The following is a 55,076-nucleotide window of genomic DNA, read 5'->3' as shown; positions in this document are numbered from 1 at the left end:
CGGCGCCATCGATTCACCGGAGGCGGGGTCGCTCGCCGAGCAGTTCGAGACGCTCGCCGAACTGCAGCAGGAGGGTCTCATCCGGCACCTCGGCGTCAGCAACGTGACGGCCGAGCAGGTCGCGGAGGCGCGGTCGATCGCACCCGTCGTGAGCGTGCAGAACCACTACAACGTTGCGCGCCGCGATGACGATGCGCTCGTCGACCTCACCGCGCGAGATGGCATCGCGTTCGTGCCGTACTTCCCGCTCGGTGGCTTCACCCCGCTTCAGTCCGGCGCGCTGGATGCCGTGGCCGAGCGGCTCGGAACGACACCGATGTCCGTGGCGTTGGCCTGGTTGCTGCAGCGCTCGCCGAACATGCTGCTGATCCCGGGCACGTCATCCGTTGCGCACCTGCGCGAGAACGTGGCCGGTGCCGCCCTCGAGCTGCCTGCGGATGCCGTGGCGGAGCTCGACGCGATCGCCTGACACCGTCGACCAGCACAGTGAAAGGGACCGTCGCGCTCGACGCGACAGTCCCTTTCACTTCAGTGCTGGTCAGCCCTGGCGCTGGAGCAGCGCGGTCATGGCTCCGGTGACCGACTCCTGCAGGTCCACCGCACCCGTGGGGGAGCGCCAGGCGACCACGCCATCCGGCCGCACGATGAGAGGACTGATCGCGCGCGCTGCTCCTTGGTTCAGCCGAAGTGTAAGGAAATAAATGAATATCTCTTGCGACTATCTTGTCTACCCTCGTATGATGGCCGAAACTATCTGAGTATCTATTCAGATAAGCCAACTGAACTATTGGGAATTTAATGCGGATAGGAATGACTGTTGTAATCACGGCGCTGCTTGTGATCACTGGCGCAATCCCAGCACACGCACTGACCACGGACGCGTCCACAGCACTCGAATCGATCACAGCGGTCGATCCGGGTGCCCTAGCATTGACCGTAGGCGTCTCCGAAACTGCGGAGTCCCTCACCGCGTCTTCGGGCCACGCGCGGATTGCCGTCCCGACCGAAGCCAGGGATGGTATATCGCTTCAAATCTCCAGCCAATCTCTCGCGATTACCCTTCCATTCGCGAATCAAGCGAATAAAGGAGTCGTGGAACGTGCTGGGGTGATGTCTTTCGATAATAACAATGGGTCTGTGACAGTCCCGATTGTGAAGACTGACGGTAGCGTCCAAATTAATACGGTGATCAGCCGTCCTGACGCGCCTAACCATTACCGCTACGGGCTTGATCTTCCCACAGGCAGCCTCATCAGACCTGAAGGGGGCGGCTTTCTCTTGTTCGATGCTTCTGGAGAGAACATAGGCGCGATTGCAGCTCCGTGGGCTTTCGACGCCACTGGCAAGGCAGTTCCGACCCGCTATGAAGTTAGCGGCACAACGATTACTCAAGTTGTTGATCATTCAGCGGAATTCCAGTATCCGATAGTCGCGGATCCGACTTACATTGCGCCTATCACTATCATCTATTCGCGCGCCGACGTTGAGCGAATGTGGAATGTAATGAACTTCACTGGTTCAGCCTGCAAATTTGCGCCGCTGCCCTACTTAGCTAGCCTGGCGTGTGCGGCCCCTGCGACTCTGGCAGACGCTGTTGCTAGCGCCCATTATCAGAAGAAGCGGATCAAGGCGCTCTACTATCAATGCAACTCTGGTAGCTGGTGCAACTACTACACGTACAAAATCATCTCGTAGGGAAGCCGAGGTTCACATGCGTTTTCGTATTACGAGCAATGCGGGCAAGACCAGCTATGTCGTGGTCGTATATGTAATCGCCCTGACGGTTCTGCTCGCGGTGGGGCTCACGGCGGGAATGCTGGCCGCTACCATTGCCTGGAGTGTTCTGCTCCTCATTGCTGTTGCTGTCGCTGTGCGTAGCTTTCGGGGCGAAGGTGAGTCCAAGGACGCTCCGAGAGCGTGGTGGCGCATGACGGCCCGACCGACCGCCGGGTTCGTGTTTACTGCTGTGTTCTTGCTCCAAGCCATCTATCTTGCGGTCCAAGCAAACACGGAAGTAAGCCCCGGAAGTTTCTACTTCCTCGCTGTTCTCAACCTGGTCATTGCGGCATTCTTCATTTACTCCTCGATCCGATTGAGAGTCGCTCTCGTCGGTCGTTCGCGGAGGCGCGACGAGGCCGTTCCGGTATCGGGTGAGCCGAACTCGCACTAGTGGCAGCACAGTGAAAGGGACCGTCGCGCTCGACGCGACAGTCCCTTTCACTTCAGTGGTGGTCAGCCCTGGCGCTGGAGCAGCGCGGTCATCGCGCCGGTGACCGACTCCTGCAGGTCCACCGCACCCGCGGGGGAGCGCCAGGCGACCACGCCATCCGGGCGCACGATGACGGCGCCGTTCGACTCGATGCCGTACGCGCTCGCGAATGCACCCGCCGAATCGACGGCATCCGACTTCGGACCGACGGTGTACGGACGCAGCGGGAGCGAGTCCCGCGCGGCCACCGTCTTTGCGGCGTCGCGCCACGCGTCGCCTTCTGCACCCGCAAGCAGAACGTACGCGTCCTCGAACAGGTCGTGCACTGAGCGGGCCCGCCCGCCGTGGCTCACCTCGATGTGAGGGGCACGGCTGCCGACATCCGTCAGTGGTGCGCGCGGATCGACCACGTCGCACTCGCCACTCTCGGGCACGCTCTGGCCGGCCGGGTCGACCACGGCGGCGGAGCGGTAGACGGTGCCCAGCTCGATCGACTCGGCCGAGCGCGGTTCTGCGAGCGGCTTCGCATCGAGCGTGGCGCGTTCGGCGTAGCGGCCCGCATAGATGGAATAGGCCTGCTCCATCGTCATGAGACCCGCGGGGCGGCGCTCGGCGTCGTAGCTCTCGAGCAACGCGGGACCCGCAACGCCCTTCAGCACCATGGCGAGCTTCCAGGCGAGGTTGTGGGCGTCTGCGACGCCGGTGTTTCCGCCCCATCCGCCGGTGGGCGGCATGGTGTGTGCGGCGTCGCCCGCGAGGAACACTCGGCCGGAGCTGTAGCGCTCGGCCGAGGTGGCCGAGGCCTCCCAGCGCTGCACGCTGTCGATCGTCACGGACACGTCATCCGCGCATCCGAGGGCGATGCGCACGTATTCGCTACAGCGCTCGTCACTCAGATCGGCGATGAGATCACGCTTCTCGCCCGTGGCCGGGTCGTTCACAGAGAAGATCGAGAGGAATCCCGCCTGGCCGTCGAGGGCGAACCGGAAGAAGCCGAGCAGGTTCGGGTTGAGCACGTAGATGACGCTCAGGTTGCGGTCGCCGATCATCTCTTTCATGTCCGCGCGGAAGTAGATCGTGATGCACTCCGAACTGCCGTGACCCTGCATCGCGATGCCGAGCTGGTCGCGGATGCTGCTGTGCGCGCCGTCCGCGGCGACCAGGTACTGCGAACGCACGGTCTGCGACCTGCCGGAGGCCCGCGAGGTGATCGTCGCGGTCACGCCAGCTGCGTCCGGGGTGAAAGAAGTGAGCTCGGTGCCGAAGCGATGTTCGGCCCCACGCTCGACCGCGGCCTTCGCCAGCACGGGCTCGAGGCTCACCTGGGTGATGAACAGCCGGGGCGTGATGCTGAGGTCTTCGACGCCTTCGTTCCACGACTTGTAGAAGTACTGCAGTTCCTTGCCGCAGAGGCTCTCAACGGCGACGATCGCGCCGTTCTGCTCGAAGTCCTTGGCTGCGGCTTCCTCGACCTGGGCCTGCACGCCCGCGTGCCGGAAGATCTCGACAGTGCGCTGGTGGAACGACGCGGCTCGCGGGTGGATGGCGGTGCCCGAATGCCGTTCGACGACGAGGTTGTCAATGCCATAGGAAGACAGCAGCAGCGAGGTGGTCAGCCCCACGAGGCTTCCGCCGGCGATCAGGACCGGCACTTCGAGGTCGGCTTCGGGCGCGGTGTCATTCGACATAATCGACTCCATTGTTGATTGGTTGCCTGCTCACGAAGGAGGGACGTTCCGTCTGGGGAGTCCGCTGGGTGATTAGTTGAATTATGGGATCGTTGTACCCGGGTGTCAAGGAATACTGCACATTGAACAGTGAGGCTGTCGTGATTGTGGGCCACGCATCCCGGGTTTGAGCCGGAAAATAAAGGGTCCTACAAACCGCCGTCATGATCGTGTTAAACGATGTTCAACACGGGCCTGCCCAGCGTGGAACCGGGCTGAATTCGATATTGACCTCGACATCGTCGCGTGCGAAGATAGGCGGCTGCGCAATTTCACGACACGGTGCCTCGCGCCCGTCAACCTCACATCTTCAACACCATCTACTCCGCCTGACGCACGCCTCTGTGCGCTCGGCAGATGGCCCCGCACGACGAAAGAAACCATGCTCGGAAAACTCCTCATCCGCTATCTGAAGCCGTATCGCTGGCTGCTTGGCGGCGTGCTGCTGTTCCAGTTCGCCTCGGCTATGGCATCCCTCTATCTGCCGAGTCTCAATGCCGACATCATCAACAAGGGTGTTGTCACGGGAGACACCGGTTACATCTGGTCGACCGGCATCGAGATGCTCGGTATCTCGCTCGGTCAGATCGTCTGCGCGATCGTGGCGACCTTTTTCGCGGCGCGGGCCGCCATGCTCATGGGCCGCGATATCCGCAACGGCATCTTCGAGCGCGTCACCGCGTACTCCGAGCGCGAGGTCGCCCAGTTCGGCCCGGGCTCGCTCATCACCCGTAACACGAACGACGTGCAGCAGGTGCAGATGCTCGCGATGATGGGCGCGACAATGCTCGTCAGCGCACCCCTGCTTGCCATCGGTGGCGTCATCATGGCACTGCGCCAGGATGTCGGGCTCAGCTGGCTCATCGCGGTCGCGGTGCCCGCCCTGCTCATCATGGCCATCCTCATCATCGGCCGCATGGTGCCGCTGTTCCGCCGGATGCAGCAGAAGCTCGACGCGATCAACCGCATCATGCGCGAGCAGCTGACCGGTATTCGCGTCGTGCGTGCCTTCGTGCGCGAGGACATCGAGGCGAAGCGCTTCGAAAAGGCCAACCACGACATCATGATCATCGGCCGCAGGGTCGGCGAACTGTTCGTGCTGCTCTTTCCGCTTGCGATGCTCGTGCTCAACATCACGGTCGTCGGCGTGATCTGGTTCGGCGGCATCCGCGTCGACGATGGCAGCATCCAGGTCGGTACCCTGTTCGCCTTCATGGCCTACATCATGCAGATCCTCATGGGCGTGCTCATGGCGAGTTTCATGACCATGATGATCCCTCGCGCCGCCGTGAGCGCGGACCGCATCAGCGAGGTGCTCGCGAGCGAGTCGACGCTGACGAGGCCTGCGGATGCCGTCACGGACTTCCCGACGCCGGGCACGGTCGAGCTGCTCGACGCGAGCTTCACCTACCCCGGAGCCGAGCACCCGGTCGTCGCCGGGGTGAGCTTCACCGCCTCACCGGGTGAGACCGTCGCGATCGTCGGATCGACCGGTGCGGGCAAGACCACGCTCGTCTCCCTCATCCCGCGCCTGTTCGACGTGACCGGAGGCAGCGTGCTCGTCGGCGGCGTCGACGTGCGCGAGGCCGACCTCGACCTGCTCTGGGACGGCATCGGCCTGGTGCCGCAGCGTCCGTTCCTGTTCAGCGGAACCGTCGCATCCAACCTGCGCTTCGGCCGCGAGGACGCGACGGACGAAGAACTCTGGCACGCGCTCGAGATCGCACAGGGCCGCGACTTCGTCGCGGACATGGAGGGAGGCCTGAACGCGCGCATCGCGCAGGGCGGCACCAACGTGTCCGGAGGCCAGCGGCAGCGGCTCGCGATCGCCCGCGCGATCGTGCACGCGCCATCCGTGCTCGTCTTCGACGACTCGTTCTCCGCGCTCGACCTCACGACGGATGCCCGGCTGCGCCAGGCGCTGTGGCGCGAGTTGCCGAGTGTGACCAAGATCGTCGTCGCGCAGCGCGTCTCGACCATCGTGGACGCCGACCGCATCGTCGTGCTCGACGACGGACGCATGGTCGGCCTCGGAACCCACGACGAGTTGCTCGAGAGCTGCGAGACCTATCGCGAGATCGTCGAATCCCAACTCGGAGTGGAGGCACAGTCATGAGCACCAACACCCCCACCCCACTGTCGGAAGAGGAACAGCTCGAGCTCGAGCTCGCAGAGCAGGCTCGGCTCGGTGCCGACGACTGGATGAGCGTCAAGCCGGGCAAGGCGGAGCACTTCGGCAAGAGCTTCGGCCGCCTGCTCGGCCTGCTCAAGCCGCACGCCGTCGGATTCGTCTTCGTCTCGCTTCTCGGAGCGATCGGCGTCGTGCTCTCCGTGATCGCACCGAAGGTGCTCGGTCAGGCCACCAACATCATCTTCGAGGGCGTGATCTCCCAGAACATGCAGGCGGGCGTCACCCAGGCGCAGGCGGTGGCGCAGCTTCGTGCCTCCGGCCAGACCGACCTCGCGAAGATGATCTCCGAGATGCACCTCACTCCGGGCCAGGGTGTCGACTTCATGGCGCTCAGCCACGTGCTGATGTGGGTGCTCGCGCTCTATGTCGCGGCATCCGTGCTCAGCTGGGTGCAGGGCTACGTGATCAACGCGATCATGATGACGACGATGTTCACGCTCCGCGAAGACGTCGAGACGAAGATCAACCGCATGCCGCTGCGCTACTTCGACAAGGTGCAGCGCGGTGAGCTCATCTCGCGGGTGACGAACGACATCGACAACATCACCCAGACGATGCAGCAGTCGCTGTCGACCGCACTCACCAACGTGCTCATGGTCGTCGGCGTGCTCATCATGATGTTCTCGATCTCCTGGCAGCTTGCCATCGTTGCTCTCGTGAGCCTGCCGCTGCTGGGCGTGATCTTCGGGATCATCGGGCCGAAGTCGCAGAAGGCGTTCGGTATCCAGTGGCGCAAGGTCGGCAAGCTGAACGCGAGGGTCGAGGAGTCGTTCTCGGGCCACGCGCTCGTGAAGGTGTTCGGCCGCGAGAAGGATGCCCTCACGAACTTCAAGGCCGAGAACCAGGAGCTCTTCGAGGCCTCGTTCAAGGCGCAGTTCCTCTCCGGCATGATGATGCCCGCGATGATGTTCGTGGGCAACCTCACCTATGTCGGCATCGCGGTGCTCGGCGGACTCATGGTCGCAAGCGGCCAGATCCGCCTTGGCGACGTGCAGGCGTTCATCCAGTACTCGCAGCAGTTCACCCAGCCGTTGTCGGAGCTCGGCGGCATGGCCGCGGTCGTGCAGTCCGGAACGGCGTCGGCCGAACGCGTCTTCGAGATGCTCGACGCCGAGGAGGAGAGCGCGGACGCCGCGAATGCTCCTGCTCCGGCACACGGGGACGGCACGATCGTCTTCGAGAACGTGCAGTTCTCGTACACGCCGGAGCGCCCGCTCATCCGCGACCTGAGCTTCTCCGTGGAGCCCGGCCAGACCGTCGCGATCGTCGGGCCGACCGGCGCGGGAAAGACCACCCTGGTCAACCTGATCATGCGGTTCTACGAGCTGAACGGTGGGCGCATCCTGTTGAACGGGCAGAACATCGCGGATCTGCGTCGCAACGATGTTCGCGCCCGCACCGGCATGGTGCTGCAGGATCCATGGCTGTTCGCCGGGTCCATTCGCGAGAACATCCGCTACGGCCGCCAGAGTGCGACCGACGATGAGGTGCTCGACGCGGCCAGAACCACCTACGTCGATCGCTTCGTGCACTCGCTGCCCGACGGCTACGACACGGTGCTCGACGAGGAGGCCTCGAACGTCTCCGCGGGAGAGAAGCAGCTCATCACGATCGCGCGCGCGTTCGTGGCGAACCCGAGCGTGCTCATCCTGGACGAGGCGACGAGCTCGGTCGACACCCGCACGGAGCTGCTGCTTCAGCACGCGATGGCCGCGCTGCGCAAGGGGCGCACGTCGTTCGTGATCGCGCACCGCCTGTCGACCATTCGCGACGCGAACCTGATCCTCGTGATGGAGCAGGGCGACATCGTGGAGCACGGAACGCACGCCGAACTCATCGCGAGGGAGGGCGCGTACTGGCGGCTGTACAACTCGCAGTTCGAGCAGGCCGCGACCGACCTCGACGCCGAGGGCGCCGTGCACGAGGGCCCGCAGGATGCCGGTTCTTCCAACGCCGACTCCCCTGACGACGACGCGCGCGAGGCGAGCACGGCGACCGTGTAAGGCCTCGGCACGGCCGACTGGGCGGTGTTTTGTCAACGATGCGCGCGTTACGGTAGCCGCATCGATGACAATCCGGCGCATCGTCGAGGAGGCTCGCCGGGAGGTCACGGTGTGGCAGGACTCGAGTTCGGCGCCGGATTGCGCTCAGGTGGCAGGCTCCAGCAGCACGAGAGGTATCTCGCGCTTCGTCTTCGTCTGGTAACCGGCGTACTGGGCGTACCGCTTCGTGATGACCGGCCACATGCGAGCCCGCTCCTCGGGGGTGGCGACGCGGGCGAGCATGGGTGTGCGCGGTCCGCCCGCGAACACGACCTCCACGTGCGGGTCGTTGCGCAGGTTCAGGAACCAGGCCGGATTCTGGTCGTCGCCGCCCCGCGATGCGACGACGACGTAGCTGGCGCCCTCCTGCAGAGGGGAAGTGAGCATGGTCGACCGCCGCTGGCCACTGCGCCTTCCGATCGTCGTCAACTCGACCACCGGGACACTGCCGAATCTCCAGCCGAGCCTTCCGCCGGATGCTCGTTGGAGGAATCGGTGCACCGCGTTCATGGTCTTGAACGAGAAGTTACTGGGCATGATCGGAGCCTACCCGCGCTCGCTGTGGGCTGATCGGACTGCCCGCCTGCGCCCGGGCTCGGGAGACGGCCTCAGGAATCGGCCGCGCGCTGCCCGAAGGTACCCGCGGTGACGGTGCGGTACGACTCGGTGAGGATCGACTCGAGCACCCTCAGATCGATCTTGGCCAGATCCTTGAGGTAGAGGCATCCGACACCCGTCTTGTGCTCGCCGAGGCGCACCAGCCGCTCGGTGTGCGCACCGATCCCGTCGGGCAGATAGACGGATGTCGCCGCCTTACGTGGCGAGAACCCCGCGGCCGGGGCATCGCCCTCGCGCCCACTCGCGTACCTGTAGTGGTAGCTGCCGAACCCGATGATCGACGGCCCCCACATCCGTGGCTCCTCACCGGTGATGCGTCCCATCAGCTCCAGTAGTGTGTCGGCGTCTCGGCGTCGGATCTCGCTCGCGACGGTGTCGAGGTGCTCACGCACCGCGTCGTTCAGCGTGCTCATGATGTCTCCCTCCCCGTCGTCATGGTGAGTACGGCGGTGCCGGCGTCGTCGGAGAGGGCGAGCGTCGCCCGAAGAGCGCCGAGCGCGGCGAGCGACTCGGCGTGCGTGCCGCCGCACGGGATGCTCACCCCACCCTCCGGGAGCGTGCACTCCCAGTAGCGGCGGTCGGTGAGGCGGTCGCCCTCGCGCCGGATGGCGACAGCGGCGCCCGTGGCAAGCCAGCCGTCGAGCGAGGCGTTGAGGGCCCGCTCGACCTCCGGCAGCGCATCCGCGAGCCCGTCGGAGACGAAGCCCTTGCGTCGCAGCGACTTGTTCAGCCGGAAGGTGTCGACGGAGCCGAACGGCAGGATCGTCGAGGAGTCGATCGCGAGTTTGTCGAAGTCCGGGACGCCCAGGGCGTCGAGTGCGGCCTCCTTGCCCCAGCGATCCGCGAGGGCGTGGTTGAGGGCGAGCGATGCGAGGTGGCAGCCCGTGTGTCCGAGCGACATCGAACGGCGGTACTCGGCATCGACGGTCACCGTGACGGACTCGCCTGTGGCGGGCGGTACGGCGTCGATGATGTGAGCGACGAGGAACGCCCAGCCTTCGGTGCCCTTGCGCACCGGGATGTCGACGCCGAGAAAGAGCTGCGCGCCGTCGCTTGCCCCGACGAGGCAGTCCACGACGGATGCCGACCCGGCGCCCCACTCGAGCCTCGCGCGGTCCGCGCCCTGGTCCGGCCATCCCGCATCCACCGGATGGCACGGGGTGGACTCCAGCAGCACGGCAGTGCGCCCGTCATCGAGCGGCTCGACATGCACGACCGTGGAGGTGCCGGTGGTACTTCCTGACGGGTAGCTGACGACGGTGTCAGAGGAGGGCAGAGTCATCCCTCTATTCTGCCGGGGAAGCCTCAGGCCGTGCGCTGCCAGCGGACTCGATCACTCGGTCCAGAGAGCCGGCTGGATGGCCGTGGGAGGAAGAAGCGGGCGCCCATCGAGCCGTGCCTGGAGACTCATGGCATCGAAGGGCGAGCGAGTTCCGCTGCCGTCGGGATTGTCGAAGTAGACGAAGACGTCCCGGCCCTGGCCGTCCGGGCAGGCTTCTCCGCTGCGCCAGCCGTCGACAAGCCGTGCCCAATTGTCGAGGGTTGCTTCGTCGTAGCCGTTCGGGTAGTGCGTGAGGTCGCCGTGCAATCGCACATATACGAAATCCGACGTCACATCGTGGATAACGGGCCAGCCGGGTGAATTCGTCACGACCGCGGCGACGGCGTAGTGGCGGAGCAATTCGGTGAACGCCGGAGTGAGAAAGCTCGGGTGACGCACCTCGAAGCAATGCCGGATGGGGCGGTCAGCACCCCAGGAGGTCTCGTCGACTTCGGAGATGCCGTGCTGTTCGACGCGCCGTCGCACCTCGTCGACCGAGTGCGGAAGTGTGGCGAGGAAGTCTTCTATCGTGTCTTGTCGGAACGGGAGCCTCTCGGGTATCTGCCACAGGATCGGCCCCAGTTTTCGCTGCAGGGTGAGAACACCCGAGGCCAGGAAAGCGACAATGCCCCGTGCGGAGTTCTTGAGGCTGTTGTCGTGAGTGATCGCCTTGTTCCCCTTGACCGAGAAGATGAAGTCATCCGGTGTTTCTGCACTCCACTTCAGATAGCTGGAGGGGTGGGGGAGGCCATAGAAGGTCGTGTTGATTTCGAGCGTGGAGAGACGGCTCGCCGCGTATTCGAGCTCTCGGCGCTGCACCAGTCCCTGTGGATAGAAATGGCCCCGCCAATGCGGCTTGTTCCACGCAGAGGTGCCGATACGTGCTCGCGGTTGGGACCCTGTCATGATCTCCGCAGCCTACCGATCTCCTCTGTCAGAGAGGCCGTAGGTGACGCCAGATCCTGCGGCCAGTGATGCCCTCGCTCAGGCGGCGACCGTCGAGGTGGCCTCGTCGAGCTCCGCGAACAGGTCGGCGTTGAGCCGGAAGGCCACGTTGGCCTCCTCGATCACGCGGGCGCGCTCGTCCTCGTCCCAGCCCACCGCGTCGAGCTCGGCGCGGTAGGCGTCCTTGAACGGCTTCGGCTTGGCGATCTCGGCGAAGATGTAGAAGCCGACGCCGTTGGTCTCGAAACCGAACTGGCGCTGCAGCAGGGGGAGATGAAGGCCGTGGCCACGGCATCCGTCTTCAGCGTCTCGGCGACAGCCTCGAGCGCGTGGTAGATGAAGTAGAGCTGGCCGGTGAAGGCGATGTAGTCGTCTTTGCTGCGCTTGCCCGAGAGCAGCTCAGTGATGAACGCTGAGCCCTCTGTATCAGAGTGCACCGCGGAGGTGCGCTCGCGCAGGGCCTGGGAGAAGGGTATGACAGGGGGCCGACGGCCGGTGTGGAGCACCGCGTCGGATAGTCTTGGTGCATACGACCTCGCCTGTGAAGCCGCAATCCGGTTGTCGCGCACACCCGGCTTCACCCGCCTTCAATGAAGAAAGCACCGCACTGACTATGGCTTCCTCCGCCGAGACTCCTGTCTCCGCCGATATCGCGCGATCCTGGCTCCTCATCAACGGAGCACACGACGACGCCTTCGACAAGGCTGCGCAGTCACGCGCAGACCAGATCGTGCTCGACATCGAGGATGCGGTGGACCCGCAGGCCAAGCCGGCCGCGCGCGAGGCCGTGATCGCGTGGCTCAGCGGCGGCGGCAGTGGCTGGGTGCGCATCAACGACAGACTCACGGAGTTCTGGTCGGATGATGTCGACGGCATCAAGGGACTGCCCGGCCTGCGCGGTGTCGTGCTCGCCAAGACCGAGTCGCCAGAGCACATCACCGAGACGTTCGATCGCCTCGGCGGGACCATCCCCGTGCTGGCGCTCATCGAGTCCGCGCTCGGAATCGAGGAGGCCACGAACATCGCTCGCGCCCGCGGCGTGTTCCGTCTCGCCTTCGGCAGTGGCGATTATCGCCGCGACACCGGAACGAGCTCGGACGACCTGGCCATGGCATACCCACGTTCCCGACTCGTGGTGGCGAGCCGCATCGGTGGGCTGCCCGGGCCGATCGACGGCCCCACCGTCGGCAGCGGGCATCCGGTGCTCAGGGAACAGGCGGCGCTCGCCGTCTCGCTCGGCCTCACCGGCAAGCTGTGCCTCGACATCGAGCAGGTTCCGCTCATCAACGAGACCATCAGTCCTACGTCGACGGATGTCATGTGGGCCCGCGACTTCCTGGCCGATTTCGAGTCCCGCGGCCGCGTCATCCGCGATGGTAGCGACCTGCCGAGGCTCGGTCGCGCCGAGAAGATCGACAAGCTCGCACGCGCGTTCGGCGTGCAGCCGCATTAGCGGCCGCTCGCGACGGCAGCGACCGCACGGGGCATGATCTGCGAAACCCCGCCCACATCCCCGAAATTATGGGGTTGCACGCCTAAGGTAACGGTGTGTGGCGTGCCGATAGACAACGTGAACCGGAAGACGTGATGCCGGGGTCCGAAGAGAGTTCCGCCCACGCTCAGAAGCAGGTGACGTCACCGCACTCGCTGAGCATGGGGGATCCGAACTACACCGCGGCCAACATCGCGGAGCCGATGAGGCAGCGCTGGCGTGAGCAGCTCGCCACCGTCGGCGGTCCGTCACCGCTGTTGCACTTCGTGGATGAGCCACGAACGCGCATCGAACTCTCAACCACCCATCCCGGTGGGCTCGCCCAGTTCATCACGGGCAAGACCACGCTGCTCTCGAGCCTCATCCGTGACGATCTAGCCCTGCGCGCGGCCAAGGTCGCGGCGGGGGAGATCGCCGCGAAGGGCTTGGAGCTCGCCACCGCGCGCAGCATCGACGCCATCCACCTCGGCATCGGCATCGCGGAATGGCAGCACGACGGCGTCGAGTACCGTGCGCCCGTGCTCCTGCGCCCGCTTGCCATCCGTCGTTACGGCCGCGACTTCGAGGTCAAGCTGCGGGGTGCCGCCTACCTCAACCCTGCGCTCGCCCGAACGCTCGCGAGTCAGTTCCAGATCCAGCTCGACGCGAGGGCCTTCGCGGCGCTCGCCGAGCAGGACGGGTCGTTCAAGCCCAACCCGGTCATCGATCGGCTGCGCGGGCTCACCGCTCACCTCGAGTGGTTCAACGTTCAGCCGCGGCTCGTCGTCTCCTCCTTCGCGGATGTCGCCACGGGCATGCAGGCGGACGCGGCGGACCTCGAGCACACCATCCTCGATGCTGTCGCCGGAAACGCCTCGGCCGCCTGGGCCGTGAAGGAGAGCTACGCGCCTGTCGAGCCGCAGCACCCCGACCAGCGCACGCCAGAGACCGACACCCTGCTCCTCGACGCGGATGCCGAGCAGGAGAACGTCGTCGCCCAGATCGCGGCGGGCAATTCTGTCGTCGTGAAGACCCTCCCGGGCACAGGGGGAACCCAGACCATCGTCAATGCCATCGGATGCCTCGTCGCGCAGAACAAGCGCGTGCTCGTCGTCGGTCCCCGGCGCGCGGCCCTCGCGGGGATTGCCCAGCGCTTCGGCGACATCGGATTGAACGGATTCGCGGTCGCGCCCGGCTCGCTCAGACGGGACCTCATCCGCTCGATCAGCCGCAGCGAGAAGGTCGAGCAGCCGCAGCTCACCGAGGTGGATGACGCTCTCGTGCGCCTGCGCAAGGTGCTCGTCGACTATCGTTCCGCGATCGTGCGTCGCGACCAGGAACTCGGCGTCTCCGTGCTCGACTGCGTCACCGAGCTCTCCCGGCTCGCACTGCTGCCGGATGCCCCGGCCACGACCGCGAGACTGTCGCGCGACTCCGTCGAGCTCATGGCCCGTGATCGCAGTGCGGCGGCGGACGCGATCGTGCAGGCGGCGACGCTCGGCGAGTTCAAGTACGGCCCGGCGGATTCGCCGTGGTACCGCGCGAGTTTCGCCAGCAGCGACGACGCGATGTACGCTCACCAGCTCGCGAAGCGGCTGCACGCGACCGACGTTCCCGCTCTGCTCGAGCGAGCGAACGCGCTCATCGACGGCACGCGGATGCGCCCGTTCGAGACCATCTACGAGCTCGGCGTCTACCTGCGGTTGCTCATGGACATCCGCGACACCCTCGATCGCTTCCTCCCCGTGGTCTTCGACCGCTCGCTCAGTGAGCTGATCGTCGCCACCTCCTCGCGCAGGGACACTCCGGAGATGTCGAGCGCGAACCGGCGCAGGCTCAAGAAGCTTGCTCGCGAGTACGTGCGACCCGGCGTGCACGTGAGCGACGTGAACGAGGCGCTCGTGCGCATCCAGCACCAGCGCACGCTGTGGCAGCGCTTCGTCGCCGCGGGTGTCGGCCCCGAGGTTCCGGTCGGCATCGCTGACGTGCAGGTCGCGTACCAGCAGGTGTCGCAGAACCTTGCGAGCCTCGACGAGCCGCTCGGCGTCACCGACGAGCAGGGTCTGCTCGTCAACCTGCCGATCCCTGAACTCAAGCGCAAGCTTGAGGGGCTCGCGGCGGACTCCGAGGTGCTGCAGAACCTGCGCGAGCGCGGCATCCTGCGCACCACTCTGCAGCAACTGAGGCTCGACCCTCTGCTGGAAGACCTCGCCGCACGGCACGTTCCAGACAGCCAGGTCGCCGCGGAGCTCGAGCTGGCCTGGTGGCAGTCCGCACTCGAGGCGCTGTTGAACGCCGACCGCGCGCTGCTCGGCGCGAACACCTCGGTGCTCGACCGACTCGAGGGGGACTTCAGGCTCGTCGACGAGGCCCACGCCGCGGGCAGCGCCGGCCTTCTCGCCTGGCAGCTCGCGGAGAACTGGAAGATCGGCCTGGTCGACTGGCCGGACGAGGCTGCGGCCCTCAAGAAGGCCCTGCGCCGTGAGCACCTCGACGCCGCAGGGTTGCAGGATGCCGCACCCCACCTGTCGCGCGCGGTCGCCCCGGTCTGGCTCGCCTCGCCGTACGAGGTGGACTCGATCACCGACCGTATCCGCTTCGACGCCGTGATCCTCGTGGACGGCGGGGCCGTGACGCTCGCCGAGAGCCTCGGGGCGATTCGCCGCGGCAAGCAGATCATCGCGTTCGGCGACCCGGTCACGCAGACCCCCGCACCCTTTTCCATCGCGCTCACGGCGGAGAACGCGGATGCCCCGGAGCTCAGCGACGATGAGCTCGACGAGCTGCACTCCGGCTCCGCGCTCGCGACCCTCGGCGAACTGCTCCCGACGCTCGTGCTCACCCGCAGCTACCGCGCCGGCGGAGAAGATCTCGCCGAGCTCGTGAACCGTCGCTTCTACGCGGGCAGGATTGACTCGCTGCCCTGGGCCGGAAGCTTCCTTGGGCACCCCAGCATCCGTCTCGACTACGTCGAAGCAGGCTCCGGCATGCCCGACCAGGAGACCGGTGCGGTGGAGAGCGTCGACGCAGAGGTCGAACGCGTCGTCGATCTCGTTCTCGATCACGCCGAGAAGCGCCCGCACGAATCCCTCATGGTCATCACCGCGAGCCCAAAGCACGCCGTGCGCGTGCAGCAGGCCGTGCTCTCGGCGATCGTGACCCGCCCGGAGCTCAGCGACTTCGTCCTCGGCGATCGCGCGGAGCCGTTCACGGTGACGACGATAGAGCAGTCGGTGGCACAGAGTCGAGACCGGGTGATCTTCTCGATCGGCTTCGGCCGCACCCCGCACGGACGCATGCTCTCCGACTTCGGTTCGCTCGGCAAGCCCGGCGGCGAACGACTCCTCGCCGTGGCGATGACCCGCGCCCGCCGCGCCCTCGTGATCGTTGCCTGCTTCACGCCGGAAGACATCGACCGCGATCGGATGCAGCACGGAGCGGTTGCGCTGGCCGAGGTTCTCGAAGACATCGGTGCACGCACGACGAGCGAGCACATCCCCGACGACAGCGATCCGATGCTCGTGGACCTCGCCCGCAGGCTCGAACACCGCGGCCTCCGGGTTGCGCTCGGACACCGCGGCAAGCTCGGCCTCGTCGCCTCGCACGAGGGGATGTGCCTCAGCATCGAGACCGACAGCATGCTCGGCGGAACGAGCCTGCGCGAGTCGCTCAGGCTGCGTCCCGAGATGCTGCGACGCCTCGGCTGGCACTACCTGCGCGTGCACGTCTTCGAACTGTTCAAGGACCCGGATGCCGTGGCCGACCGCATCGCGACCATGCTGGGCGTGCCGGACCGGGTCTCTGCGGGGGCTCCGAGCACCGAGCCCATCCCCATCGTGCAGCAGGGTTAGCGCGTGGCTCCGTCGTCACCCGAGGAGCCGCAGCTGCCAGGGTCTGGTGAGTCGGAATCCGGCGAGCCCACACCGCGCCGTCGCGCCCATCGCAGGGTTAAGACCACGCCGGTGCCCGGCAGCGATCCGACTCCGCAGAAGGAACCGCCGCGTCACTCCGAGAACGAGAACGACGAGCGCCTCAAGCGCGACACTCCGCCCCACTGGGGCTATCGCTTCTAGCGCCGTCGCTGGTCGAATGGGCCGCCCGCGGCCATATCGAGACCCTCGCGAGCCGCGGTTACAGCGCGTGCTTCCCGTCGCCCGAGGCGTCGCCCGCGCCCTTGGCGAGCAGGTCGCGGATCTCGGCGAGCAGCTGCAGCTCGTCCGGCGGCACCTCGGCGTCAGAAGCCCCGGCGTTGCGCCTCTCCTCCGCGCGACGCTTTAGGTAATTGATCGGCATCACGAGCGCGAAGTACACGGCGGCCGCGACCAGGATGAACTGGATCGCCGCCGCGACCAGGGCACCGAAGGCGAGCTTTGCAGTGCCCCCAGACAGCGTCGGGATCGCGACGATCCACGCCTTGTTGAGGTCCTCGGCGTTGAACAGCGCACCGAGTGCCGGATTGAGTATCCCCGTGACCAGCGCGTTCACGATCGCAGTGAACGCGGCGCCGATGACGACCGCAACAGCGAGGTCGATCACGTTGCCGCGCATGATGAATTCCTTGAATCCCTTGAGCATGGCCTTACTCCTTCTGAATCGACGGAACTTTACTTACCCGATGAACCGGTCGCGGAGGTCGTGGCCGGCTTGGCCGCAGGAGTCTTGTCTGTCTTCGGCTTGGCCGCGGCATCCGGGGAGCCGGAAGTCGAAGGAGTCGATGTCGTGCTCTTCTCGGAGCTCGACCCGCCGTGCTTGCTGTGCTTTATGCCGGGTTTGGCGCGGGAATCATTGCGGTAGAAGCCCGAGCCCTTGAAGGAGACGCCGATGGCATTGAAGACCTTGCGAAGCTGGGGCTGGCCGCAGTTCGGGCACAGGGTGAGGCTGTCATCCGTGAATTCCTGATGCTGATCGAAAGCAAAATCGCAGTTCGCACATCGGTACGAATAGGTGGGCACGTCAACCTCCAGGCAAGGGAAAAGCTAGAAGGTGACGATCGCTCTCGGCGTCACGACACCGTTTACGCGCTTGTCGTGAACCTCGCTCGGCACGCTGTCAACCAACTCACTGTCGAAAACCACAGCATAGACCGGTGGACACTTCTCCATCGAACCGAGCGTGCGGTCGTAGTATCCGCGGCCCCAGCCCATCCGCATCCCGGTGCGGTCGACGGATGCCGCCGGCACGATGATGAGATCGACGTCATTGATCGCGATCGGGCCCAGTAGCTCGCCCACCGGCTCCGGCCATCCGTACAGACCCTCGGTCTCGTCGCCGGTGGAGATCACCCAGTCGAGCAGGCCGTCGTCCCTGGACACGGGCGTGAGCACCCTGATGCCTTCGCGTTCGGCCCAGGCGACGTAATCGCGCACGTTCGGCTCGTCGGTCGTCGGCAGGTAGGCGGCGACGGAGCGGGCGTTCAGCTGCGTGGTGAGCTGGATGAGATGCTCGGTGATCTTCTCCGTGGCGTTCTCGCGTTGCGGGATGGTCATCGTGCGCCTGCGCTCGCGCAGCTCGGCGCGTAACGCTCGTTTCTGGTGGCCTTCGTCACCGCTCATGCAGACATCTTATGCACGGTATGCCGTTACCCTTGCGTTATGGCTTTCACTATCACTAAGGCTGTCATCCCCGCCGCTGGCCTCGGTACCCGGTTTCTCCCGGCGACCAAGGCGATGCCCAAGGAAATGTTGCCCGTTGTCGACAAGCCGGCCATCCAGTACGTCGTGGAAGAGGCCGTGTCCGCTGGCCTGACCGACGTGCTCATGGTCACGGGGCGTAACAAGACCGCACTGGAGAACCACTTCGATCGCGTGGGCGAGCTTGAGGCGCGACTCCAGGAGAAGGGCGACACCGCGAGGCTCGAGAAAGTCAACTTCTCCACCGATCTCGCGGAGGTGCACTACGTGCGGCAGGGCGATCCGCTCGGTCTCGGGCACGCGGTGCTGCGCGCGAAGATGCACGTGGGGCACGAGCCGTTCGCGGTTCTCCTCGGTGACGACATCATCGACAGCCGCGACGTGCTGCTCTCCCGCATGATCGAGGAGCAGGGCAAGCGCGACGCGACGATCGTCGCGCTGCTCGAGGTCGATCCGGACCAGGTGCACCTCTACGGTGTCGCGTCAATCGAAGCGACCGACGACGCGGATGTCGTGCGCATCACGGGCATGGTCGAGAAGCCGAGCGCGGAAGACGCCCCGTCCAACTACGCGATCATCGGCCGCTACGTGCTGAAGCCCGAGATCTTCGACATTCTCGAGCACACGGAGCCCGGGAAGGGCGGCGAGATCCAGCTGACGGATGCGCTCGAGACGCTCGCGGCCGACCCCTCCATTGCGGGTGGCGTCTACGGCGTCGTCTTCCGCGGTCGCCGCTATGACACGGGCGACCGCCTCGACTACATCAAGGCCATCGTGCAGCTCGCGGTTGACCGCGAGGATCTCGGGCCGGCGCTTCGCCCGTGGTTGAAGGATTTCGCGGACAAGCTGGACTGAGATCATGGCAACCCCGATGCCGACGCTCCAGGACAAGCAGGTGCTGATTCGGCCCATCCGGCTGAGGGATGCGCGTGCGTTGGAGCGTGAGCTGCTCGACAACCGCGGGTGGTTGCGCAAGTGGGAGGCGACCAACCCTCACGGTGCGATGACCTTCGACGTGCGGGCGGGCATCCGGAGTCTGCAGGCCAATGCGAGGGCCGGTTTCGGGCTGCCGTTCGCGGTGGAGTATGAGGGGCAGCTCGCCGGGCAGCTCAACGTGTCCGGCATGAGCTACGGGTCGCTCGCCTCGGCAACGATCGGCTACTGGGTATCCGAGCGTTTTGCGGGCAAGGGCGTCACTCCGACTGCGGTCGCTCTGGCCACGGACTACTGCTTCTTTCAGCTCGGGCTGCACCGCATGGAGATCTGCATCCGCCCGGAGAACGCGGCGTCGCTGAGGGTCGTCGAGAAGCTCGGTTTTCGCTACGAGGGACTCCGGCGCCGCTACATCCACATCAACGGGGAGTGGTGCGATCACTTCTGCTTCGCGCTCGTGGTGGAGGAGGTTCCGATGGGCGTGCTGCGCCGGTGGCAGGACCATCAGGTTCCCGCGCACACCGGCGTCGTGCCCGACGTGGATCGCATCGCCGCGGGCGTGCCGGGGCTGCAGCTCGGCTGACGCTGCGGCGCGCGGGATGTCGGCGGGCGCGGATAGGGTCGCCGCATGTACGAGACCGAGGCTGAGGTTGCCGCGCTACAACGACTGATCGACGCCTCGCACTCCGGCGGCACGAGTCACCTGCGCGAGATCATCGCCGGCGAGCACTTCATGCGCGCGCAGGACGTGGTGGATGCCGTCAACGGCATGAGAGTGCTGAGCCTTGCGACCGTCACCGCGAAGGGCGAGCCCCGCGTGAGCGGCGTGGACGGTCATTTCCTGCACGGAATGTGGACCTTCGGCACCGACGGGCGCGCGGCGAAGGCGCAGCACCTGGCCGTCCGGCCTGTCGTGAGTGCCGCGCACATCGACGGCGAGCGCCTCGGTGTGTTCTGTCACGGCACCGCCGTGCGGCTGACCGAGCAGGATCCGGCCTGGGAGGAGACGATCGCGCACTGGACCGCGCACTACGGGTCCGACCCCACGACCTGGAGCGACGACATCCGGATGTATCGGATCGAGCCGCACTGGTTCGTCGGCTACCGCGGCAGCGAGCACTGACGATTCAGCGCCAGCCGAGTGCCGGTGCCACGTGTTCGAGGATCGCGCCGAGGGCGTGGGTGTTGTACTCCACCCCCAGCTGCGACGGGATCGTGAGCAGCAGGTGGTCGGCCACCTCGATCGCCTCGTCTTGCTTGAGCTGCTCGATGAGTTCATCTGGCGGGCCGGCGTAGGACCTCCCGAAGATCGCTCGCGTCTGAGCGTCGATCTGCCCCACCTGATCCTCGCTCGCGCGGTCGTGGCCGAAGAACTGCCAGTCCTGCTCGTCCACCAGGGCGAAGATCGACCGGGAGACCGAGGTGTGCGGCGTGCGCTCCCACCCGGCGTCTTTCCAGGCATCCTGGAAGATCTCGATCTGCTTCCTCTGCTGCACATGGAGGGGCTCTCCCGTGTGCTCGTCCCATTTCAGGGTCGAGGTCTGCAGATTCATCCCCTGCTCGGCCGCCCACCGCGCTGTCGCGTCGGAGCCGGAGCCCCACCAGATGCGGTCGCGCAGGCCCGGCGACTGCGGCTCCAGGCCGAGCGGGCCGCCGTGCGGGTTCGGGAACATCGGATTCGGGCTCGGCTGTGCGAAGCGGGCCCCGTCGATGAACTTGAGGAACAGCTCCGTCTTGTCCCGAGCCATCCTCGCGCCGTCCGTGTCGCTCTCGTCTGCCGGCGGATATCCGAAGTATCGCCAACCGTCCACGACCTGCTCGGGAGAGCCACGGCTCACGCCGAGCTGCAGACGCCCGCCCGAGATGAGGTCCGCGGCGCCGGCATCCTCGGCCATGTATGCGGCGTTCTCGTACCGCATGTCGATCACGCCGGTGCCGATCTCGATGCGGCTTGTCTTCGCGCCGATCGCCGCGAGCAGCGGGAATGGCGATCCGTGCTGCTGCGCGTAGTGGTGCACGCGAAAGTATGCTCCGTCGCCGCCCAGGTCCTCGAACGCCTGTGTGAGATCGATCGCCTGGAGCAGAGTGTCCGACGCCGAGCGCGCCTGCGAATACGGCGACTGCGACCAGTGCCCGAACGACAGGAATCCGATCGACTTGACCATCAGCGAGCCACCTTCCGTATCTCGACCGAACGCAGCTCCGCGCTCTCGTGACGCGCGGCGGCCAGGCCAGGCTCCACGCGGACCGCGCGGGTCTGCGATCCGGCAGACGGCTGCCAGTGGCCGAAGGAGAGGAATCCAATGCGTTTCACAGTCCTTTCAGCGTACGTGCCAGCCGCACTATTCCCGCGCTGTCTCCGTGCCGCCGCCGGATTCTCGCCGAGCGTGCTCGTTTGCTCCGAAGGTGCCTGTTCCAGCGGGCCCCAGCGGGCACGCTCGGTGCGAATGGGCACGCTCGGCGATAATCAGACGGTCTGCCCGACGAGGAAGTGCCAGCCGAGCCACCACCAGAACAGCAGGATGCCGATGCGGGCCGAGCGGGTCGCCATCACCCGGTCGAGCAGCGTGCCCACCGGCGCGAGGTAGTCGGGCGTACTCCGCGCCCGCAGCTCGAGCACGGCTGCCGCCGCAACGCAGAGCAGGAATCCGGCGATCGTGAGGTCTCTCATCGCCGAGCCTTCTTCCTGCGGGCGCGGGTGCTCTGGCCCGTCGAGGTGACGACTCGCGCACCGCGTCGCACCAACGCGACACCGAGCAGCAGCCAGAGCACGGTGAACACGGCACGGCCCTCGACGGTGTTGAGGATCGGGTCGAACAGCTCCGAGATGCTCGGATGCGCGTTCGCAGCCGCGGGGGACGGCAGGCCGAGCAGGAACGAGGTGACCTCCCACAGGCAGCAAACCACGCCCACGATGCTCCACAGGATCGCCGCTCGTCGCACGGCCGGGGACATCGAGGTGCGGGGCGTGCTCGTGCCCTTGGTCGTGGTGCCAGCTGGGCCAGCGGGCGCTCCCCACGCCAAGACCAGCACCGTCAGGCCGATCGCGGAGACGATGATCCCCTCCACGACGCCGTGACGTGGGGCGAGCACGAGGGCGATCGCGAGCGGGATGCCCGCCGCGAGGAGCCAGGCCGCGCGAGGCCTCACCGGGCCAGACATGCGAAGCCAGCCCAGGGCATCCGCCAGCAGGAGGGCTGCGATGCAGAGGAAGAACGCGGCGTCGACCGGCGCGCCGCGAAACAGCTGGAAGAGTCCGGTGATGATGAGGATGAGCGTCCACGGCTGAGCGACGCGGCGGAGCGTTGTCGACTGTCTGGCCGCCGTACGGCCCGCCTTCGCCCGCATGCCGACAGGTTACGCCCCACCTCCGCGCCCTGCGCAAGCGCCGCACCCGCCCTTACTCACGCGAGATGCCAGTTGTGGGGGCTATCCGGCAGAAATAACCCCCACAACTGGCATCTCGCGGAGGGGATGAGGGACGGATGCGCGCGGTCGACTCGGGACACACCCCCGGCGCGCGAGCGATTAGCGCTCTCGGCCTCGTACCTTAGGGACATGGGAGTAGACGGATTCGGCTCGAGCATCGTTATTGCGCTCGCCGCCCTGCTCTGGCTCGTCTATCTCGTGCCCACCTGGTTCCGCCGCCGGGAGTATCTTTCGACCGAGCGGAACGCCGTGCGACTGCAGCAGACGCTCCGGATCATGGCCGAGACCGCCGAACTGCCGCAGCAGGTGCGCGTGGAGACCTCCGCTCGGAGCGCGGCCGCCCAGGAGAAGCTGCTGCGTGCGCAGCTGCGCCGCGAGGATGCGGCCGCGAAGGCCCAGCTCGCGGCAGCGGAGCGCGCTGAGCGCCAGCTCGCCGCCACCCTTCCCGCCCTGTCAGCGGATGTCGCGAGCGGCTCGGCCGCGTCGCGCAGGCTGCGCAGGTCCCGCGCGCTGACGTCGCTTGTGCTGCTGGCCTCGTTCGTGGCTGCGGGCTTCGGCGTCGCCCAGCTGGTGGCCGGAAGCTGGCTGCTGCTGGCATCCGCTGGCGTCGTCGCGATCGGATCGTTTGCGATGCTCGGGCAGCTGGCCGCCGTCTCCCGCGCGAGAACCGAGCTTGCCCGCGGGCTGCGCGTTCCTGCACCCCGCGTGCGCACGACAGTGAAGCTCGAGGAGGCGCCGACTCCCATGCAGAAGGATTCGAGCTGGACCCCCGTGCCCGTGCCCAAGCCGCTGTACCTTTCTCGTCCGCAGGTCGACCGCGCGGTCGAGGCGTCGCTGGATGCTGCTGCCGAGCTTCGCGAGGCCGCCGCGGCCTCCGAGCGTCGCCTGCGTGAGGCGCTCAGCGAGCCCGAGGTCACCTCGATCGTGCGTCCGGCGGTGGCTCCCGCGCCAGCCGTCCCGAGCCGTTTCGCCCGCATGGGTTACCTCGAAGAGACCACTGACGCGACGACCGACCTGGATGCCGTGCTGCAGCGCCGCCGCGCATCCGCCGCCGGTTGACCGTAAACGTTAAATCTCGCCCCCGCGCGCGTGATAGCGTAGCTACGCACTAGGGCCCTTGGCGCAGTTGGTAGCGCGCCTCGTTCGCATCGAGGAGGTCAGGAGTTCGAATCTCCTAGGGTCCACCAGATCGCTCTTGTTCGAGCCCTTGGCCAAGAGAAGATTATTGCGCTGGAACGAGGAGCCTTCCGCACGATTGCGGGCGGCTTCTTTCGTTTGCGCGAGTGTGTGGCTGTCGTCATGGCGATTGTGGTGATGCCAGTCGTGGAGAACCCGGTTGCCCGCCGCGGCGATGGAGTCGTTCTGGTCGCTACTGCGGGAGAAGTTCCTCGATCAGCGCACCTGGCCCACCCGGCAAGAGCTGCGCTTGGTGATCGTCGTCTGGACCGAACGGAAATTCCACCGGCAACGACCGCAAGCCGCCCTCGGCGGGTTGACCACGGTCGAGTTCGAAGCCAAACGAGCCCAAGCCGCGAACCTCGCGGCCCGAACCGCAACTGTCACCAACCCGTGCACCAGACCGCAGTCCCGTTCATGATGTCGGAGAAGATTGATGCCGGGCCTCGTGCGCGCTATACGAAGAGCCCGGCACCCTTCAGGGGCCGGGCTCTTCGCTTGGGTAAAGCTGATCAGTTTCTGTCGGTGCGGGTGCGGGCGCGTCTCCGGTCGAGGACGATGGCCGCCGCACCGCCGAGCCCGAGCAGGATGCTGAGGGTCAGCCATCCGTTCACGTCAGCGCCGGTGCTCGCCAGCGATTTCGCTGTCGGTGTGGTCGTGGGTGTGCTTGTCGACGGCGTGACGGCCGGGGTGACCTCCCACTGAGCGTAATAAGGGGTGACTCCGATCTCCCCTATCTCGACCTTGGTGCTGCTCAGGAGTAGCCCGCTGCTTCCGTCCGGGGAGCTGGACCAGCCGAGGAAGGTGTGACCTGCGTAGCTGGGGAAAGCAATATTGCCGTGGGCAAGAGCCGCGCTCACCGCGCCGAGGGTCGAGATCTCACCGCCGAGGCCACGGCTGTCTCTCAGCACCCAGGCCGATTCGGTACCGTCGTTGGCTTCGAGAACCGCTATGCCGCTCGACGGTGCCGTGGTGGTGCCGTCGGCCGCGACCTCCCAGCCGACGAGGGAGTTGGCCGTGTCGTCGAGATTGTCGGCGTCGTTCCCCCCTGCGCCCGGAGCGCCATCCGCGCCGTCTGCCCCGGCGGTGCCTCTGTAGGTGGGGTCAGGGCTCGAGACGATACTTCCGTTGAGGACGGTCTGCCCGGCGACACCGCCACTACCTCCGATGCCACCCAGACCGGGAGCACCGCTGACGGCGCCACTCGGCCCGCCATACCAAGCCAGGTTGCTGCCGGGTGCACTGCCCGTGAGCAGTATCCCGTCCTGGATGTCGATACCCGCCCCACCGTTGCCGGCTGCGCCACCGTTGCCGCCCCTGCCACCTACGCCGCCGTTACCACCTCGCGATGCGTTCGTCGGCGTCCCACTGGTGACATTCAGGTCAGCGCCGAAGCCGCCCGATCCGCCCGCGGCACCCGCACTGCCGTTGCCGCCGTTGCCGCCCATGCCGCCCGCGCCGATCAGGCGCGAGCCGGACACGGTGACGACGCCGGAGATGACGATCCCCGCCCCGCCACTCATCGCGTCGCCGCCATTGATGCCGTTGCCACCGTTGCCACCGTTGCCACCGGTCGCCCCGGCGAACGGGTCGGTGGGCGCCACGCTGTAGGTGCTCGCACCGCCGGAGCCCCCGTCGCCGCCGATCGCGCCGACACCACCGTCGCCGCCGACACCACCGTTGCCACCCACGGCATCGATGGCAGGGAAGCCTGCTCCGCCCTCTCCACCCCGCTCGCCGGGAACGGTACCGTCGGGGCCAGCGCCCCCGGTGGGGCTCGTCGCGGTTCCAGTGGCACCATGACCCGCAAAGCTGCCGCTCGGCACCGAGGCGTTCGCGCCGTCTGTGCCGCTGCCCCCGACGAACGTCGCGACCTTGCCGCCTTCGACGCGGAGCGAAGCACCCGCCTCAACGGTGAGCGCGACCTGGCCTGCCGGGGCCGTCACGAAGAGCTCGTGCTCATTGAGGTCGATCGTGAGTGAGCCGCCCGCGAGGGTGAACGCGCTGCCGGTGATCGTCACGTCGCCGCTCAGTGTTGCCGTCACGCTCGCGCCGGCACTCGCCTGGCTGAAAGCGCTGGTGAGAGTAGCGCCGTCGGTGATGGGGACCGCACTGCCTGCCGCAGAAGCCGGAGCGGCACCGAGCATGCTGATCCCGACCGCGGTCGCGATGGCCGTGGCGCCCGCAAGACTGCGCCACATGACGCCGTGCGGCCGGCGGTGATGCTGGGAGGGCGTGGATTCAGGGGACATGAGACTTCTTCCGGGGGCCATGAGGAGCTTTGTGCAGATCGGGTGGGAGCCGCGAATCTCAGATGTGATTCTGCGGTGCGACAGTCCGGTACAGCGCAGCTGCCAGCGCTGGTGACTGTCGTCACCTGCTAGTTCAGCAGCACTCCCCGCCGGTGCGCATCGGACCTACCTCCCAATTGTGGGCTGCTGAGCCGATTGCCGGGCCGAGCTGTTCCCAGCTCATGGCCGACCGGAAAGATGGGCCAGCACAGCCTGCACCCGGCGGTGCGAATCCCCGTCGATCATCAGGCCGAGCGTCGTGTAGATGCCGGTGAGGTGGTTGACCACGGTCTTCTCGCTGACGGACAGCCGAGCGGCGATGGCCGCGTTGGAGCGCCCCTCGGCGACAAGTGCCAGCACTTCGCGTTGCCGGGCGGTGAGCGCGGCCGTTGGCGTCAGGGCACGGTCCGCCCGGTCCAATGCCTGCTCGACGACCTTGGGATCGAGCACCACGTCGCCTGCGACGATTCGGTGCAGATCGGCGACGAACTCCTCGATGTGGGTGACCCGTTGTTTAAGCAAATATCCGATCCCCCCGCCTCCGGCGTTCAGCAGCGATCGAGCCGGGCGGGCCAGGACGTGTTGGGAGAGCACGCACACTGCAACCGCCGGCCGGCTGCGGCGGATCTGCAACGCCGCGGTCAGCCCCTCGTCGGTGAAGCCCGGCGGCATTCGGATATCGGTGAGGACCAGGTCGGGCACGTCGTCCTCGACGGCGACGATGAGGTCTACGGCGGTGCCCACACTGCTCACAATGTCGAAGCCGCTCTCATCGAGCACCGCCTTCAGACCGCGGCGGATCAACGGCTCATCCTCCGCGATCACGACTCGTACGGTATCTGTGCCCATACTCTCGTGCCTCCTTCTGGTGGCGTCTCTATTGTGCTGGTGCCGCCGACCGCGGCGACTCGGTCGGCGATCCCAGCCAAACCGGTTCCCGTACGCCCCGCGCCCGTTGCCGGTGCGGTAATGCCGATCCCGTCGTCGGTCACGGCGACGTGCAGCCACGAACCGTCGACAGACAGCGACACCGTGGCGGAGGTGGCGTGCGAATGCTTCACCACATTGGATAAGGCTTCGGCGACCACGAGGTACGCGGTCGTCTCGGCCGTGTCGGCGAGTCGGCCCGGCACGGCGGTGTCCAGCCGGGTAGGGATCGGCATGGACTCCACCAGTTCTCCCACGGCGCCGACGAGTCCGAGTTCGATGAGTGCCGGTGGCACAAGGGCCTCGACGATGGCGCGTAGTTCGTCGGCGGCGTGATCCGCCTCGTCACGCAACGCGGTGGCACGGGCCGCCACCTGCTCGGCGGACTCGGTGGCGACGGCGGTGACGATCCGTTGCGCGTCGATCCCGATGAGCAGCAGGCGCGCCTGCAGCCCATCGTGCAGTCCTCGGCTGATCCGTCGCCGCTCGGCATCGGCCGCGTCGACCAGGCGCTCGCGCGACTCGACGACGGACTGCCGGGAGGCTCGCAGCTCCGCGGAAAGTCGTTGGCGTTCGAGGGCGAGTGCGACCAATCCGGCGGCCCGTTCGACCTCGTGCGAGTCGCGGGGCACAGTGCCGTCGTACTCGATCGCCGCGATCGGCATCCCGCCCAGCGTGATGTCGCTACAGGCGCGGCCCGCCCGCCCACCGGGTGCCGCCACGGGAACACCGCCGTCGCTTACCCACCCACCCAATTCGACCGACCAGTAGACGATCTCGAGAGACGCGTCGTCGAGCGCGGCAGCGAGGACTTCACGGATCGGACTCCGCGAGGCCGGAGATGAGCCGAGCCAGGCCCCCAATTCTTCTAGTTCTGAGGTACGGCGGAACCCGCCGAGCAGGAATGACGTCAGAACCACCACCGGCAGTGTGGCCAGAGCAGCAATCTGAACAGCCGCGAGTTCGACCTGGTGCCCGGGCCACCAAACGCTCGCTGCCCACGCGCTCACCGGCGCGAACAACACGACGAACACCCCGATGCCGGATACCATACCCAGGCTGCGGCGATCCTGCGGTCGTGCCCGCAGCAGTCGGACGATGACGACAGCGGCGACGGCGACCAGCAGCACATCCAGCACGGCCGTCTGCAGGTGTTCTGCCGCGGTGCGCAGCGTGGGGAGGTCCGCCACGCTCAAGAAGTGCGGCTCCGTCGACGGGTCGAAGAGATACAACGGCACCTTCAACACGACGGTCGCGACATACAGGCCGATCACGAGTGCGCGTATGGACCTCGAGCCCAGGCGTCCGGTCGGGAAGGCCAGCAACAGGTGGGCTGGGGCGGCCACGATCAAGAGCGAGAACATCGGAAGCAGTGCTTGGAACACCGGTACCGTCGTATTGCCGAGCGCGACGAACCACATCGTCAGGCCAGCCCAGACCAGCAGCGCCCCGACCCGATTGTGGGGACGTCGCCACCAGGCGATCAACCCCGCGGCGAGATACACCCAGAACACCACCGGCAGGCTTGTCACCACCGCGACCGCAAGCGGCGGCAGCCCTTCCAGAGACATGACCGGGTAGGGGAGCGCACCGAGTACGAGGCCGAGTCCGGCCAGCATCCACAACGGTCCGCTCATCGGGCCGGGCGTCATGCCACGCGGAGAACCTGCAACCGTCGTGTGCCGCATCACCTGTGCCGAGTCGGCGGCAGTCGGCGGGTGGGTACCGGTAATGACGCTCTCCGCCTGGCGCGCGGACCCGCCCCGCTCTCGATGAGCAAGCCCGGCACCGAAGTCCACAGCTCCAGTCCACCATCTCGTCCCCGCTGGCGCATCGGGCCTACCTCCCAATCTGCCCGCAAATCCCGCTTCCGGACGAGTGGAACCTGCTGGTGAAATTATCGCAACAGAACCCTGTTCGGTGAAGGACTCGCGGCCGCGGTGGGAACCGCGCCGGTGGGGGCATTACTGGAACAGAGGAGAATTACGTCCACCTGAGAGCATTCCATCCGAGTAAATTTCACTCGCGCTCCGCCTGCCACTCCTCCGCGAGCTTCGTCGCGTTGCGGTAGGCCAGCGCGATGATCGTGAGCACGGGGTTCACGCCGCCGTTCGTGACGTGCACCGAGCCGTCTGCCATGAGCAAGTTCGGATGCCCCCACACGCGACCCCACTGGTCCGTGACTGAAACGGCCGGGTCATCACCCATTCGGCAGGTGCCTGCCTGGTGCTGGCCGCCGCTCGGGCCCTCCGGGCGGTCGTCCGCGTTCATCCGGAACACTCGTGCAGCGCCGCTGGCCTCGAGCCACTCCGCGGCACGGTCGGCGAGCATGGCCGCAGCCCTGCGATCCTCGGGGTGGATGTCCCCACTCAGCAGCGCCACGGGCATCCCGAAGCGGTCCAGCACATCCGGGTCCACCCGCACGCGCGCCTCCGGGTTCGGAATCTCCTGGATCGGCCCGAAGACCATCGCCATCCGCGACAGGTATTTGTGCATGCCCCGTACGCTGTCCGCCCCGAAACGGTCGATCACGCCGAGCGTCGAGAGCGTGTTCCACACGGTGAGCGGAGTCGGCACGAAGTCGTTCGCGATCATGCCACCGCCGATGATGCCGGGGACGTTGTGGCGGTAGTCCGTCGTCGAGATCGACGGGCCGGGCCCGAGGCCATCCTGCACGACATCGTCGAACAGGGCCACGGCACCCGCGTAGACGTGGGCCTGCAGGTTGCGGCCCACCTGGTCGTGCGTATTGCCCAGACCGTTCGGCTCCGCGGCGTGCGCGCTGTTGAGGAGCAGGCGAGCGCTCTCGATGGCGCCGGCCGCGACCACGATCCGATCCGCGAACACCTCGCGCCTGCGCGCGCCGCCATCGACCGAAGTCACGAGGCCCACGCCGATCGCGGCACCGGAGGCATCGCTCAGGATGCGCTCAGCGCTGACCCTGGTGAGTAAGGCGCAGCGACCGGTCGCCAGGGCGCGCGGCAGGGAGGTGTTGAACGAACCGTTCTTCGCCCCAGCGTGGCAGGCGTAACCGACGCAGAGGCCACAGCGCACACAGGCGGGCCGGCCGTTGTACGGCACTGAATTGATCGCGAGCGGCACGGGGCCCGTGCGGATGCCAAGGGTCGCCGCGCCTCGCTCCAACCGTGAGCCATCGAGCGTCTGTGTCTGCGGCGGCATCGGATAGTCGCGGGTGCGCGGCCCGGCGAAGCGATCGTGGCCCTGCTCGCCCGAGACCCCGAGCTCCCACTCCGCGCGGTCGTACCACGGCTCCAGCTCGTCGTAGGAGATCGGCCAGTCCGCGAGCGAACTGCCCGACGGAACCCCGTAGGTCGACGCCATCCGGAAGTCCTCTGGGCTGAACCGCCAGGTCTGGGCGCCGTAGACGCGCGTTCCGCCGCCGACGGTCATGGCGTTCGCGCTCCAGCGCGGGTCGGGCGGATAGACGACCGCCCTGCCCGCAGACGTCTCCACCACTCGCGGGTCGCCGACCGGATCCCCGCCCGTCTTCGTCGGGAGCCCCGAGATCGAACGCTCGCTGCGCAGCAGGTCGAGGGGGAGTTCCTCGGAGGAGAACGACTCTCCGCGTTCCACCAGCAGTACCGACATGCCCGCCTCCGTGAGCACCTGCGCGGCCGTGGCCCCGCCGGCGCCGGCGCCCACGATGATGGCGTCGTACCGCTCGGCGGTGTCGTCGAAGGTGACGGATGGCGTCGCAACCGCTTCCGGCATCGGCCAGCGCGCGCCGTCGGGCAACACCCGGAACCCCGTCGCGGCCCACCCAGCGGGCTCGGAGCCGTCCCTGCGCGGCGCGGCGTAATAGCCCTCGGCGCACAGCAGCGCGAGCAGGTCGATGGCCTCCGTGGGGTCATCCGACCACTCCGTGCGGGTGGTTCCGGCGGCAAGTGCGCGGAGCAACTCATCCTGAGCTTGCGGAGGCACCCTGTCGAACGGTGCGCCGTGAGCGGCGACCGCCTCTGCATCGATCGCGTCGATCGCGCGGGCGAGCGCGGGCATCCGCTCGGTTCGATCCGTCGCGAACTGGCTGGCGATGAACTCGACCGCGCCGAGCTGTGCCGTGGATGCCGTGGCTTCCTCCGGCACCATGCGCGCGACGATTGCCCCCAGCGTCGAATCGTGTGACCAATCGCCATCGACGGATCTCATGCAGGTACACCCCTTCGTGCGTGTCAGTGAGGGCGCGGCGATGCGGCTCAGCCGAGGTGAACGTGATGCTGCGCTGAGGCCCATCGTAACCGGGATGGCGTAGTCGATGTGGCAGCGCGTGCTTCCGGCGGAGTACCCCGTGCTCAGGCGCTACGACGCCGGGTGTAAATACCCAATTTTCGCTCGACACTGGCCGCGCAGTCCCAATACCGTCGGCGGTATCGCGCAGGGCGAGACTCGTCCTGGCACTCAGGAAGAGGGCTTGCCATGACCACCATCACACGCCAGTCCCGGCTGTCGAGTTCGGGCCGCACCGTCCTGCTCGTTGCCGGTGCCGTCGTCGCCGTCTGCATCAACTGGGGGCTCGCCTCCATCGCCGTCGCGAGTGGCGCGAAGGCGGACTTCTCACCGCTCACCATCTACGTCTTCGCGCCGTTCACCGTCATCATGTTCGTGCTCGCACACCTCGGCTGGCGGATCGTGCGGTCACTCACCGCACGTCCCGCTGCGGTATTGAAGGTGTTGGTGCCGGTGTTCACGGTGCTGTCGTTCGTCCCGGACAGCATCCTGCTCGCGACCGGATTCATCCCCGGCACGACCCTCATCGCCGTGGTCGCGCTCGCGACCATGCACCTCGTCGTCGTCGCGACCTCGGTGCTCGTCTCCCAGCGCGTCGCGCCCGTGCACTGACGGCAGGGGCTCGCACGAACCGTGCTGAACCCGCGTCATCTCGAGCACCTGACTGTGCTGTTTTTCGCACATGAATCTGATAGTGTGGAAATCCGCACATTGGCTCTCGGGTGAGGAAAATGTAACCATGCGCAGTGCACGCGTCACCAGTCCGGAAGCATTGGGTCGTATTCTTCGTGAAGCGCGGCTCTCCCACGGCCTTACGCAGGACGAGGTCGCAGAGCACATGGACGTCAACCGCCGCTATGTCATCGAGTTGGAAGGCGGGAAACCGACCCTGGCGCTCAAGCGACTGTTCAAATACATGAGGGCTACCGGGGTCGTCATGTACACCGAGATCACCGACGCCGCCCAGGCGCAGAGCTGATGGTTCAGCTCGCCGTCGAACTTTACGGGGTCGAAATCGGCGCGCTTCTCGGGGAGCGTGACGAGTTCAGCTTTATGCCGACCCCCGGAGCAATCGAACGCTTCGGTCTCGGCAGCACAGTGATGTCCATTGCTGTTCCCCTCTTCGAGCACGACTATCGCAAGAATGGGGCGCGAGAGAGGAACTTCTTCGAAGAACTGCTCAGCGAAGGCGCGGTGCGTACACAGCTCGCGGCAAACGCCAGACTGGACGCCAACAATACGGTGGCTCTCCTCGCGCGCTACGGTCGCGATGTTGCCGGCGCGCTCCAGATCTGGGACGCCGACGATCCTTCAGAGCCGCGCATACCAGAAATCCGCCCGGTCGCCGACCCGGAGATCGTCGCCATGTTCGACGATGTGCACACGAACCCGCTCGGCAATAAAGGACGCAGGCGGCTATCCTCCCTCGCCGGAGTGCAGGACAAGATCCTTCTCGCGTTCGTGAACGGGGAGTGGGCAGAGCCGCTTGACGGATACCCGTCCACCCATATCATCAAGCCGCAGTCGGGCCGTTACCGCTCTCTCATTTTCGACGAGGAGTTCGGGTCGCGCTTTGCTCGGGGAATGGGGCTCGCATCCTTTGACACTCGGATCCACGACTTCGCCGGCCGTAGCGCGCTCGTCGTCGAACGTTACGACCGTGATGGGCAAGGCGATCGAATCCACCAGGAGGACTTCAACCAGGTACTCGGCCATCGAGGCGACGGTAAGTATGAGCAGCAGCCAGGCGATGGCCGGTTGCGAGCCATTGCCGCTGTCCTGCGAGAACACGCAGCCGCGTCTGAGGTTCGAAAACTCGCGAAAATGCTGGTGATGTCGACCGCATTGGGAAACCTTGACATGCACGCGAAGAACATTTCGATTCTTCACCTCCCCGGTGGAGAGGTGCGGCTTGCCCCGCAATACGACGTTGTTCCTCAGCTACATCTGGGACTCGATCAGGAGGTGTCTCTCCTCGTGAATGGAAAGGCCGATTACTTCGACATCGATGGCAGCGACCTCCTCGCTGAAGTCGACTCCTGGGGGGTACGCGACGCTCGTCAGCACATTGCTGAAACTCTTGAGGAGACCATCGCGATCGCCGAGTCGACGCAGCCCCATCCAGGTGCCGACCCCTCTCTGGTTGGATCTATCACCCTCCATGCCGAGAGGCTTCTCGAGAGCCTTCCCATGACTTCACCGCGATCACGCAGACGAGCGTCAGCGAGAACGCCAGCTCGAGGGTCTTCATCGAGAACTGCGCCGGGCGGATGGGGCGGCCCGGTCGGATAGCTTTACGCGGACTGGCGCAGTTCCTCGACGGCGTTCTGCCCGGCGAGGTAGCCCTGCAGGTGCTCGGCGATGTCGTGGGTGTCACTCTCGGCGCCGTTGATGTAGGTGGAGCGGCGACGGCGCAGCAGACTCGTGCCGAGCAGGTACATCCCGGGCGCATCCGTCACGACGCCACCATCGTGCTTGATGCTCCCCTTGTACCCGAACACGGGAACGTCGAGCCAGGAGTAGTCCGGGCGGAATCCGGTGGCCCAGAAGACAGTGCCGATACCCGCCTCGGTTAGCTTGGTCTCGAGCGTCGGCAGCGGGTCGACCTTCGTCGGCTCGTAGCGCTCGGATGCGCCGATGCCATCCGCTCCGGCCGTCTCCGCCCACTCGTCGAAGCGATCGAGGAGCCTGCCGAGTTTGAAGTCGGCCAGCTGGCAGGCGTTCGCGAGCCCGCCGGAGAACTGGGCCACATCATCCTGAAGCCTGCCGAGGCGCCCGACGATCTTGATGCCCGCGTCGCGCAGCGTGTTGAGGTTGATCGTGCGGTGCTCCGGGGTGCCGATCAGCTGCGGGGACGGCACGTGACGGGTGCGAACGAGGTCGTCGAACTGGTCGAAGCTCTCGTCGAGAACGCCGGCGGCATCCATCCACCAGAAGATGTCTTTGCCGCGGTAGCTGCGCGGCATGCGCACGTGCTCACCGACCGAGATGGTCACCTGGCGGCCGCTGCGGGCGATCTCGTCCGCGAGCTGCACGCCCGTCGCCGAGGCGCCGATCACGAGCACTCCGCCATCGTCGAGGTCATCGGGCGAGCGGTAGTCGAGTGCGGTGAGCGAGCGGATGGATGGCGACAGCCCCGCGCCGACCGCCGGCACATTGCCGAGATTGCAGGCCCCGCTCGCGATCACGACGGTCTCGCAGCTCCAGGTTCCGCGGTCCGTCTCCACCTCATAGCCGTCGTCAGTGGCGCTCACCCGCGTGACGGTCGTGCCGGTCTGCACCGGTGCGGCGATCGTCGCCGCGTAGTCGCTGAGGAATGCGGCGACGCCCTTGGCCGAGAGATAACCGTCGGGGTCGTCGCCCGCGTACGGCTGCCCCGGGAGGCTGTTCTGCCAGTTCGGGGTCAGCAGCCGCAGGGAATCCCAGCGTTCCTTCGCCCAGGAGTGCGCCACCTCACCGCGCTCGAGCACGACATGATCGATCGAGCGTTCGGTGAGCCGACGGCTCATGGCGAGACCGGACTGGCCGGCCCCGATGACCACGGTGGTCGTTTTCATAGTGTGTTCAGGGCTGCTCTCAGCCGACCGTCACGTTGACGTTGGTGGGGTTCGCCAGAGCGTCGAACACCGCGGAGCGACGCTGCGACTGCGCCACGAGCGCGGCGATGTCCTCTGGGGAACCGTCTGCATCGATGTCGAAGTGAACACTGATCTCGTTGAAGCCGTTGCGCACATCCGGGTCTCCGCCGAGGATGCCGAGGATGTTGTGCTTGCCCTCAACGGTCGCCTTCACGGAGCGCAGCTGGATCTGGCGGTTCTGCGCCACGGCTGCGACGCCGGCGGTGAGGCATCCGGCGAGTGCGGCGAGCAGGGTCTCGACGGGCGTCGGACCGCGATCCTCCGAAGCGAAGACCTCGGGGTGGTCACCCTCGAGGATGAACGCCTTCTTGTGGGTCTGCTCGGCGCCGAGACCGCTGAAGTGCTCGATGGTCTGGCGGGAGTATGTGCCCTCGAGCCACTCCGAGGTGGCGCGCCAGACGAACTCTGCGCCTTCTGGCGTCTCGCGCAGTGCGTCGCGCGCCGACAGCAGCGCGTCGCTGTTGACTCCGTTGTTGACCGGGCTGGTGCTGGTGATAGTCATGGGTGCTCCCTCTGCGGACGATGTCGCGCCTGGCTGGCGATCTGTGCCATCCGGGTTCGCTCGAACGTGCGGTCGGGCTGCGACAGTGCAGAGACTAACCCCGCAGCCCGAATCGCGCCATTAAGATGACGCCAAGCTACGTTCGGATGCTTCGCCGGTCAGAGCGAGCCGAGGTCGCCGAGGCTCGAAATGGCTTCGATCACGGCCTCGCGATCGGCGCCGACGAGTTCGCGCACGGGGCGCGGCAGGTTCTGCGGGGGTATCAGACCGAGGTGCGCGGCGATCACAGACACGGTGCGGTAACTGCCGAAGCGCGGGAACAGCGACCAGATCGCATCCAGTGATGCGGTGATCCTGCGCGTCTCCTGAGCGTCGCCCGCGAGAGCCGCGCGCGTGATGGCGAGGTAGGGCTCCGGCAGGATGCCGCCGAGCACGCTGTACCAGCCGTCGCATCCGGCGAGAAGGCTCACGGGAGCGACGGTGTCGCCGCTGATCCCGATGGTCACGTGCTCTGGCAGGCGTTCGCGCAGGCGGGCCACCCTGTCCCGGGTCTTGGCGAGGTCGCGCGAGACGGGCGGGATTTTGATCGAGGCGATGCCGTCGAGCTGGGCGATGCGGGCGTGGAGGTCGTCGCTGAAGGTCACGTGCGTCGTGCCCGGGTTGTCGTAGACGACGATCGGGATGTCGGCGAACATCGCGACATCTGCGTACAGCCCGTAGACCTCGTCGTCGCTGAGCGCCTGGTAGGTGACGGCCGGAAGCAGCACGGCGGCCGCGCCACGGTCCTGGGCGTCGGCCACGTGGGCGAGCACCTGGCGGGTCGAGACAGCGCCCACCCCGACGATCACGGGCACGGAGCCCGCGTGCTCGACGGCGATCTCCAGGGCCCGAGCACGCTCATCCCGGGTCAGGTAGGCGTAGCTGCCGGTCGAGCCGAGCGCTCCGATCGAATCGACCTTCGCCGCAGCGAGCCGATCTATGAGCCTCGCGAACCCCACCCCGTCGACGCCGTTCTCGGTGATGGGAGTGAGCGGAAACGCGCTGAGGCCGGTGAACATAGGGGTCACACTAGCGCCCGGTCACGACTCGATCACTGCCTTGCGGACGTGTTGGCAGACACTGACAAAAGTGCGCTCGGGATGCCCGTTACGTCGGGTAGTCTCCCGCCTCGAGGTCGTCGAGCAGGCTCGGGTGCGATGGCGTCCAGCCGAAACGCTCACGTGTCAGGGCGCTCGAAGAGGGTTGGTCGGTCGCGAAGATCGGGCTGAGCGGCCCGAAACTGTCGTCGGCAACCCGGGCGATCGGCACGCCGAGCTTGCGCCCGATCACCTCCGCGAGGCTCAGCATCGTGTCGCCCTCGTCGGCCACCGCGTGCAGGATGGTTCCTCCATCGGCCTGCTCGAGCGCGAGGCGGAAGAGCGAGGCGGCATCGCGGCGGTGCACGGCGGGCCAGCGCTGGCTGCCGTCGCCGAGGTAGCCCGAGACTCCCGTGCGCCGTGCCGTTGCAATGAGCACTCCCGCGAAACCGTAACCCACGCCGCGCTCGTGCACGGACCGCGGCAGGCGCACGGCCGCGGATCTCACGCCCTTCGGGGCGAGATCGAGAACAGCCTGTGAATTGACTCCTCGACCGCCGACAGGGCCGTCTGTCGGGGTCGGGTCCTGCTCGGTCGATGGGCGACCGGCGACGCCGGGGGTGCCGGAGGCGACCACGAGCGGCTTGCCCGTGCCCACGAGCGCCGCACCCAGTGTTCGGAGCGCGAGGCCTTCTTCTGCGATCCCTTCCCTCAGTCTGCCGAAGTCATTGCTGAAGGCGAGGCTGATCACTCCGTCAGCCCGCTGGGCTGCTGCCGTGAGTACGTCGAGGTCTCCGAGGCCCCCGCGAAGAACTGTGGCGCCCGCGGCGGTGACACGCTGTGCTGAGGCATCCGAACGGGCGAGGCCCACGACATCGTGGCCCGCGGCCACGAGTTCGGACACGACCACAGCTCCGACGCCGCCGGATGCTCCTGTGACAAAAACGCGCATGGTGATGAAACTCCTTAGTGATGCGACTTTAGTCTCATCACTCTAGCACTGTTACGGGACAAGAGTCCCATCACTACAATGGAGCCATGCCTCGTTGGGAACCGGATGCGCGCCAGCGATTCGTCGGCTCTGCGTTGCACCTGTTCACAGAACAGGGCTACGACAACACGACCGTTGCCGAGATCGCCGAACGCGCTGGCCTGACCAAGAGCACGTTCTTTCGGCACTTCGCCGACAAGCGAGAGGTCCTGGCGGCGGGCCAGGAGACCCTGTCTCGGCTCCTCGCGGAGGGCATCGCGGCGGCAGCTGCGGATGCGACACCGCTGGGCGCAGTCGCCATCGGACTTCAGAACGCGGCAGGGGCGATGACCCCGTTCAACCGAGAGCTGGGCCCTCGGCTCGCCGCCGTCATCGCGACGAGCGCCGAGCTGCGGGAGCGAGAAGCGCTCAAGCGGGTGGGCATGGCCGAGGCCATGGCCGAGGCTCTGCGTGATCGCGGGGTCGAGGAGGCGCAGGCCATCGTGGCGGGCGAACTCGGCGTGCTCGCCTTCAAGGAATCCTTCTCCGCATGGATCGCGGAGGGCAACGAACGAGAACTGGGCGAGCTGGCGCGCGAGGCGCTCGATCGCTTGCGCATCGCTATCACCCAGCTCGGCTGATCGCCGGAGGCAATCGCTGGTGCGCTACCGCCCGAGCCAGCCGCCATCCACGGGCAGAGTGATGCCGGACACGTAATCGGATGCGGGCGACGCCAGGAATACGGTGGCCCCGGCGAGATCGCTCGCTTCGCCCCAGCGGCCAGCAGGGATGCGGGCGAGAATCGAGCGCGAGCGTTCCGGATCATCCTGGAGCGCCTGGGTGTTGTCGGTCGCAATGTAGCCGGGTGCGATCGCATTGACCGTGACGCCCTTGGAGACCCATTCGTTCGACAGTGCCTTCGTCAGTCCGGCGATGCCAGACTTCGCGGCCGTGTAGCCGGGCACGTTGATGCCGCCCTGGAAGCTGAGCAGGGACGCGGTGAAGATGATCTTGCCGTAGCCGCGCGCGATCATCGATGCCCCGATCGCCTGGGTGAGCACGAACTGGCTCGACAGGTTGACGGCGATGACCCTGTCCCAGAGCTCGATCGGGTGCTCGGCGGCGGGTGCGCGCTCGATCGTGCCAGCGTTGTTCACGAGGACGTCCACGTCGAGCCCGGCAAGTCGCTCGGCAAGAGCGGCGACGGCCTCGCGATCGGCGAAGTCGCAGGCCATTCCTGTGAAGCTGCGGCCGTGAGCGGTGACGGCATTCTCGATCGCGCTGCCCTCCGCTTCCATGGTCGCGCTGACGCCGATGATGTCCGCGCCAGCCGCCGCAAGGCCCTCGGCCATGGCGAAGCCGATTCCGCGCCGTGCGCCGGTGACCACGGCGAGGCGGCCGGTGAGGTCAAAAGAGGCGGTCATGCCTGCCCCTTCACGTCGACGAGAATCTTCATCGCCTGACCATTCTCCAGGTCGGCGAAGGCCGCCTGGGTCTGCGACAGGGGGACAATCTTCGTGATGAGCATGTCGGCGGGGATGACGCCGCGACTCAGGAGCTCGACGGCCTTCTCGAAGTCCGTGCGCTGGTACACGCGAGCACCGCGGATGGTGATCTCTCGCCAGAACACCCGCTGGAGGTTGATCTCCCGTGGAGTCGGATGAATCGCGACGACCACGAGGGTGCCTCGCACCTTCACGAGATCCGGGGCCGCCAGCACCGCTGCCGCAGCACCCGAGACCTCGAACACGACGTCTGCGCCCGCGCCGGCGGTCCACTCGTTCACCCAGGCGGCCTGGTCGACCTCGCGCGGGTCGAGCGTCTCGAACCCCAGCGCGGCGATCTGGGCGCGGCGATTGGGGTCCAGCTCGATGACAGCCACGGTCCCGCCGAACTCGCGGGCGACCGTTGCGATGAGAACGCCGATGGGACCGCCGCCGATCACGACCACATGGTCGCCCTCGCGCACCTCCCCACGTCGCACGTCGTGCACCGCGACTGCGGTCGGCTCTACGAGGGCCGCATGGTCTAGACCCAGGTCAGCGGGCAGGGCGACGAGGACGTCTGCGTCGACGTCCCACAGGGCCTGGAGCGATCCGGGGGAGTCGATGCCGATGAAGTTCAGGTTCTGGCAGATGTGCTGGTTTCCCGCGAGGCACGCGGGGCATGTGCCATCCCAGTCGAGCGGCATCACCGTGACGGGGTCGCCGACCGACCATCCCTCGACCCCTTCGCCGATGGCCGAGATCGTGCCGCTCATCTCGTGCCCGAAGACGAGCGGGGTCTCGACGCGAGCATCCATGTTGCCGTGGAGGATGTGGAGGTCTGTTCCGCAGAGTCCCGTATACGCGACCTCGATCTGTACTTGACCGGGGAGCGGCGCCGTGGGCGTTGCCTCTGAGATGTCGATGGAGTGGTTGCCCACGTAGCTGGCTGTCAACACTGACGTTCTCCTCAAATGATCGGATGAATATGCTGATCTTAGCAATGCACACTGGTGACACAACTACCGCCGCATACGTCAATGTTAGGCGTTGACGGGGTAGCTATCTACTGCAGTTTCGGGACGCAAGAACACAATTCACCCTGATACATCTAATGTTTACCCTATGATTGCAGAACGTCGAAGGGAGAGAAGATGTTGACACGTGCAGCGCGGCACGGGCTGGAGTTGACCGAGCTCGGCCTGGGAGTGGCGCAGTTCGGCAATCTCTTCCGCGAGACCAGCGACGAGGAAGCGGCGAGTGCCGTGGATTCTGCGTGGCGTTCGGGCATCCGCTATTTCGACACCGCTCCCCACTACGGTCTCGGGCTGTCGGAGCGCAGGCTCGGCGCACTCCTGCGCGACTACCCGCGCGACGAGTTCGTGGTCTCGAGCAAGGTTGGTCGGCTTCTCGTGCCGAGCGACAACGGCGCGGGCGCGATGGATGACGAGGGCTTTGCCGTGCCGGCGACGCAGAAGCGCGTGTGGGACTTCAGTCGCGACGGCATCCTGCAGTCCGTGGAGGACTCGCTCACCCGCACCGGCCTCGACCACTTCGACATCCTGTACCTGCACGATCCGGATGACCACCTCGAGCAGGCGGCGACCGAGGGCATCCGGGCGCTCATCGAGCTGCGCGAGCAGGGGATGGTGAAGGCCGTCGGTGCGGGCATGAAGCACACTACGCCCCTCGCCACGCTCATCCGTCGGGCGGACATCGACCTCGTCATGCTGGCCGGCCGCTACACCCTGCTCGAGCAGGGTGCGCTCAGTGACCTCCTTCCCCTCGCGGTGGAGAAGAACGTCAGAGTCGTCGTGGCCGGCGTCTACAACTCCGGCCTGCTCAGTTCTCCCCGCGTCTCGCCCGATGCCAAATACGAGTACGAGGATGCGCCAAAGGCCCTGGTCGACCGTGCCAACCTCATCGCATCCGTGTGCGAGCGTCACGGAGTCTCTCTCCCCGCGGCAGCCATCGCGTATCCACTGATGCACCCCGCGGTGGTCTCCGTTGTCGTGGGCTCGAGAAACGCCGCACAGGTCGACAGCAATGTGCAGCGGTACCGCGCACAGATCCCGCCGGAGCTGTGGGTCGACCTCGCGCAGGCACGGCTCATTCCCGAAACCACGTGACGACCCACATCCGCCCACTACCGACTCCTTCAGCCTGATAGGACGCTCATGCCAACAATTACTGCGGTGACCGCACACGACGTGCGGTTTCCCACCTCGTTGACTGCCGACGGATCAGACGCCATGAACAAAGATGGCGACTATTCTGCGGCCTACGTGGTCATCCACACGGATGATGAGGCGGTCAAGGGCTACGGGTTCACCTTCACGATCGGCCGCGGCAACGATCTCTGCGTCGAGGCAGCTCGCCAGCGCGGGTTACCCCTCGTGGGACTCTCGGTCGAGGAGTCCGTCGCGGACCTGGGTGCGGTCTACCGCTCGCTCAAGACGGACTCCCAACTGCGGTGGCTCGGGCCGGAGAAGGGCGTCGAGCACCTCGGGATGGCCGCGGTCATGAACGCGATGTGGGACCTGGCCGCCAGGGTCGCGGGCAAGCCGCTGTGGAAGCTGCTGAGCGACATGACGCCAGAGCAGCTCGTGGATGTCGCCGACCTGCAGTACCTCTCCGACGCGATCACGCGCGATGAGGCGATTGCCCTGCTGACCACGCAGGTGTCGTCGCGAAGCGAGCGCGAAGCCGCGCTCACGGAGTCGGGTTACCCCTGCTACACGACGAGTGCGGGCTGGCTCGGCTACAGCGATGAGAAACTGCGTCGCCTCCTGCAGGAGGCCGTGGACGAGGGCTACCACCACGTCAAGCTCAAGGTGGGAGCGAACCGCGAGGAGGACATCCGCCGCCTGGGGATAGCCCGTGAGGTGATCGGCTGGGACGCCAAGCTGATGATCGACGCGAACCAGGTGTGGGATGTCCCCCAGGCGATCGACTGGATCGGCGACCTCGCACGGTTCAAGCCGCACTGGGTCGAGGAGCCGACGAGCCCGGATGACGTGCTCGGCCACGCCGCGATCCGCACGGCGATCTCGCCCATCGCCGTCGCCACGGGCGAGCACGGAATGAACCGCGTGCTGTTCAAGCAGTTCTTCCAGGCCGAGGCGATCGACTTCTGCCAGTTGGACTCTGCGCGGCTGGCGAGCATCAACGAGATCCTCGCGGTGTACCTCATGGCGAAGAAGTTCGGGGTGCCCGTATGCCCGCACGCCGGCGGCGTCGGGCTCTGCGAGCTCGTGCAGCACCTGTCGATCTTCGACTACATCGCCGTCTCCGGCACGCTCGAGAACCGCGTCACCGAGTACGTGGACCACCTGCACGAGCACTTCGTGGACCCGTGCATCGTGAAGAACGGCGCGTACGTGCTGCCCAACCAGCCGGGGTACAGCGCCCAGATGGTCGCCGCCTCGGTGGAGGAGTACACATTCCCCGGCGGCACCTACTGGGCGTCCAGGGCCTAGGCGATGTCGTCGTCGGAGTCGTCCTGAAGGGAGTCTTCGACGACGAGCAGGTGGTGATCCATCAGCAGTCGCGCGCGGTCGGGCTGGTGCGCTTCGAGAGCGGCGAGAATCGCGAGGTGCTCGGAGTGCGCGTTGGTCACCTGCCGGTGATTGTGAAGCCCGAGCCACAGGCGCGCGCGCGACGTCCTGTTGCCGAGCGCGTCGATGAGCGCCGCAAGCGGGGAGTTGTTCGCGCCCTGGGCGATGATGTGGTGGAACGCGATGTCGGCGTCGAGGATGCGGCCGTGGTCATCCTCGTTGCCCGCAAGCACGAACGGCCCGATCTCGTGCAGCACGTCCCTGGCCTCGGCGAGCTGGTCATCCGTGATGTACAGGGCCGCGCGCGCCGCGGCCTCAGTCTCGAGCACGCGTCGCACCGAGTGCAGGTCGTGGCGGTGCTCGGCGGTCTGCAGGTCGACCATGAACCCCATCGGCGCGAGCAGCAGGCTCGAGTCGAGGGAGGTCACGTAGGTGCCATCGCCCTGCCTGGTCTCCAGAACGCCCATGATGCAGAGGGCACGGACACCCTCGCGCAGCGAACCGCGGGAGACTCCGAGGGAGACCGCAAGGTCTTTTTCGATCGGCAGCCGGGACCCTGGGCCGAGCGCGCCCGTCGTGATCATGTGTTTGATGCCCTGGAGCACGACGTCGGTCTGGGATTGGCCGACCGGGGGCTGCGAGGCAGCGGCGTCCTGCGGCAACGTCGAGGTCATGCGGCAATTCTAGGCCAGCGGGTGCGAAATAGGCCGCCGCGCGGGCTTAATAGATCAGACAAATATCAGCCGGGGTGCCTTATCTGTACTAACCTGCGACAGGAATGGGCAATACATCCGATGAAATCGGCCCGACTCATTGACGAGTCCCCCCCATGCAAGTTACGGAATACGCAATGAACACAGTAATTGATGCTCACCAGCACGTGTGGGACCTCTCGCGCTCGCGTTACGACTGGCTCGATTCGGAACTCGCGCCCCTCGACCGCACGATCGAGATCGATGAGCTGCTGCCGTCGCTGCGTCGCGCAGGCGTCGACGGCACCGTGATGGTGCAGTCAGCGGACACCTACGAAGACACCGAGCTCATGCTGGAGGTCGCCGCCGCGCACTCTGTCGTGGTTGCGGTGGTCGCCTACGTTCCGCTCGATCGCCCGGCCGAGGTTGCCGGGCGAATCGGCACACTGCGCGGCAGCGACCTGGTTGTCGGGGTGAGGAACCTCATACATACGATGCCGGATCCGCAGTGGCTGCTCCGGCCGGAGGTCGACGAGAGCCTTGGCCTGCTGGCGGATGCCGGGCTCACCTTCGACCTGGTATCGGAACTGCCGGAGCACCTCGCGCTTGTTCCTCGACTGGTCGAGCGGCATCCGGAGCTCAGGATCGTCATCGACCACCTGTCCAAGCCGCCGATCGGGCTGGACGTTCCGGAGCCGTGGTGGTCGCTCATCCGAGACGCCGCGTCAAGCCCGACGGTCTACGCGAAGGTGAGCGGCCTGTACTCCGCGACGGGCAACCTCGGATCGTGGACGACGGACTCCGTGCGTCCCTTCCTCCACCGCGCGATCGAGGTCTTCGGAGCGTCGAGACTCATGTACGGCGGTGACTGGCCGATTTCGATTCGGGCGGGTGGGTACGACCGGGTCTGGGACGGCCTGCACGAGCTCGTGAGCGAACTGCCCGCCGCCGACCAGCGGCGGATCTGGTCAGAATCCGCGGTCGATTTCTATGGCATTGCGCCATCCCGCATCACGCGCGCAATCGCCGCAGCGAGCGAATAATCTAATCACTTGCCGCTTTTAGGCGGCTAATATTACGAATCCGGGTCAAATACGGGGTTTTGTGATGAATTCATCTGATCTATAGTACTGTGTGCAGATCCCCAATGGCGTGTTCCTTGCGCCGAAACCAATCAAGGAGTGTCAATGAAGACGAGAAAGTTATTGTCGGTGACGACGGCAATGGCAGCCATTGCCATGGTCGGAATCGCGATGTCCGGCTGTTCGGCGGGCGGAGGAGGGGCGAAAGCCTCCGGTGTCGCGCAGACGGATTCCGGCGGGGCGATCACCGTCTGGGTAGACGCCCCCCGCGTGCCCGCGGCAGATGCCTTCAAGAAGGCCCACCCTGACATCAAGATCAACATCGTCCAGATCGACAGCACCGTTGGTGCGACGACGACCCAGCAGCATTTCGCGCAGTTCGACGCAGCGAAGAAGGGATGGCCGGACGCCATCTTCTTCCCCTCGAACGATGACATCGCCTGGGCGGCCAAGACCGGCTACACGGCAGACATGAGCAAGGAGACCCCCGACCTCGTCGCGGGCTACACCAAGCCCGTCCTTGCGCAGTGCCTCATCGACGGCAAGTACCAGTGCCTGCGCAACGACGCAGCGCCAGACGTGTTCTGGTACAACGCCGTGCTGTTCAAGCAGTGGGGTTACACCGTGCCGACCACGTGGGCTGAGTACGAATCGCTCGCGGTCAAGATCGCTCAGGATCACCCCGGGTACATCAGTGGGTTCACCGGCGACGCCTACGCGCCCAACCGCTACCTCTGGGCATCCGACTGCCCGACGAACGACCAGGTGAACGCGACCACGGTTCACATCAACCTGCAGGACCCCAACTGCAAGAGGGCCGAGAGCATGCTCTCCACTCTTGTCGGCGCCAAGGCAGTGTCGACCGATGGCATCTTCGATGCGGACGCGACCAAGGTCGGCCAGAAGCTCGTCATGAGCCCCGGTGCCGCGTGGTGGGGCAACTATCTGTTCGAGCAGACCTGGAAGCTGCCGAAGGGCAGCATGCAGGCCGCTTCCGGGCTGTCCTGGCCCGGATCCGACAAGGCGCAGATGGGTGACGAAGGTGGCGGGCTGTGGGGCATGTCGTCCCACATCACGGGCAAGGAGCTCGCGAACGCCAAGATCTTCATGAAGTTCGTCTCAAGCGACTCGGCCTGGCAGGTCGACCTGAGCACCGGCCTGCCGGCGTTCACCGCCCAGCAGGAGCCCTGGCTCAAGAAGCAGGCGTCGGATGACTTCTACTACGACACCGCGGCGACCCTCGCGACGTTCGTCCCGGCCATCGCGACCGTGCCGACCGATTACGCCTACCTGCTGTATGACACCGGTGGGGAATGGACCTCGACCATCGCCAAGGACCTCGCGTCGGGCAAGGACTTCGCCACGGCGTGGTCCAACTTCGACACCGACCTCAACGCCAAGGCAAAAGCCGCTGGCTACACTGTGGTCACTTCGAAATAGTCAGGTCCAAGAGAAATCTCCTGGAGTGCGGGCCGGCTCAGAACCTGAGCCGGCCCTGCACCGCCTCCGCACCGTCTTCGTCGTCTCTCTGACCCGGCCGGTGGCATCCGCTCCCCATTAGGAACCAGTTCATGACATCTTCCACCACCGCGGTTCGCGTGAAGCAGAGAACCGCCTCACCGGCGGCACGTATGCTGTCGAAGTCGACTCGCCACAAAGAGGCTCGGGGCGCCTGGGTGCTCCTCGGGCCATACCTGGTGCTGCTGCTGGTCGGAGGCGTCATTCCGATCGCCTACGCCCTCTACATCAGCTTCCAGCAGAGCCCCACGCTTCTCGAACCGGGCAAGACGGGGTTCGGTGGTTTCCAGGCCTACGTCACTGCCATCACGGACTTCAGGTTCGCCCGATCCTTCGGCGACATCTTCTCGGTGCTGATCATCTGGATGCCCATCATGATCATCGCGATCGTCGGCCTTGCGCTGCTCGTGCACGCGAGCCCCGGGCGCTTCGGCAGCATCATGCGCTTCATCTACTACATCCCGGGTGCCCTCGGCGGTGTCGCCAACCTCATGCTCTGGGTGTACCTGCTCAATCCCTCCCAGTCTCCCCTTTCCGGCATCCTCAACGGGATGGGATACACGACGATCAAGCAGGTGATCGCGCCGGACGCCAACCTCTTCGTCATCCTCGCGGCGATGCTCCTTCTGCAGGGTCTCGGCCAGTGGATCGTGACGGTCAATGGCGGACTCAACAGCATCGACGACGAGATTCTCGAGGCGGCGAGCCTCGACGGCGCGAACGCCTGGCAGCTGGCCTGGCGGGTGAAGATCCCGATGATCAAGCAGTGGATCGGATACGCCGCCCTCCTCAACCTCGCCTACGGATTCCAGCTCTTCCTCGAGCCATACCTGCTGAACCAGGTTGCTTCAGGAGCGCTGCGTTCGGAGTTTGCGCCCACCCAACTCGGCTATTGGTTCGCGTTCGTGGGCAACAACTTCCCGGCGGCCGCGGCCATGAGCATCATCATCGTCATCATCACACTCGGCATTGGACTCGTTGTCGTGTTTCGAAGCGGCCTGTTCAGCATGGAGGACAACTGATGTCGGAGGTTGCTACCCGTGGGCGCGGGCTCTCGCAGCGCACCGGCGCCGTGCGGCGGTGGGATGCGGGGCGCATTGCCCGAGTGGCCTTCATGTCGTTCATTGCGCTCGCGTTCCTGTATCCGCTGGTCGGGTTCTTCGTGGTCGCTCTCCGCAGCGACGCCAGTGTTGCCGATGGCACCGGGGGTTTTCTCGGCCTGGGAGGAATCTCCTGGGCGGGCATCCAGCACAGTTGGGACCAGATCATCTCCTACGGCGGGGCAGATACGCCGCACGTCTATGCGACCTGGATCGGCAACACCCTGTTCGTGGCGATCTGCGGGGGAATCCTTGCACTCCTCGCGGCCGTGCCGTCCGGCTACGCGCTGGCGCGCCTGCGTTTCCGGGGCAAGCGGCTCGTTCTGATCATCACGCTGCTGGCGATGGTCATGCCGAACACCGTGCTCGTGATTCCGCTGTTCCTCGAGGTGAACGCGGTCGGTGCCGTCGGGCAGCTGTGGCCGGTCGCGGTGATCATGGGATTCTTCCCGTTTGGCGTCTACCTCTCCTATATCCATTTCCGAACCGCCATGCCCTACGAGCTCGTCGAGGCGGCCCGCGTGGATGGGCTGGGCGAGATCGCGATCTTCGTCCAGATCGCGCTGCCCATCTCCAAGCAGGCCGTGGCCCTGGTGGCGTTCTTCTCGTTCGTCGCGAACTGGACCAACTTCTTCCTGCCGCTCGCCCTGCTGACCTCGAGCTTCGGCACGCAGACGATCTCGGTCGGCATCCAGAGCCTGATCAGTTCCAGCCCGCTGTTCAACCCGACCACGGCCGCGGGGCTCTCGGTGAAGCTGTACATGCCTGAGCTCGCGCTCGCGACGGCCATCTCCACGATCCCTCTGCTGATCGTGTTCATCGTTGCTCAGAGGTTCCTGATCCGCGGGCAGACGCTGGGAGCGGTGAAGGGTTAGCTCGTGTCTGAATACATAACTATCGATGGAGGCGCACAATGAGACTTGCACGACTGGGTGAACCGGGATCCGAGGCGCCGGTGGTGCAGCTGGATGGCCGCAGCTACGACCTCCGCACGCTCACCGACGACATCGACGGAGCCTTCTTCGAGCAGGGCGGCGTCGATGCCGTGCGTGCTGCCCTCGCGAGTGGCTCGCTGCCGGAGCTCCCTGCCGCCGCCGCCCTGCGCATCGGCGCGCCGGTGGCGAAGGCGGCGAAGATCATCTGCATCGGCCTGAACTACCGCGACCATGCGGAGGAGACGGGCGCCGCGATTCCCGCCGAGCCGGTGGTCTTCATGAAGGACCCCTCGACCATGATCGGGATCAACGACGACGTGCTCATCCCGCGCCGCTCGGTGAAGACGGACTGGGAGGTGGAGCTCGCCGTGGTGATCGGCCTGACTGCCCGCTATCTCGATTCTCCTGCTGATGCCCCCGCTCACATCGCGGGCTACGCGCTCTCACACGATGTCTCGGAGCGTGAGTTCCAGCTCGAACGAGGCGGGCAGTGGGACAAGGGCAAGAGTTGCGAGACCTTCAACCCGATTGGTCCATACCTCGCGACCGCGGATGAGCTGGGTGACGTGCAGTCCCTGCGGATGAGGCTGTGGGTCAACGACATCCTTCGCCAGGACGGGTCGACCTCGACCATGATCTTCGACGTGAACCACCTGGTCTGGTACCTGAGCCAGTTCATGGTGTTGCGTGCGGGCGATATCGTCAGTACGGGAACGCCCGCTGGTGTCGCGCTCGGACAGCCGGACCCGAAACCCTATCTGCGGGCCGGTGATGTCGTCAGGCTCGAGATCGAGGGGCTTGGATCGGGAAGTCAGGAGCTGAAGCAGGCATGAGCGACACGGGAGTCTTCGCAGGAACGGTCGCGATCGTGACCGGTGGTTCGTCGGGGATCGGGCTGGCCACGGCCCAGACCCTGTCCGCTGCCGGAGCGAGAGTTGCAGTGCTCGACCTTCGAGTCGAGGGGCTGCCGGACCCGCTCACCGGATTTGTGGCGGACGTCTCGGACCGGGCATCCGTGAACGCGGCCGTCGCGGCCGTCGCAGAGCGCTTTGGTGGCATCGACATCGTGATCAACAACGCGGGAATCAGCGCGATCGGCACGGTCGAGGAGAACGATGATGCGGAGTGGGCTCACGTGCTCGACGTCAATGTCGTCGGCATGGCCAGGGTCACGGCTGCCGCGCTTCCGTGGCTGCGGAAGTCGTCCTGCGCGTCGGTCGTCAACGTGTGCTCGATCGCGGCACTCAACGGACTGCCCCAGCGCGCGCTCTACGGTGCATCGAAAGGGGCCGTCCTCGCGCTGACGTTGTCGATGGCGACCGACCACGTTGCCGAAGGGGTCCGGGTCAACTGCGTGAGCCCCGGCACCGTGTCCACGCCTTTCGTGGACCGCATGCTGGCGAAGTTCGACGATCCCGTCGCGGAGCGCGCCGCCCTGGATGCCCGACAGGCGACCGGCAGGATGGTCACTCCAGAGGAGGTCGCCGGTGCCATCGCGTACCTGGCGAGTCCGCTTTCGGCCTCGACCACGGGCACGGCACTCGAGGTCGACGGCGGCGTGCACAATCTTCGCGTCCGCCCGGCGACACGGAGCTAGGCGCCGCAGTGATTCGCCTCGCCTCGGTGATCGGGCTTCCCGACGAAAACGTCGAGGAGTACGAACGGCTTCATGCGAGCGTGTGGCCGGAAGTGCTCGAACGGCTGCGACTCAGCCATATGACGAACTACTCGATCTTTCGGGCGGACGGGCTGCTGTTCTCCTACCTCGAGTACGTCGGTGACGATCTGGACGCGGACAACGCGGCCATCGCGGCGGATGAGGCGACCAAGCGGTGGTGGGCCCTGTGCGAACCCCTCCAGCGGCCACTTGAGGGGCGTGCGCCGGGGGAGTGGTGGAAGGCGATTCCCGAAGTCTTTCACCTCGACTGAGTGCCGCATCGACAGGCTGGTGGGCCGGCTTCCGCTCACGCCGTGACGCGTCGGAACGGTGAGACCAGCGTCTTGACGACGTGCATGCGGTGGAAGAAGCTCACCATTTTCCGCGGCGAGTCGGGCGCGAACATCATGGTGAGTCCACGCGCGGATGCGCTGGCCGATTTCGCCGAGCGCCGGAACATCCTCTCCTCGTAGCGCGCGATGGCCTCCGTGAGGTCGTCGTTCGTGACGATCGACCTGGCGAGATCCGCCCCGTCTATCAGTGCAAGGTTTGCACCCTCGCCGGCGAACGGTGACATGAGGTGCGCGGCGTCGCCGATGAGAGTCACACCGGCGGTGTGCTCCCACCTGTGGCCGGTCGGCAGCGCGTAGATCGGTCGGGGAGATATTCCGTCATCGCTGTCGCGGATGAGATCGGTGAGCGCGCCGCTCCAGTCCCAGAATTCGCGCAGGAGCATCGCGCGCACTGCGGCCGAATCCGTCCAATCGACACCGCATGAGACGACCCAGTCTTCTGCGACGCGCAGACCAATACCGAGCGTGATCTCATCACCGCCATGGCCGCCGATGGACTTGTTGTCAGAGAGTGCAAAGAGACTTCCCTGCCCGATGAGGGCCAGCGCCTTCGCGTGTCTGTTATTTGCCTGGTCAATCCGAACCTCCATGACTGTGATGCCCGTATACGCGGGCCTCGTCGGCGTCAGGAACGGCCGAACCCTCGACCACGCTCCATCGGCTCCGATGACGATGTCTGCCCGTGCGCTGGTGCCGTCGGCGAAGCTCAGCTCGTGTCCCGGGCTGGAAGGGTGCACGGCCAATACCTTGGTGTTCCAGACAATGCTTCCGGGTTCGAGAGAGTCGACGAGAAGGCGGCGCAGGACGGTGCGGTCGATTTCCGGGCGTCCGCTGGCATCGTCGTCATGGTCGATGAAGACGCGGGCGCGCTTATCGAGAACGCGCATGGCTTCGCCTCCGGGGTGGGTATGACGCGCGAAATCGTCGTACAGTCCGGCCTCACGAAGAGCGATCTGGCCGGTATCGCTATGGATATCGAGTGAACCTCCCTGCATGCGGGCGTCGAGCGTGGCGTCGCGTTCGTACACGGTCACAGCGACGCCGTGCCGTTGCAGGACGCGCGCACAGACGAGGCCGCTGAGTCCGGCTCCGACAATCGCGACGAGGGGTGGTGTCATGTCTGGTTCCTTTTCCCGGGCCAAGTACCCCAGTGATGTACGGCGTACACTTCACGGTGGTGGACAGCGTACACGACAGGTACGCTGGGTGCAATCTCACAGAAACGGCGGCCATGTCAGAAGAACTACGCCCAGTGATCTGGGCCAGGCTTTCGAAGCAGGGTCGTGGTCCGGCGCGAACGCTGAGCTATGAGCGGATCACGGACGCCGCGATCGAGCTCGCTGACGAGGGCGGGCTCGAAGCGGTCTCGATGCGCAAGATTGCAACCATGCTTGAGCACAGTGCGATGTCTCTCTATCGCCACGTCGGGAGCAAGGACGACCTCACCGAACTCATGTATGACGCGGCTCTCGGTGAGCTGGAGCTCAGCCGCACTGGTGCCGAGGATTGGCGCGTGGCAGTGGCGCGACTGGCCCGAGACAACCGTCGGCTCTGGCATCGTCACCCCTGGATCAGCAAGCTCAGCCAGCGACCAACCCTTGGTCCAAATGCGAATCGAATGCTCGAGTACGCGCTGGCTGCTGTCGACGGGATCGGGTTGGATATGGACCAGATGTGGGACGTGGTCGCCACTGCCCTGCAATTTACCCACGGTTTCGTCGAGGAGGAGCTCGCGGAGGCGGAAGTACACAGACGTACCGGCATGGACATCGCAGCGTGGCAGGCTCACATGGCGCCCTTTCTGCGACAGCTGCTTGAGGGCGGAGCGCGGCCCTATCTGAGACGCTTCGTCACCGAAACCGAGGAGTCTCCCGACCAGGACGTCGTGTTCGAACGCCGCCTTGCGATGGTGCTCGACGGACTCGCGATCATGGTCGCCTCTCACCAGCGAACGTAATCAGCCGAGCAATCACCCGAGCGGGGGAAAGCGAGGTGCGCGCCGCGGCGGTGGGGGCGGGACCGCCCTGGTCGCGGTGACGTCGGCGAGCGGGATCGTCACGAGGCCGCGACGGGTCTCGACCACGCACTCGATGTCACTGCGCTCGCGAAGGTAGCCGACGGCATCCGTGTGGCCGCCCTCGATGCGACGGCGCACGGTCATCCGGGTGCCGAGCGGGGAAGTGCGGATGAGGTCGACCGGATCCAGCGCCACGATGCCTACGGCAGCCGAGCGGTCATGACGACAGCCCCGATGTTGTCGCGGTAGCGGCGGAACGTCGTCCACATGTCTGCGATTCGCGGGAGCACCGACGGATGCGCGAGGCAGCGCGCGGTGAACGCGGTCGAGCCCCAGAGGCCCTCGTCGGAGAGGAAGGTCGGGATGTCGAGCAGCAGCATCGGCCCGGTCTCCTCGTACTCGACCTCGAATCCGCCGTCCTCCAGCTGCCGCCGCCACTCGTCTGTCGTGAGCGGACGGGCGAGAACGTGCAACACCGTGGTGAGCGTCGTCTCGATCTCGTCCTTGGCCGATTCGGAGAGGGAGTTCGGGGTGAGCAGCAGTTCGTGGATGCCGTACCTGCCGCCCGGGCGCAGCAGGCGCGCGGCCTCGGCGACCGTGGCGATCTTGCGCTTGGCCGGCTCGAGGGTGAGCAGCGCCTCGCCGTAGACGACGCTCGCCGAGCCGCTGTCGAGACCCGTCTGGTGCACGGGCGCGACGATGCTCCTGTGCTCGGTGCTCGTCAAACCCGGCCTCGTCAGTACTTTCTGTACGCGCCCAGCTTCTGCCGCGCCTCGCTCGATCGCGGTGTAGGACCGCGGATGTGCGGCGAGCGTGCGCTCCGTGGTCACGCCGAGCCCCGGCCACAGGTCCACCACGTCGTCGTCCTGTCCGATCTTGAGGGCGTCGAGCATGTGCAGCGACGGCGTCAGGCCCCCAGGGCGCATGACCTTCTTGCCGAGGCGGGCGAGCATCCAGTGGGCGGGCATCCGGGCCAGCGGCACACCCTCGCCCAGCAGCGGGGCCGTGGCAGTGTCAGACAGGTCAACGCTCATACGCCTTAGCTTAGGCTGTCCTAACATTTCTGGCCAGACCTCGAGTCTCCTTCGTGAGATTCCAGTTGTGGGGGTCATCCGCGCGGAATGGCCCCCACAACTGGCATCTCACGAAATGCAAGGGGAGGGGTTGTGGGAGCGGGATGATGCTCGTAATATACAACCAAATGGTTGTAGAACGGTTGAGCGATGCCGAGGTCGATCGGATCTTCCACGCCCTCGCAGACAGCACCCGCCGTGACATCGTCACACGGGCGATCATGCGCGAGCAGTCGGTCACGGCACTCGCGCAGGCCTACGCAATGAGCTTCGCGGCGGTGCAGAAGCACGTCGCGGTGCTCGAGAGAGCAGCGCTCGTGACCAAGGAACGACGCGGACGACAGCAGATCGTGCGCGGAAATCTCGACACCATCCGGCGGGCCAGCGAACTGCTCGACCGGTACGAGCGGCTCTGGCGGGACCGCGTCGGCCGCATCGCCGACATCCTCAGCGAAGGCTGAAACACGGACACTGAAAATACGCACTGAAAATACGCACTGAAAATATGCACTGATGGGCACCACCCTGATGAAAGGAAAGACGATGACGACAATCACGAGCGAGAAGGATCTCGACGCACTCACCATGACCATGCGCGCCACCTTCGATGCGGGAGTGCCCCGGGTCTGGCAGATCTGGGAGGATCCGCGGCAGCTCGAACGCTGGTGGGGTCCACCGGAGTGGCCTGCGACCTTCGTCACACACGCACTCGAGCCCGGTGCGATGTCGCACTACTACATGACCGGTCCTGACGGCGAGAAGGGTCACGGCTGGTGGAAGATCACCGACGTCGACTCGCCGCACCATCTCGGCCTCGACGACGGATTCGCGGATGACGAGGGCAACCCCACAGGGGAGCTGGGCGCAGCGCACATCACGGTCACACTCGAGCCGCAGGGGGAGCAGACGCGGATGACGCTGCTCAACACCTTCGCGAGCCTCGAACAGCTCGAGCAGATGCTGCAGATGGGTATGGAAGAGGGTATGAAGCTCGCGATGGGCCAGATCGAGGCGATCCTCGCCGAGTGAGTCCCGCGGGTGGATGATGGTCGGATGACGACCGAGTCCGCCGCGTCCGAGACGGTGCCGACATCGGAGCCGACCCGACGCACGGCCGACTGGTACGAGTTGTTCTTCGACCTCGTCTTCGTCGTGGTCATCGCGATCTCCGCGGAGATCCTCGAGCGCGACACGAGCCCCGGCGCCGTGCTCGGCTTCCTGCTCCTGCTCTTTCCGCTGTGGTGGGCCTGGGTGAATCTCATGGTCACGAACAACCTCTTCGGTGCGCGCTTCGCGTCGATCGGGGCGCTCGTGATCGCGGCGATGCCCGGGCCCGCCGCCATGGCGATCGCGATCGCCGGCGGCATCGCGGAGCAGGCCTGGCTTTATGCGGCCGGGGCCATCTGGATTCGTCTCGTGCTGCTGGCGATGTGGCTTGTGTCGCGCGCGAGAGGCGCATCGTCCGCGCCGCTGTGGAGGCCTTTCGCCTACAACCTCGGAACGGCGGTGATCTGGCTGGTCTCGCTCGGCATCCCGCCGCCCTGGCAGTATCTCGTCTGGACGCTCGCCGTCGCGGCCGAGGTGCTGCTGCTCGCCGTGCGCAGCCGCTTCGCCTACGAGATCTACGAGCGGGCATCCGTGCCTCACGCGCTCGAGCGCGTCGGCCTGTTCATTGTGATCGTGATCGGGGAGGCGGTGTACCTCGCGATCACCGGTCTCACCGAGCATCCGAGTATCGGCGGAGGAGCGGCCGCACTCTGCGGCTTCCTGGTCTGCGCCCTGCTCGCGCGAACCTTTTTCCGCTGGGGCCTGCCGACCACCGAGGCGGGGCTCAGCGTCGCCCAGCGCGCACGCTCCTTCGGGGCAATGCGCGACGTGATCATGTACCTGCCGTTCTTTCTCGTGGCGGGCCTCACGCTCGTCGCGGCGTCCATCGGCATCGCCGTGCGGCATCCGGATGCTGCGCTCCCGCCGGGCGCGCGCGTGCTGCTGGCGTGTGGCGTGGCCGTGCTCTTCGTAGTCAACGCCGTCATCGGAGTGCGCCTCGGACGCCCGGTCGACGGCGTCATCGCGCTCGTCGTCCCCGGCGTCCTGCTGCCGGTTCTCGCCTGCCTTCTGAGCGGTGCGCTCGCGGCGTGGGCGACCCTCGGGCTCGTCGCGGTCGCGCTCGGCCTGCTCGAACTCGTCAACACGAAGCTCGGCGCGGGGGGGGCCCGGGGGCCCCCCCGCGCCCGCGGGGGGCCCGGCCGCCGCCAGGCGTGAAGCCG

56 protein-coding genes, 1 tRNA gene and 1 pseudogene (1 of these 58 running past the window's edge) are annotated in these 55,076 nt (G+C 66.2%); 31 read left to right on the top strand and 27 right to left on the bottom strand.

Annotated elements, in window-relative coordinates; all coding sequences use genetic code 11:
* The 3 genes from ABUA28_RS01455 to ABUA28_RS01445 form a co-directional block, all read left to right on the top strand.
* On the top strand, positions 1-469 hold the 3' portion of the coding sequence (locus tag ABUA28_RS01455; protein ID WP_349902078.1) for an aldo/keto reductase family oxidoreductase. It extends 395 nt beyond the left edge of the window; the window shows 469 of its 864 coding nt (coding positions 396-864); the start codon falls outside the window, past its left edge; it ends in the stop codon at positions 467-469.
* A 341-nt stretch (positions 470-810) separates the two neighbouring features.
* Positions 811-1,695: a hypothetical protein gene (locus ABUA28_RS01450; RefSeq protein WP_349902076.1), complete on the top strand. Its 885-nt coding sequence runs from the start codon at positions 811-813 to the stop codon at positions 1,693-1,695.
* 16 nt (positions 1,696-1,711) lie between these two features.
* Entirely contained in the window at positions 1,712-2,170 is a 459-nt protein-coding gene (locus ABUA28_RS01445; RefSeq protein ID WP_349902075.1) for a hypothetical protein, read from the top strand.
* 62 nt (positions 2,171-2,232) lie between these two features.
* Here the strand turns inward: ABUA28_RS01445 and ABUA28_RS01440 are convergent, their stop codons facing one another.
* The gene (locus ABUA28_RS01440; RefSeq protein ID WP_349902073.1) at positions 2,233-3,897 is read right to left on the bottom strand and encodes an FAD-dependent monooxygenase; all 1,665 of its coding nucleotides are present in this window, start codon (positions 3,895-3,897) and stop codon (positions 2,233-2,235) included.
* A gap of 421 nt (positions 3,898-4,318) precedes the next feature.
* Here ABUA28_RS01440 and ABUA28_RS01435 point away from each other — a divergent pair, with 421 nt between their 5' ends.
* Together ABUA28_RS01435 and ABUA28_RS01430 are read left to right on the top strand one after the other, a co-directional pair.
* Positions 4,319-6,052 carry an ABC transporter ATP-binding protein gene (locus ABUA28_RS01435; protein WP_349902071.1) on the top strand — a complete coding sequence of 578 codons (1,734 nt, stop codon included), beginning with the start codon at positions 4,319-4,321 and terminating at the stop codon, positions 6,050-6,052.
* Positions 6,049-8,130, top strand: coding sequence for an ABC transporter ATP-binding protein (locus ABUA28_RS01430; protein WP_349902069.1), 2,082 nt, complete (start codon positions 6,049-6,051; stop codon positions 8,128-8,130). The genes ABUA28_RS01435 and ABUA28_RS01430 overlap by 4 nt, the downstream gene beginning before the upstream one ends.
* A gap of 144 nt (positions 8,131-8,274) precedes the next feature.
* Here the strand turns inward: ABUA28_RS01430 and ABUA28_RS01425 are convergent, their stop codons facing one another.
* From ABUA28_RS01425 to ABUA28_RS01400, 6 genes and pseudogenes are all read right to left on the bottom strand, one after another.
* Entirely contained in the window at positions 8,275-8,706 is a 432-nt protein-coding gene (locus tag ABUA28_RS01425) for a nitroreductase/quinone reductase family protein (protein WP_349902067.1), read from the bottom strand.
* A 71-nt stretch (positions 8,707-8,777) separates the two neighbouring features.
* Positions 8,778-9,200, bottom strand: coding sequence for a DUF1801 domain-containing protein (locus tag ABUA28_RS01420; RefSeq protein WP_349902065.1), 423 nt, complete (start codon positions 9,198-9,200; stop codon positions 8,778-8,780).
* Positions 9,197-10,069 (bottom strand): alanyl-tRNA editing protein, encoded by an 873-nt coding sequence (locus ABUA28_RS01415; protein ID WP_349902064.1) that lies wholly within the window; start codon positions 10,067-10,069, stop codon positions 9,197-9,199. Before ABUA28_RS01415 ends, ABUA28_RS01420 begins: the two co-directional genes overlap by 4 nt.
* A 51-nt stretch (positions 10,070-10,120) precedes the next feature.
* On the bottom strand, positions 10,121-11,014 hold the full coding sequence (locus tag ABUA28_RS01410) for a DUF72 domain-containing protein (RefSeq protein ID WP_349902062.1): 894 nt from the start codon (positions 11,012-11,014) through the stop codon (positions 10,121-10,123).
* A 78-nt stretch (positions 11,015-11,092) separates the two neighbouring features.
* A complete protein-coding gene (locus ABUA28_RS01405) occupies positions 11,093-11,260 on the bottom strand; it encodes a biliverdin-producing heme oxygenase (RefSeq protein ID WP_349902683.1) in 168 nt (55 codons plus the stop codon).
* 119 nt (positions 11,261-11,379) lie between these two features.
* A pseudogene (locus ABUA28_RS01400) lies at positions 11,380-11,490 on the bottom strand (biliverdin-producing heme oxygenase); the annotation flags it as partial.
* Between the two features lie 176 nt (positions 11,491-11,666).
* Between ABUA28_RS01400 and ABUA28_RS01395 the strand changes: the two are divergent.
* The 3 genes from ABUA28_RS01395 (at position 11,667) to ABUA28_RS01385 (ending at position 16,597) form a co-directional block, all read left to right on the top strand.
* Positions 11,667-12,506 carry an HpcH/HpaI aldolase/citrate lyase family protein gene (locus ABUA28_RS01395; protein WP_349902060.1) on the top strand — a complete coding sequence of 280 codons (840 nt, stop codon included), beginning with the start codon at positions 11,667-11,669 and terminating at the stop codon, positions 12,504-12,506.
* A 134-nt stretch (positions 12,507-12,640) separates the two neighbouring features.
* A complete protein-coding gene (locus ABUA28_RS01390; RefSeq protein ID WP_349902058.1) occupies positions 12,641-16,375 on the top strand; it encodes an AAA family ATPase in 3,735 nt (1,244 codons plus the stop codon).
* Positions 16,376-16,378: 3 nt separating this feature from the next.
* On the top strand, positions 16,379-16,597 hold the full coding sequence (locus ABUA28_RS01385) for a hypothetical protein (RefSeq protein WP_349902057.1): 219 nt from the start codon (positions 16,379-16,381) through the stop codon (positions 16,595-16,597).
* Between the two features lie 58 nt (positions 16,598-16,655).
* Here ABUA28_RS01385 and mscL read toward each other — a convergent pair whose 3' ends face one another.
* From mscL to ABUA28_RS01370, 3 genes are read right to left on the bottom strand one after another with little or no spacing between them, the layout of a single operon-like run.
* Entirely contained in the window at positions 16,656-17,099 is a 444-nt protein-coding gene (gene mscL / locus ABUA28_RS01380; RefSeq protein ID WP_349902055.1) for a large conductance mechanosensitive channel protein MscL, read from the bottom strand.
* Between the two features lie 29 nt (positions 17,100-17,128).
* The gene (locus tag ABUA28_RS01375) at positions 17,129-17,476 is read right to left on the bottom strand and encodes an FmdB family zinc ribbon protein (protein WP_349902053.1); all 348 of its coding nucleotides are present in this window, start codon (positions 17,474-17,476) and stop codon (positions 17,129-17,131) included.
* Between the two features lie 24 nt (positions 17,477-17,500).
* Positions 17,501-18,076 (bottom strand): 5-formyltetrahydrofolate cyclo-ligase, encoded by a 576-nt coding sequence (locus ABUA28_RS01370; RefSeq protein ID WP_349902052.1) that lies wholly within the window; start codon positions 18,074-18,076, stop codon positions 17,501-17,503.
* Between the two features lie 39 nt (positions 18,077-18,115).
* Here ABUA28_RS01370 and galU point away from each other — a divergent pair, with 39 nt between their 5' ends.
* The 3 genes from galU to ABUA28_RS01355 are packed head-to-tail and all read left to right on the top strand — an operon-like array spanning position 18,116 to position 20,210.
* Positions 18,116-19,009, top strand: a complete 894-nt coding sequence (gene galU, locus ABUA28_RS01365; protein ID WP_349902050.1) for a UTP--glucose-1-phosphate uridylyltransferase GalU — start codon at positions 18,116-18,118, stop codon at positions 19,007-19,009.
* Between the two features lie 4 nt (positions 19,010-19,013).
* Positions 19,014-19,670 (top strand): GNAT family N-acetyltransferase, encoded by a 657-nt coding sequence (locus ABUA28_RS01360; protein WP_349902048.1) that lies wholly within the window; start codon positions 19,014-19,016, stop codon positions 19,668-19,670.
* 45 nt (positions 19,671-19,715) lie between these two features.
* Complete coding sequence (locus tag ABUA28_RS01355) at positions 19,716-20,210, top strand: pyridoxamine 5'-phosphate oxidase family protein (protein ID WP_349902046.1); 495 nt, start codon at positions 19,716-19,718, stop codon at positions 20,208-20,210.
* A 4-nt stretch (positions 20,211-20,214) separates the two neighbouring features.
* Here ABUA28_RS01355 and ABUA28_RS01350 read toward each other — a convergent pair whose 3' ends face one another.
* The 3 genes from ABUA28_RS01350 to ABUA28_RS01340 all read right to left on the bottom strand — a co-directional run bounded on the left by ABUA28_RS01350 (position 20,215) and on the right by ABUA28_RS01340 (position 22,435).
* Positions 20,215-21,252, bottom strand: coding sequence for an LLM class flavin-dependent oxidoreductase (locus tag ABUA28_RS01350; RefSeq protein ID WP_349902044.1), 1,038 nt, complete (start codon positions 21,250-21,252; stop codon positions 20,215-20,217).
* A gap of 302 nt (positions 21,253-21,554) precedes the next feature.
* Entirely contained in the window at positions 21,555-21,758 is a 204-nt protein-coding gene (locus ABUA28_RS01345; RefSeq protein WP_349902042.1) for a DUF6186 family protein, read from the bottom strand.
* Entirely contained in the window at positions 21,755-22,435 is a 681-nt protein-coding gene (locus tag ABUA28_RS01340) for a hypothetical protein (RefSeq protein WP_349902040.1), read from the bottom strand. The genes ABUA28_RS01345 and ABUA28_RS01340 overlap by 4 nt, the downstream gene beginning before the upstream one ends.
* Before the next feature lie 210 nt (positions 22,436-22,645).
* Here ABUA28_RS01340 and ABUA28_RS01335 point away from each other — a divergent pair, with 210 nt between their 5' ends.
* The 3 genes from ABUA28_RS01335 (at position 22,646) to ABUA28_RS01325 (ending at position 24,113) form a co-directional block, all read left to right on the top strand.
* Positions 22,646-23,575 (top strand): hypothetical protein, encoded by a 930-nt coding sequence (locus ABUA28_RS01335; protein ID WP_349902038.1) that lies wholly within the window; start codon positions 22,646-22,648, stop codon positions 23,573-23,575.
* A gap of 52 nt (positions 23,576-23,627) precedes the next feature.
* Positions 23,628-23,703 (top strand) — tRNA-Ala (locus ABUA28_RS01330).
* Between the two features lie 149 nt (positions 23,704-23,852).
* Positions 23,853-24,113 (top strand): hypothetical protein, encoded by a 261-nt coding sequence (locus ABUA28_RS01325; protein ID WP_407075403.1) that lies wholly within the window; start codon positions 23,853-23,855, stop codon positions 24,111-24,113.
* Positions 24,114-24,204: 91 nt separating this feature from the next.
* Here the strand turns inward: ABUA28_RS01325 and ABUA28_RS01320 are convergent, their stop codons facing one another.
* The 4 genes from ABUA28_RS01320 to ABUA28_RS01305 all read right to left on the bottom strand — a co-directional run bounded on the left by ABUA28_RS01320 (position 24,205) and on the right by ABUA28_RS01305 (position 31,077).
* Positions 24,205-25,944, bottom strand: coding sequence for an LPXTG cell wall anchor domain-containing protein (locus ABUA28_RS01320; protein ID WP_349902036.1), 1,740 nt, complete (start codon positions 25,942-25,944; stop codon positions 24,205-24,207).
* Positions 25,945-26,163: 219 nt separating this feature from the next.
* A complete protein-coding gene (locus ABUA28_RS01315; protein ID WP_349902035.1) occupies positions 26,164-26,808 on the bottom strand; it encodes a response regulator transcription factor in 645 nt (214 codons plus the stop codon).
* Positions 26,805-28,547 (bottom strand): sensor histidine kinase, encoded by a 1,743-nt coding sequence (locus ABUA28_RS01310; protein WP_349902033.1) that lies wholly within the window; start codon positions 28,545-28,547, stop codon positions 26,805-26,807. Before ABUA28_RS01310 ends, ABUA28_RS01315 begins: the two co-directional genes overlap by 4 nt.
* Positions 28,548-28,929: 382 nt before the next feature.
* Entirely contained in the window at positions 28,930-31,077 is a 2,148-nt protein-coding gene (locus ABUA28_RS01305) for a GMC family oxidoreductase (RefSeq protein WP_349902031.1), read from the bottom strand.
* Positions 31,078-31,344: 267 nt separating this feature from the next.
* Here ABUA28_RS01305 and ABUA28_RS01300 point away from each other — a divergent pair, with 267 nt between their 5' ends.
* From ABUA28_RS01300 to ABUA28_RS01290, 3 genes are all read left to right on the top strand, one after another.
* On the top strand, positions 31,345-31,767 hold the full coding sequence (locus tag ABUA28_RS01300) for a hypothetical protein (RefSeq protein ID WP_349902030.1): 423 nt from the start codon (positions 31,345-31,347) through the stop codon (positions 31,765-31,767).
* A 127-nt stretch (positions 31,768-31,894) separates the two neighbouring features.
* A complete protein-coding gene (locus tag ABUA28_RS01295) occupies positions 31,895-32,134 on the top strand; it encodes a helix-turn-helix transcriptional regulator (protein ID WP_349902028.1) in 240 nt (79 codons plus the stop codon).
* Positions 32,134-33,447: a type II toxin-antitoxin system HipA family toxin gene (locus tag ABUA28_RS01290; protein WP_349902026.1), complete on the top strand. Its 1,314-nt coding sequence runs from the start codon at positions 32,134-32,136 to the stop codon at positions 33,445-33,447. Before ABUA28_RS01295 ends, ABUA28_RS01290 begins: the two co-directional genes overlap by 1 nt.
* 2 nt (positions 33,448-33,449) lie before the next feature.
* Here the strand turns inward: ABUA28_RS01290 and ABUA28_RS01285 are convergent, their stop codons facing one another.
* The 4 genes from ABUA28_RS01285 to ABUA28_RS01270 all read right to left on the bottom strand — a co-directional run bounded on the left by ABUA28_RS01285 (position 33,450) and on the right by ABUA28_RS01270 (position 37,323).
* Positions 33,450-34,712 carry an NAD(P)-binding domain-containing protein gene (locus tag ABUA28_RS01285; RefSeq protein ID WP_349902025.1) on the bottom strand — a complete coding sequence of 421 codons (1,263 nt, stop codon included), beginning with the start codon at positions 34,710-34,712 and terminating at the stop codon, positions 33,450-33,452.
* Between the two features lie 19 nt (positions 34,713-34,731).
* Positions 34,732-35,295 carry an OsmC family protein gene (locus ABUA28_RS01280; protein WP_349902024.1) on the bottom strand — a complete coding sequence of 188 codons (564 nt, stop codon included), beginning with the start codon at positions 35,293-35,295 and terminating at the stop codon, positions 34,732-34,734.
* A 158-nt stretch (positions 35,296-35,453) separates the two neighbouring features.
* Positions 35,454-36,353 carry a dihydrodipicolinate synthase family protein gene (locus ABUA28_RS01275; RefSeq protein WP_349902022.1) on the bottom strand — a complete coding sequence of 300 codons (900 nt, stop codon included), beginning with the start codon at positions 36,351-36,353 and terminating at the stop codon, positions 35,454-35,456.
* Between the two features lie 88 nt (positions 36,354-36,441).
* A complete protein-coding gene (locus ABUA28_RS01270) occupies positions 36,442-37,323 on the bottom strand; it encodes an SDR family oxidoreductase (RefSeq protein WP_349902020.1) in 882 nt (293 codons plus the stop codon).
* Between the two features lie 86 nt (positions 37,324-37,409).
* Between ABUA28_RS01270 and ABUA28_RS01265 the strand changes: the two genes are divergently transcribed.
* Positions 37,410-37,982: a TetR/AcrR family transcriptional regulator gene (locus ABUA28_RS01265; RefSeq protein ID WP_349902018.1), complete on the top strand. Its 573-nt coding sequence runs from the start codon at positions 37,410-37,412 to the stop codon at positions 37,980-37,982.
* Between the two features lie 24 nt (positions 37,983-38,006).
* On the opposite strand, the gene ABUA28_RS01260 is transcribed toward ABUA28_RS01265, so the two are convergent.
* Positions 38,007-38,765 (bottom strand): SDR family oxidoreductase, encoded by a 759-nt coding sequence (locus tag ABUA28_RS01260; protein WP_349902016.1) that lies wholly within the window; start codon positions 38,763-38,765, stop codon positions 38,007-38,009.
* A complete protein-coding gene (locus ABUA28_RS01255) occupies positions 38,762-39,784 on the bottom strand; it encodes a zinc-dependent alcohol dehydrogenase (protein WP_349902015.1) in 1,023 nt (340 codons plus the stop codon). Before ABUA28_RS01255 ends, ABUA28_RS01260 begins: the two co-directional genes overlap by 4 nt.
* A 195-nt stretch (positions 39,785-39,979) precedes the next feature.
* Here ABUA28_RS01255 and ABUA28_RS01250 point away from each other — a divergent pair, with 195 nt between their 5' ends.
* Both ABUA28_RS01250 and ABUA28_RS01245 read left to right on the top strand, forming a co-directional pair.
* Positions 39,980-40,954, top strand: a complete 975-nt coding sequence (locus ABUA28_RS01250; RefSeq protein ID WP_349902013.1) for an aldo/keto reductase — start codon at positions 39,980-39,982, stop codon at positions 40,952-40,954.
* A gap of 48 nt (positions 40,955-41,002) precedes the next feature.
* A complete protein-coding gene (locus ABUA28_RS01245) occupies positions 41,003-42,304 on the top strand; it encodes an enolase C-terminal domain-like protein (protein WP_349902011.1) in 1,302 nt (433 codons plus the stop codon).
* Here ABUA28_RS01245 and ABUA28_RS01240 read toward each other — a convergent pair.
* Positions 42,301-43,056, bottom strand: coding sequence for a FadR/GntR family transcriptional regulator (locus tag ABUA28_RS01240; protein WP_349902010.1), 756 nt, complete (start codon positions 43,054-43,056; stop codon positions 42,301-42,303). The two genes, ABUA28_RS01245 and ABUA28_RS01240, sit on opposite strands and share 4 nt — an antisense overlap.
* Before the next feature lie 176 nt (positions 43,057-43,232).
* Between ABUA28_RS01240 and ABUA28_RS01235 the strand changes: the two genes are divergently transcribed.
* The 7 genes from ABUA28_RS01235 (at position 43,233) to ABUA28_RS01205 (ending at position 49,638) form a co-directional block, all read left to right on the top strand.
* Positions 43,233-44,117, top strand: a complete 885-nt coding sequence (locus tag ABUA28_RS01235; RefSeq protein WP_349902008.1) for an amidohydrolase family protein — start codon at positions 43,233-43,235, stop codon at positions 44,115-44,117.
* A 144-nt stretch (positions 44,118-44,261) separates the two neighbouring features.
* A complete protein-coding gene (locus ABUA28_RS01230; protein WP_349902006.1) occupies positions 44,262-45,596 on the top strand; it encodes an ABC transporter substrate-binding protein in 1,335 nt (444 codons plus the stop codon).
* A 131-nt stretch (positions 45,597-45,727) separates the two neighbouring features.
* Positions 45,728-46,696: a carbohydrate ABC transporter permease gene (locus ABUA28_RS01225; RefSeq protein ID WP_349902004.1), complete on the top strand. Its 969-nt coding sequence runs from the start codon at positions 45,728-45,730 to the stop codon at positions 46,694-46,696.
* Positions 46,696-47,649, top strand: a complete 954-nt coding sequence (locus tag ABUA28_RS01220; RefSeq protein WP_349902002.1) for a carbohydrate ABC transporter permease — start codon at positions 46,696-46,698, stop codon at positions 47,647-47,649. The genes ABUA28_RS01225 and ABUA28_RS01220 overlap by 1 nt, the downstream gene beginning before the upstream one ends.
* A gap of 38 nt (positions 47,650-47,687) precedes the next feature.
* Positions 47,688-48,542 carry a fumarylacetoacetate hydrolase family protein gene (locus ABUA28_RS01215; RefSeq protein ID WP_349902000.1) on the top strand — a complete coding sequence of 285 codons (855 nt, stop codon included), beginning with the start codon at positions 47,688-47,690 and terminating at the stop codon, positions 48,540-48,542.
* A complete protein-coding gene (locus ABUA28_RS01210; protein ID WP_349901998.1) occupies positions 48,539-49,306 on the top strand; it encodes an SDR family NAD(P)-dependent oxidoreductase in 768 nt (255 codons plus the stop codon). The genes ABUA28_RS01215 and ABUA28_RS01210 overlap by 4 nt, the downstream gene beginning before the upstream one ends.
* An 8-nt stretch (positions 49,307-49,314) precedes the next feature.
* The gene (locus tag ABUA28_RS01205; RefSeq protein ID WP_349901996.1) at positions 49,315-49,638 is read left to right on the top strand and encodes an L-rhamnose mutarotase; all 324 of its coding nucleotides are present in this window, start codon (positions 49,315-49,317) and stop codon (positions 49,636-49,638) included.
* Between the two features lie 35 nt (positions 49,639-49,673).
* Here the strand turns inward: ABUA28_RS01205 and ABUA28_RS01200 are convergent, their stop codons facing one another.
* Positions 49,674-50,837 (bottom strand): FAD-dependent oxidoreductase, encoded by a 1,164-nt coding sequence (locus ABUA28_RS01200; RefSeq protein ID WP_349901994.1) that lies wholly within the window; start codon positions 50,835-50,837, stop codon positions 49,674-49,676.
* Between the two features lie 113 nt (positions 50,838-50,950).
* Here ABUA28_RS01200 and ABUA28_RS01195 point away from each other — a divergent pair, with 113 nt between their 5' ends.
* Positions 50,951-51,676, top strand: a complete 726-nt coding sequence (locus tag ABUA28_RS01195) for a TetR/AcrR family transcriptional regulator (protein ID WP_349901993.1) — start codon at positions 50,951-50,953, stop codon at positions 51,674-51,676.
* Positions 51,677-51,688: 12 nt separating this feature from the next.
* Here the strand turns inward: ABUA28_RS01195 and ABUA28_RS01190 are convergent, their stop codons facing one another.
* Complete coding sequence (locus tag ABUA28_RS01190) at positions 51,689-51,931, bottom strand: hypothetical protein (RefSeq protein ID WP_349901991.1); 243 nt, start codon at positions 51,929-51,931, stop codon at positions 51,689-51,691.
* Positions 51,932-51,936: 5 nt separating this feature from the next.
* Positions 51,937-52,770, bottom strand: a complete 834-nt coding sequence (locus tag ABUA28_RS01185) for a class I SAM-dependent methyltransferase (RefSeq protein ID WP_349901989.1) — start codon at positions 52,768-52,770, stop codon at positions 51,937-51,939.
* 167 nt (positions 52,771-52,937) lie between these two features.
* On the opposite strand from ABUA28_RS01185, the gene ABUA28_RS01180 reads away from it, so the two are divergent.
* The 3 genes from ABUA28_RS01180 to ABUA28_RS01170 all read left to right on the top strand — a co-directional run bounded on the left by ABUA28_RS01180 (position 52,938) and on the right by ABUA28_RS01170 (position 55,071).
* Positions 52,938-53,270, top strand: coding sequence for an ArsR/SmtB family transcription factor (locus tag ABUA28_RS01180; RefSeq protein ID WP_349901987.1), 333 nt, complete (start codon positions 52,938-52,940; stop codon positions 53,268-53,270).
* Between the two features lie 82 nt (positions 53,271-53,352).
* Positions 53,353-53,838, top strand: coding sequence for an SRPBCC family protein (locus ABUA28_RS01175; protein ID WP_349901985.1), 486 nt, complete (start codon positions 53,353-53,355; stop codon positions 53,836-53,838).
* Positions 53,839-53,862: 24 nt separating this feature from the next.
* Positions 53,863-55,071: a low temperature requirement protein A gene (locus tag ABUA28_RS01170; RefSeq protein WP_349901983.1), complete on the top strand. Its 1,209-nt coding sequence runs from the start codon at positions 53,863-53,865 to the stop codon at positions 55,069-55,071.
* Positions 55,072-55,076: the final 5 nt, after the last annotated feature.

The organism is Parafrigoribacterium humi (genome assembly GCF_040227205.1).
GTDB classification, from domain to species: domain Bacteria; phylum Actinomycetota; class Actinomycetes; order Actinomycetales; family Microbacteriaceae; genus Parafrigoribacterium_A; species Parafrigoribacterium_A humi.
This window is presented reverse-complemented; position numbering and strand designations above follow the sequence as displayed.

Coding starts and splice junctions, on each gene's coding strand:
- ABUA28_RS01340 (WP_349902040.1), bottom strand. CDS start 22,435: ATGCGGGCGAAGGCGGGCCGTACGGCGGCCAGACAGTCGACAACGCTC.
- ABUA28_RS01310 (WP_349902033.1), bottom strand. CDS start 28,547: ATGAGCGGACCGTTGTGGATGCTGGCCGGACTCGGCCTCGTACTCGGT.
- ABUA28_RS01370 (WP_349902052.1), bottom strand. CDS start 18,076: ATGAGCGGTGACGAAGGCCACCAGAAACGAGCGTTACGCGCCGAGCTG.
- ABUA28_RS01350 (WP_349902044.1), bottom strand. CDS start 21,252: ATGGTCAAGTCGATCGGATTCCTGTCGTTCGGGCACTGGTCGCAGTCG.
- mscL (WP_349902055.1), bottom strand. CDS start 17,099: ATGCTCAAGGGATTCAAGGAATTCATCATGCGCGGCAACGTGATCGAC.
- ABUA28_RS01345 (WP_349902042.1), bottom strand. CDS start 21,758: ATGAGAGACCTCACGATCGCCGGATTCCTGCTCTGCGTTGCGGCGGCA.
- ABUA28_RS01270 (WP_349902020.1), bottom strand. CDS start 37,323: ATGCGCGTTTTTGTCACAGGAGCATCCGGCGGCGTCGGAGCTGTGGTC.
- ABUA28_RS01235 (WP_349902008.1), top strand. CDS start 43,233: ATGAACACAGTAATTGATGCTCACCAGCACGTGTGGGACCTCTCGCGC.
- ABUA28_RS01245 (WP_349902011.1), top strand. CDS start 41,003: ATGCCAACAATTACTGCGGTGACCGCACACGACGTGCGGTTTCCCACC.
- ABUA28_RS01425 (WP_349902067.1), bottom strand. CDS start 8,706: ATGCCCAGTAACTTCTCGTTCAAGACCATGAACGCGGTGCACCGATTC.
- ABUA28_RS01295 (WP_349902028.1), top strand. CDS start 31,895: ATGCGCAGTGCACGCGTCACCAGTCCGGAAGCATTGGGTCGTATTCTT.
- ABUA28_RS01420 (WP_349902065.1), bottom strand. CDS start 9,200: ATGAGCACGCTGAACGACGCGGTGCGTGAGCACCTCGACACCGTCGCG.
- ABUA28_RS01280 (WP_349902024.1), bottom strand. CDS start 35,295: ATGACTATCACCAGCACCAGCCCGGTCAACAACGGAGTCAACAGCGAC.
- ABUA28_RS01210 (WP_349901998.1), top strand. CDS start 48,539: ATGAGCGACACGGGAGTCTTCGCAGGAACGGTCGCGATCGTGACCGGT.
- ABUA28_RS01355 (WP_349902046.1), top strand. CDS start 19,716: ATGTACGAGACCGAGGCTGAGGTTGCCGCGCTACAACGACTGATCGAC.
- ABUA28_RS01445 (WP_349902075.1), top strand. CDS start 1,712: ATGCGTTTTCGTATTACGAGCAATGCGGGCAAGACCAGCTATGTCGTG.
- ABUA28_RS01225 (WP_349902004.1), top strand. CDS start 45,728: ATGACATCTTCCACCACCGCGGTTCGCGTGAAGCAGAGAACCGCCTCA.
- ABUA28_RS01185 (WP_349901989.1), bottom strand. CDS start 52,770: ATGAGCGTTGACCTGTCTGACACTGCCACGGCCCCGCTGCTGGGCGAG.
- ABUA28_RS01215 (WP_349902000.1), top strand. CDS start 47,688: ATGAGACTTGCACGACTGGGTGAACCGGGATCCGAGGCGCCGGTGGTG.
- ABUA28_RS01360 (WP_349902048.1), top strand. CDS start 19,014: ATGGCAACCCCGATGCCGACGCTCCAGGACAAGCAGGTGCTGATTCGG.
- ABUA28_RS01220 (WP_349902002.1), top strand. CDS start 46,696: ATGTCGGAGGTTGCTACCCGTGGGCGCGGGCTCTCGCAGCGCACCGGC.
- ABUA28_RS01265 (WP_349902018.1), top strand. CDS start 37,410: ATGCCTCGTTGGGAACCGGATGCGCGCCAGCGATTCGTCGGCTCTGCG.
- ABUA28_RS01320 (WP_349902036.1), bottom strand. CDS start 25,944: ATGTCCCCTGAATCCACGCCCTCCCAGCATCACCGCCGGCCGCACGGC.
- ABUA28_RS01260 (WP_349902016.1), bottom strand. CDS start 38,765: ATGACCGCCTCTTTTGACCTCACCGGCCGCCTCGCCGTGGTCACCGGC.
- ABUA28_RS01410 (WP_349902062.1), bottom strand. CDS start 11,014: ATGACAGGGTCCCAACCGCGAGCACGTATCGGCACCTCTGCGTGGAAC.
- ABUA28_RS01305 (WP_349902031.1), bottom strand. CDS start 31,077: ATGAGATCCGTCGATGGCGATTGGTCACACGATTCGACGCTGGGGGCA.
- ABUA28_RS01390 (WP_349902058.1), top strand. CDS start 12,641: ATGCCGGGGTCCGAAGAGAGTTCCGCCCACGCTCAGAAGCAGGTGACG.
- galU (WP_349902050.1), top strand. CDS start 18,116: ATGGCTTTCACTATCACTAAGGCTGTCATCCCCGCCGCTGGCCTCGGT.
- ABUA28_RS01240 (WP_349902010.1), bottom strand. CDS start 43,056: ATGACCTCGACGTTGCCGCAGGACGCCGCTGCCTCGCAGCCCCCGGTC.
- ABUA28_RS01450 (WP_349902076.1), top strand. CDS start 811: ATGACTGTTGTAATCACGGCGCTGCTTGTGATCACTGGCGCAATCCCA.
- ABUA28_RS01230 (WP_349902006.1), top strand. CDS start 44,262: ATGAAGACGAGAAAGTTATTGTCGGTGACGACGGCAATGGCAGCCATT.
- ABUA28_RS01440 (WP_349902073.1), bottom strand. CDS start 3,897: ATGTCGAATGACACCGCGCCCGAAGCCGACCTCGAAGTGCCGGTCCTG.
- ABUA28_RS01250 (WP_349902013.1), top strand. CDS start 39,980: ATGTTGACACGTGCAGCGCGGCACGGGCTGGAGTTGACCGAGCTCGGC.
- ABUA28_RS01200 (WP_349901994.1), bottom strand. CDS start 50,837: ATGACACCACCCCTCGTCGCGATTGTCGGAGCCGGACTCAGCGGCCTC.
- ABUA28_RS01395 (WP_349902060.1), top strand. CDS start 11,667: ATGGCTTCCTCCGCCGAGACTCCTGTCTCCGCCGATATCGCGCGATCC.
- ABUA28_RS01170 (WP_349901983.1), top strand. CDS start 53,863: ATGACGACCGAGTCCGCCGCGTCCGAGACGGTGCCGACATCGGAGCCG.
- ABUA28_RS01285 (WP_349902025.1), bottom strand. CDS start 34,712: ATGAAAACGACCACCGTGGTCATCGGGGCCGGCCAGTCCGGTCTCGCC.
- ABUA28_RS01415 (WP_349902064.1), bottom strand. CDS start 10,069: ATGACTCTGCCCTCCTCTGACACCGTCGTCAGCTACCCGTCAGGAAGT.
- ABUA28_RS01435 (WP_349902071.1), top strand. CDS start 4,319: ATGCTCGGAAAACTCCTCATCCGCTATCTGAAGCCGTATCGCTGGCTG.
- ABUA28_RS01300 (WP_349902030.1), top strand. CDS start 31,345: ATGACCACCATCACACGCCAGTCCCGGCTGTCGAGTTCGGGCCGCACC.
- ABUA28_RS01195 (WP_349901993.1), top strand. CDS start 50,951: ATGTCAGAAGAACTACGCCCAGTGATCTGGGCCAGGCTTTCGAAGCAG.
- ABUA28_RS01290 (WP_349902026.1), top strand. CDS start 32,134: ATGGTTCAGCTCGCCGTCGAACTTTACGGGGTCGAAATCGGCGCGCTT.
- ABUA28_RS01275 (WP_349902022.1), bottom strand. CDS start 36,353: ATGTTCACCGGCCTCAGCGCGTTTCCGCTCACTCCCATCACCGAGAAC.
- ABUA28_RS01335 (WP_349902038.1), top strand. CDS start 22,646: ATGGGAGTAGACGGATTCGGCTCGAGCATCGTTATTGCGCTCGCCGCC.
- ABUA28_RS01180 (WP_349901987.1), top strand. CDS start 52,938: ATGGTTGTAGAACGGTTGAGCGATGCCGAGGTCGATCGGATCTTCCAC.
- ABUA28_RS01175 (WP_349901985.1), top strand. CDS start 53,353: ATGACGACAATCACGAGCGAGAAGGATCTCGACGCACTCACCATGACC.
- ABUA28_RS01430 (WP_349902069.1), top strand. CDS start 6,049: ATGAGCACCAACACCCCCACCCCACTGTCGGAAGAGGAACAGCTCGAG.